At 40.0% G+C, this 57671-nt stretch carries 59 protein-coding genes and 1 riboswitch (2 of these 60 only partly in view); of the genes, 42 read left to right on the top strand and 17 right to left on the bottom strand.

The window, feature by feature from the left end; translation table 11 throughout:
- The 3 genes in view from PSR9079_RS10355 to hldE are tightly spaced (at most 33 nt apart) and all read left to right on the top strand, a layout consistent with a single transcriptional unit that may run on beyond the window.
- A protein-coding gene (locus PSR9079_RS10355) for a capsule assembly Wzi family protein (RefSeq protein WP_149981404.1) crosses the window boundary here: on the top strand, positions 1-96 show its end. 1359 nt of this gene lie to the left of the window's left edge; the window shows 96 of its 1455 coding nt (coding positions 1360-1455); its start codon lies beyond the left edge, outside the window; the stop codon is at positions 94-96.
- A gap of 33 nt (positions 97-129) precedes the next feature.
- Entirely contained in the window at positions 130-720 is a 591-nt protein-coding gene (locus tag PSR9079_RS10350) for an SIS domain-containing protein (protein ID WP_145235052.1), read from the top strand.
- The gene (hldE, locus tag PSR9079_RS10345; protein WP_149981403.1) at positions 720-2159 is read left to right on the top strand and encodes a bifunctional D-glycero-beta-D-manno-heptose-7-phosphate kinase/D-glycero-beta-D-manno-heptose 1-phosphate adenylyltransferase HldE; all 1440 of its coding nucleotides are present in this window, start codon (positions 720-722) and stop codon (positions 2157-2159) included. The genes PSR9079_RS10350 and hldE overlap by 1 nt, the downstream gene beginning before the upstream one ends.
- A 3-nt stretch (positions 2160-2162) precedes the next feature.
- On the opposite strand, the gene PSR9079_RS10340 is transcribed toward hldE, so the two are convergent.
- Positions 2163-2885 carry a 3-deoxy-D-manno-octulosonic acid kinase gene (locus PSR9079_RS10340; RefSeq protein WP_149981402.1) on the bottom strand — a complete coding sequence of 241 codons (723 nt, stop codon included), beginning with the start codon at positions 2883-2885 and terminating at the stop codon, positions 2163-2165.
- 128 nt (positions 2886-3013) lie between these two features.
- On the opposite strand from PSR9079_RS10340, the gene PSR9079_RS10335 reads away from it, so the two are divergent.
- The 6 genes from PSR9079_RS10335 (at position 3014) to glpG (ending at position 8260) form a co-directional block, all read left to right on the top strand.
- Positions 3014-4072 (top strand): glycosyltransferase family 9 protein, encoded by a 1059-nt coding sequence (locus PSR9079_RS10335; RefSeq protein WP_149981401.1) that lies wholly within the window; start codon positions 3014-3016, stop codon positions 4070-4072.
- Entirely contained in the window at positions 4069-4623 is a 555-nt protein-coding gene (gene gmhB / locus PSR9079_RS10330) for a D-glycero-beta-D-manno-heptose 1,7-bisphosphate 7-phosphatase (protein WP_149981400.1), read from the top strand. The genes PSR9079_RS10335 and gmhB overlap by 4 nt, the downstream gene beginning before the upstream one ends.
- A 154-nt stretch (positions 4624-4777) precedes the next feature.
- Positions 4778-5974, top strand: coding sequence for a glycine C-acetyltransferase (locus PSR9079_RS10325; RefSeq protein ID WP_145235063.1), 1197 nt, complete (start codon positions 4778-4780; stop codon positions 5972-5974).
- A 58-nt stretch (positions 5975-6032) separates the two neighbouring features.
- Complete coding sequence (tdh, locus tag PSR9079_RS10320; RefSeq protein WP_149981399.1) at positions 6033-7058, top strand: L-threonine 3-dehydrogenase; 1026 nt, start codon at positions 6033-6035, stop codon at positions 7056-7058.
- A 66-nt stretch (positions 7059-7124) separates the two neighbouring features.
- Positions 7125-7442 carry a thiosulfate sulfurtransferase GlpE gene (glpE, locus tag PSR9079_RS10315; RefSeq protein WP_145235068.1) on the top strand — a complete coding sequence of 106 codons (318 nt, stop codon included), beginning with the start codon at positions 7125-7127 and terminating at the stop codon, positions 7440-7442.
- The gene (gene glpG / locus PSR9079_RS10310; protein WP_149981423.1) at positions 7439-8260 is read left to right on the top strand and encodes a rhomboid family intramembrane serine protease GlpG; all 822 of its coding nucleotides are present in this window, start codon (positions 7439-7441) and stop codon (positions 8258-8260) included. The genes glpE and glpG overlap by 4 nt, the downstream gene beginning before the upstream one ends.
- Before the next feature lie 21 nt (positions 8261-8281).
- On the opposite strand, the gene PSR9079_RS10305 is transcribed toward glpG, so the two are convergent.
- A complete protein-coding gene (locus tag PSR9079_RS10305) occupies positions 8282-8689 on the bottom strand; it encodes a flagellar basal body-associated protein FliL (RefSeq protein ID WP_145235070.1) in 408 nt (135 codons plus the stop codon).
- A 154-nt stretch (positions 8690-8843) separates the two neighbouring features.
- On the opposite strand from PSR9079_RS10305, the gene PSR9079_RS10300 reads away from it, so the two are divergent.
- Positions 8844-9389, top strand: coding sequence for a chorismate--pyruvate lyase family protein (locus tag PSR9079_RS10300; protein ID WP_149981422.1), 546 nt, complete (start codon positions 8844-8846; stop codon positions 9387-9389).
- A complete protein-coding gene (gene ubiA, locus PSR9079_RS10295; RefSeq protein WP_149981398.1) occupies positions 9386-10264 on the top strand; it encodes a 4-hydroxybenzoate octaprenyltransferase in 879 nt (292 codons plus the stop codon). Before PSR9079_RS10300 ends, ubiA begins: the two co-directional genes overlap by 4 nt.
- Before the next feature lie 2 nt (positions 10265-10266).
- Here the strand turns inward: ubiA and PSR9079_RS10290 are convergent, their stop codons facing one another.
- The 4 genes from PSR9079_RS10290 to PSR9079_RS10275 all read right to left on the bottom strand — a co-directional run bounded on the left by PSR9079_RS10290 (position 10267) and on the right by PSR9079_RS10275 (position 13995).
- Complete coding sequence (locus tag PSR9079_RS10290; protein WP_149981397.1) at positions 10267-10887, bottom strand: 2OG-Fe(II) oxygenase; 621 nt, start codon at positions 10885-10887, stop codon at positions 10267-10269.
- Positions 10888-11005: 118 nt separating this feature from the next.
- Positions 11006-11893: a LysR family transcriptional regulator gene (locus PSR9079_RS10285; protein ID WP_149981396.1), complete on the bottom strand. Its 888-nt coding sequence runs from the start codon at positions 11891-11893 to the stop codon at positions 11006-11008.
- 120 nt (positions 11894-12013) lie between these two features.
- Positions 12014-13537 (bottom strand): DUF3369 domain-containing protein, encoded by a 1524-nt coding sequence (locus tag PSR9079_RS10280; RefSeq protein WP_149981395.1) that lies wholly within the window; start codon positions 13535-13537, stop codon positions 12014-12016.
- Positions 13538-13587: 50 nt separating this feature from the next.
- Positions 13588-13995: a DUF2721 domain-containing protein gene (locus PSR9079_RS10275; RefSeq protein ID WP_149981394.1), complete on the bottom strand. Its 408-nt coding sequence runs from the start codon at positions 13993-13995 to the stop codon at positions 13588-13590.
- Between the two features lie 76 nt (positions 13996-14071).
- On the opposite strand from PSR9079_RS10275, the gene PSR9079_RS10270 reads away from it, so the two are divergent.
- From PSR9079_RS10270 to tsaD, 3 genes are all read left to right on the top strand, one after another.
- On the top strand, positions 14072-14428 hold the full coding sequence (locus PSR9079_RS10270; protein WP_149981393.1) for a putative signal transducing protein: 357 nt from the start codon (positions 14072-14074) through the stop codon (positions 14426-14428).
- Positions 14421-15011: a YjaG family protein gene (locus PSR9079_RS10265; protein WP_149981392.1), complete on the top strand. Its 591-nt coding sequence runs from the start codon at positions 14421-14423 to the stop codon at positions 15009-15011. Before PSR9079_RS10270 ends, PSR9079_RS10265 begins: the two co-directional genes overlap by 8 nt.
- A gap of 73 nt (positions 15012-15084) precedes the next feature.
- Complete coding sequence (gene tsaD, locus PSR9079_RS10260; RefSeq protein ID WP_149981391.1) at positions 15085-16098, top strand: tRNA (adenosine(37)-N6)-threonylcarbamoyltransferase complex transferase subunit TsaD; 1014 nt, start codon at positions 15085-15087, stop codon at positions 16096-16098.
- Between the two features lie 2 nt (positions 16099-16100).
- On the opposite strand, the gene plsY is transcribed toward tsaD, so the two are convergent.
- Entirely contained in the window at positions 16101-16715 is a 615-nt protein-coding gene (gene plsY / locus PSR9079_RS10255; protein ID WP_145235091.1) for a glycerol-3-phosphate 1-O-acyltransferase PlsY, read from the bottom strand.
- Between the two features lie 269 nt (positions 16716-16984).
- Between plsY and folB the strand changes: the two genes are divergently transcribed.
- From folB to trmB, 8 genes are all read left to right on the top strand, one after another.
- Entirely contained in the window at positions 16985-17341 is a 357-nt protein-coding gene (folB, locus tag PSR9079_RS10250) for a dihydroneopterin aldolase (protein ID WP_145235093.1), read from the top strand.
- A gap of 1 nt (position 17342) precedes the next feature.
- Positions 17343-17831, top strand: a complete 489-nt coding sequence (gene folK / locus PSR9079_RS10245) for a 2-amino-4-hydroxy-6-hydroxymethyldihydropteridine diphosphokinase (protein ID WP_149981390.1) — start codon at positions 17343-17345, stop codon at positions 17829-17831.
- Positions 17828-18628, top strand: coding sequence for an undecaprenyl-diphosphate phosphatase (locus PSR9079_RS10240; protein ID WP_149981389.1), 801 nt, complete (start codon positions 17828-17830; stop codon positions 18626-18628). The genes folK and PSR9079_RS10240 overlap by 4 nt, the downstream gene beginning before the upstream one ends.
- Positions 18629-18956: 328 nt before the next feature.
- The gene (mpl, locus tag PSR9079_RS10235; RefSeq protein ID WP_149981388.1) at positions 18957-20312 is read left to right on the top strand and encodes a UDP-N-acetylmuramate:L-alanyl-gamma-D-glutamyl-meso-diaminopimelate ligase; all 1356 of its coding nucleotides are present in this window, start codon (positions 18957-18959) and stop codon (positions 20310-20312) included.
- A gap of 12 nt (positions 20313-20324) precedes the next feature.
- Entirely contained in the window at positions 20325-20948 is a 624-nt protein-coding gene (locus PSR9079_RS10230) for a flavin prenyltransferase UbiX (protein WP_149981387.1), read from the top strand.
- Positions 20945-21877, top strand: coding sequence for an ABC transporter ATP-binding protein (locus PSR9079_RS10225; RefSeq protein ID WP_145235104.1), 933 nt, complete (start codon positions 20945-20947; stop codon positions 21875-21877). The genes PSR9079_RS10230 and PSR9079_RS10225 overlap by 4 nt, the downstream gene beginning before the upstream one ends.
- Positions 21878-22645 carry an ABC transporter permease gene (locus PSR9079_RS10220; protein WP_145235106.1) on the top strand — a complete coding sequence of 256 codons (768 nt, stop codon included), beginning with the start codon at positions 21878-21880 and terminating at the stop codon, positions 22643-22645.
- Entirely contained in the window at positions 22645-23325 is a 681-nt protein-coding gene (gene trmB / locus PSR9079_RS10215; RefSeq protein ID WP_149981386.1) for a tRNA (guanine(46)-N(7))-methyltransferase TrmB, read from the top strand. Before PSR9079_RS10220 ends, trmB begins: the two co-directional genes overlap by 1 nt.
- Before the next feature lie 55 nt (positions 23326-23380).
- On the opposite strand, the gene PSR9079_RS10210 is transcribed toward trmB, so the two are convergent.
- On the bottom strand, positions 23381-25264 hold the full coding sequence (locus tag PSR9079_RS10210; protein WP_149981385.1) for a bifunctional diguanylate cyclase/phosphodiesterase: 1884 nt from the start codon (positions 25262-25264) through the stop codon (positions 23381-23383).
- Between the two features lie 273 nt (positions 25265-25537).
- On the opposite strand from PSR9079_RS10210, the gene panP reads away from it, so the two are divergent.
- Positions 25538-27166, top strand: coding sequence for a pyridoxal-dependent aspartate 1-decarboxylase PanP (gene panP, locus PSR9079_RS10205; protein WP_149981384.1), 1629 nt, complete (start codon positions 25538-25540; stop codon positions 27164-27166).
- A gap of 60 nt (positions 27167-27226) precedes the next feature.
- Here panP and argE read toward each other — a convergent pair whose 3' ends face one another.
- The gene (gene argE / locus PSR9079_RS10200) at positions 27227-28375 is read right to left on the bottom strand and encodes an acetylornithine deacetylase (RefSeq protein WP_149981383.1); all 1149 of its coding nucleotides are present in this window, start codon (positions 28373-28375) and stop codon (positions 27227-27229) included.
- 214 nt (positions 28376-28589) lie between these two features.
- Here argE and argC point away from each other — a divergent pair, with 214 nt between their 5' ends.
- The 7 genes from argC to PSR9079_RS10165 all read left to right on the top strand — a co-directional run bounded on the left by argC (position 28590) and on the right by PSR9079_RS10165 (position 35450).
- Complete coding sequence (argC, locus tag PSR9079_RS10195; protein ID WP_149981382.1) at positions 28590-29594, top strand: N-acetyl-gamma-glutamyl-phosphate reductase; 1005 nt, start codon at positions 28590-28592, stop codon at positions 29592-29594.
- Between the two features lie 6 nt (positions 29595-29600).
- Positions 29601-30362, top strand: a complete 762-nt coding sequence (gene argB, locus PSR9079_RS10190) for an acetylglutamate kinase (protein WP_149981381.1) — start codon at positions 29601-29603, stop codon at positions 30360-30362.
- 7 nt (positions 30363-30369) lie between these two features.
- A complete protein-coding gene (locus PSR9079_RS10185) occupies positions 30370-31290 on the top strand; it encodes an ornithine carbamoyltransferase (RefSeq protein WP_145235120.1) in 921 nt (306 codons plus the stop codon).
- Between the two features lie 10 nt (positions 31291-31300).
- Positions 31301-32503, top strand: coding sequence for an argininosuccinate synthase (locus PSR9079_RS10180; protein WP_145235122.1), 1203 nt, complete (start codon positions 31301-31303; stop codon positions 32501-32503).
- A 57-nt stretch (positions 32504-32560) separates the two neighbouring features.
- Positions 32561-34426 (top strand): argininosuccinate lyase, encoded by a 1866-nt coding sequence (gene argH, locus PSR9079_RS10175; protein WP_149981380.1) that lies wholly within the window; start codon positions 32561-32563, stop codon positions 34424-34426.
- A gap of 273 nt (positions 34427-34699) precedes the next feature.
- Positions 34700-34909, top strand: a complete 210-nt coding sequence (locus PSR9079_RS10170; RefSeq protein ID WP_149981379.1) for a hypothetical protein — start codon at positions 34700-34702, stop codon at positions 34907-34909.
- A 7-nt stretch (positions 34910-34916) separates the two neighbouring features.
- On the top strand, positions 34917-35450 hold the full coding sequence (locus tag PSR9079_RS10165; RefSeq protein WP_149981378.1) for a hypothetical protein: 534 nt from the start codon (positions 34917-34919) through the stop codon (positions 35448-35450).
- Positions 35451-35974: 524 nt separating this feature from the next.
- On the opposite strand, the gene PSR9079_RS10160 is transcribed toward PSR9079_RS10165, so the two are convergent.
- Together PSR9079_RS10160 and coaD are read right to left on the bottom strand one after the other, a co-directional pair.
- Positions 35975-37369 carry a capsule assembly Wzi family protein gene (locus tag PSR9079_RS10160; RefSeq protein WP_149981377.1) on the bottom strand — a complete coding sequence of 465 codons (1395 nt, stop codon included), beginning with the start codon at positions 37367-37369 and terminating at the stop codon, positions 35975-35977.
- Positions 37366-37848 carry a pantetheine-phosphate adenylyltransferase gene (gene coaD / locus PSR9079_RS10155; protein ID WP_145235133.1) on the bottom strand — a complete coding sequence of 161 codons (483 nt, stop codon included), beginning with the start codon at positions 37846-37848 and terminating at the stop codon, positions 37366-37368. Before coaD ends, PSR9079_RS10160 begins: the two co-directional genes overlap by 4 nt.
- Before the next feature lie 250 nt (positions 37849-38098).
- On the opposite strand from coaD, the gene PSR9079_RS10150 reads away from it, so the two are divergent.
- On the top strand, positions 38099-38749 hold the full coding sequence (locus PSR9079_RS10150; RefSeq protein ID WP_149981376.1) for a TetR/AcrR family transcriptional regulator: 651 nt from the start codon (positions 38099-38101) through the stop codon (positions 38747-38749).
- Positions 38750-38853: 104 nt separating this feature from the next.
- A complete protein-coding gene (gene thiI / locus PSR9079_RS10145) occupies positions 38854-40311 on the top strand; it encodes a tRNA uracil 4-sulfurtransferase ThiI (protein ID WP_149981375.1) in 1458 nt (485 codons plus the stop codon).
- A gap of 29 nt (positions 40312-40340) precedes the next feature.
- Here thiI and PSR9079_RS10140 read toward each other — a convergent pair whose 3' ends face one another.
- Positions 40341-41243, bottom strand: coding sequence for a ketopantoate reductase family protein (locus tag PSR9079_RS10140; protein ID WP_149981374.1), 903 nt, complete (start codon positions 41241-41243; stop codon positions 40341-40343).
- A complete protein-coding gene (locus PSR9079_RS10135) occupies positions 41236-41589 on the bottom strand; it encodes a VanZ family protein (protein WP_149981373.1) in 354 nt (117 codons plus the stop codon). The genes PSR9079_RS10140 and PSR9079_RS10135 overlap by 8 nt, the downstream gene beginning before the upstream one ends.
- Positions 41590-41750: 161 nt before the next feature.
- On the opposite strand from PSR9079_RS10135, the gene PSR9079_RS10130 reads away from it, so the two are divergent.
- The 4 genes from PSR9079_RS10130 to PSR9079_RS10115 all read left to right on the top strand — a co-directional run bounded on the left by PSR9079_RS10130 (position 41751) and on the right by PSR9079_RS10115 (position 46571).
- On the top strand, positions 41751-42233 hold the full coding sequence (locus tag PSR9079_RS10130; protein ID WP_149981372.1) for a YajQ family cyclic di-GMP-binding protein: 483 nt from the start codon (positions 41751-41753) through the stop codon (positions 42231-42233).
- A gap of 173 nt (positions 42234-42406) precedes the next feature.
- Positions 42407-42584, top strand: a riboswitch (cobalamin riboswitch).
- Between the two features lie 34 nt (positions 42585-42618).
- A complete protein-coding gene (locus tag PSR9079_RS10125; RefSeq protein ID WP_149981371.1) occupies positions 42619-44454 on the top strand; it encodes a TonB-dependent receptor domain-containing protein in 1836 nt (611 codons plus the stop codon).
- A 304-nt stretch (positions 44455-44758) separates the two neighbouring features.
- Positions 44759-45775 carry a hypothetical protein gene (locus PSR9079_RS10120; RefSeq protein WP_149981370.1) on the top strand — a complete coding sequence of 339 codons (1017 nt, stop codon included), beginning with the start codon at positions 44759-44761 and terminating at the stop codon, positions 45773-45775.
- Positions 45768-46571 (top strand): hypothetical protein, encoded by an 804-nt coding sequence (locus tag PSR9079_RS10115; protein WP_149981369.1) that lies wholly within the window; start codon positions 45768-45770, stop codon positions 46569-46571. Before PSR9079_RS10120 ends, PSR9079_RS10115 begins: the two co-directional genes overlap by 8 nt.
- An 83-nt stretch (positions 46572-46654) precedes the next feature.
- Here PSR9079_RS10115 and msrA read toward each other — a convergent pair whose 3' ends face one another.
- The 3 genes from msrA to PSR9079_RS10100 form a co-directional block, all read right to left on the bottom strand.
- Positions 46655-47188 carry a peptide-methionine (S)-S-oxide reductase MsrA gene (gene msrA / locus PSR9079_RS10110; protein ID WP_149981368.1) on the bottom strand — a complete coding sequence of 178 codons (534 nt, stop codon included), beginning with the start codon at positions 47186-47188 and terminating at the stop codon, positions 46655-46657.
- 149 nt (positions 47189-47337) lie between these two features.
- The gene (locus PSR9079_RS10105) at positions 47338-50436 is read right to left on the bottom strand and encodes an efflux RND transporter permease subunit (protein WP_149981367.1); all 3099 of its coding nucleotides are present in this window, start codon (positions 50434-50436) and stop codon (positions 47338-47340) included.
- A 3-nt stretch (positions 50437-50439) separates the two neighbouring features.
- Positions 50440-51492, bottom strand: coding sequence for an efflux RND transporter periplasmic adaptor subunit (locus PSR9079_RS10100; RefSeq protein WP_149981366.1), 1053 nt, complete (start codon positions 51490-51492; stop codon positions 50440-50442).
- A 246-nt stretch (positions 51493-51738) separates the two neighbouring features.
- Here PSR9079_RS10100 and PSR9079_RS10095 point away from each other — a divergent pair, with 246 nt between their 5' ends.
- From PSR9079_RS10095 to PSR9079_RS10080, 4 genes are all read left to right on the top strand, one after another.
- Complete coding sequence (locus tag PSR9079_RS10095; protein WP_149981365.1) at positions 51739-52467, top strand: DUF2982 domain-containing protein; 729 nt, start codon at positions 51739-51741, stop codon at positions 52465-52467.
- 16 nt (positions 52468-52483) lie between these two features.
- Entirely contained in the window at positions 52484-52816 is a 333-nt protein-coding gene (locus PSR9079_RS10090; protein ID WP_149981364.1) for a hypothetical protein, read from the top strand.
- A gap of 103 nt (positions 52817-52919) precedes the next feature.
- Entirely contained in the window at positions 52920-54593 is a 1674-nt protein-coding gene (locus PSR9079_RS10085; protein ID WP_149981363.1) for an Lcl C-terminal domain-containing protein, read from the top strand.
- Positions 54590-55099 (top strand): Lcl C-terminal domain-containing protein, encoded by a 510-nt coding sequence (locus PSR9079_RS10080; RefSeq protein WP_149981362.1) that lies wholly within the window; start codon positions 54590-54592, stop codon positions 55097-55099. Before PSR9079_RS10085 ends, PSR9079_RS10080 begins: the two co-directional genes overlap by 4 nt.
- A 9-nt stretch (positions 55100-55108) precedes the next feature.
- Here the strand turns inward: PSR9079_RS10080 and PSR9079_RS10075 are convergent, their stop codons facing one another.
- Entirely contained in the window at positions 55109-56215 is a 1107-nt protein-coding gene (locus PSR9079_RS10075) for a tRNA nucleotidyltransferase/poly(A) polymerase-related protein (RefSeq protein WP_149981361.1), read from the bottom strand.
- Between the two features lie 128 nt (positions 56216-56343).
- Here PSR9079_RS10075 and PSR9079_RS10070 point away from each other — a divergent pair, with 128 nt between their 5' ends.
- Both PSR9079_RS10070 and PSR9079_RS10065 read left to right on the top strand, forming a co-directional pair.
- Positions 56344-57261: an ExeA family protein gene (locus PSR9079_RS10070; RefSeq protein WP_149981360.1), complete on the top strand. Its 918-nt coding sequence runs from the start codon at positions 56344-56346 to the stop codon at positions 57259-57261.
- A gap of 13 nt (positions 57262-57274) precedes the next feature.
- A protein-coding gene (locus PSR9079_RS10065) for a general secretion pathway protein GspB (RefSeq protein WP_149981359.1) crosses the window boundary here: on the top strand, positions 57275-57671 show its beginning. Its footprint extends 629 nt past the window's final position; only the first 397 of its 1026 coding nucleotides appear in the window; it begins with the start codon at positions 57275-57277; the stop codon falls past the right edge of the window.

The following is a 57671-nucleotide window of genomic DNA, read 5'->3' as shown; positions in this document are numbered from 1 at the left end:
AAGTGGCATGAATATAATATTGAAACAACTTTAACTTACGGCGAAGATGTCTTTGGTGATAACTATACGTGGTTGTCAGTGGCACTTTTTTGGTAGTAGCTAGTCAGACTAATTTTGAGAGGATTACCCATGTCTAATATTGATTCTGTAGCGAGCAGCTACCTTGAAAGTTTAACCCGTCACCAAGTATTGTTTGAAACGATGGAAACATACCATCCTCAAGTAATGCAATTGCTTGAAGTTTGCCACAGTACTTTGCAAGCTGGTGGAAAAGTAGTTTGGTTTGGTAATGGTGGCAGCGCAGCAGATGCTCAGCATTTAGCAGCAGAGTTCGTCGTACGCTACAAATTAGAACGTGGCCCATTAGCATCTATGGCGCTAACAACCGACACTTCCATCTTAACTGCGCATAGTAATGACTATCACTTTGACACAGTTTTTGAGCGTCAGGTTCTTGCGTTATGTAAGCCTGAGGATTTAGTGATTGGTTTAACTACCTCTGGTACTAGCGCTAATATTAATTTAGCGCTAGCTGCTGCAAATGAAATAGGTGCTTATACAGTTGCATTTACAGGCCGCGATGGCGGTAAAGTAAAAGATATCGCTAAATTATCCATTATTATTAAAGATGACGAAACCGCACGTATTCAAGAAGCACATATGTTTATTGGTCATTGGTTATGTGAAGCCATTGATATGGTTGTAGCGGGGCAGAGTTAATGGATCTAGCGTTATTAAAAAACCTGTCTAACGCTAAAATATTAGTGGTTGGTGATGTGATGCTTGACCGTTATTGGCATGGTGATTCAGGGCGCATATCGCCAGAAGCACCTGTGCCAATAGTGAAAGTAAGTAAATTTGAAGATAAAGCCGGTGGCGCGGCAAACGTGGCAAAAAATATTGCCCGTTTAGATGGTAAAGTTGGCTTGTTGGGTTTAATTGGTGAAGATGAAAGCGGCCAAATCTTAGAGCGAATTCTTGCTGATGAACGTATAGATTCACAATTAGTCAGTGTTTGTGATTTGCCAACTATTTCAAAAATGCGTGTGATTAGCCGTCATCAACAAGTCGTTAGACTTGACTTAGAAGAGATGTTTACTGAGCAACACAGCCAACTACTTTTAAACCGTCTGGAATTAGTATTAGATGAGTACGACTTTGTTTTATTCTCAGATTATAATAAAGGCTCATTAAGCTTGATCCAGCAAATGATAAAACTTGCTAAAGGTGCTGGAAAAACAGTTCTAATTGATCCTAAATCCTCAGACTTAAACTTATATCGCGGTGCTGATTTTATTACTCCTAACTTGAATGAATTTAAGCTTGCCGGTGGTAAAACAGATTCTGAACAACATTTAGCAGACAGTGCCCGAGCACTGATCAGCGATGCAGGGATCGCGGCCATGCTATTGACTCGCTCAGAGCAAGGTATGTCACTTATTAGTGCCGATGAAAAACACGATTTTGCAGCGCAACAGCTTGAAGTCAGTGATGTTACCGGTGCTGGTGATACTGTTATTGCAACTCTGGCGGTGATGTTAGGTGCAGGAATGCAGCCTAAAGATGCAGTGGAAATTGCTAACCTTGCGGCTGGAATTGCAGTGAGTAAATTAGGGGCAGCTACGGTATCGCCTGAAGAGTTAAGTCGTAAGTTAGGTCAATACTTACAAAAAACCGGCGAGCATTATCAAACCCCATTTGATGATGTGCTTCAGCATATTGAGTTTGCAAAGCAAAATGGTGAAACTATCGTGTTCACCAATGGTTGTTTTGACATTTTACATGCGGGGCATGTGCGTTACTTAGCACAAGCCAAAGCACGTGGAGATCGTCTAGTCGTCGGTTTAAATAATGATGAATCAATAACGCGTTTAAAAGGTCCTGAGCGCCCTATTAACCCGCTTGATGAGCGTGCTATGGTGCTGAGCGCTTTGGCATCAGTTGATTGGGTAATTCCATTTGGTGCAGTTGAAGAAAACGATACACCCGCTAAATTAATTGAGCTGATCAGTCCTGATATCTTAGTAAAGGGTGGAGATTACACTGTTGAACAAATTGCAGGCGCTGATCATGTACTTCGCCATGGCGGAAAAGTTGAAGTACTTGAGTTTTTAAATGGCTGCTCTACGTCAAAAGTGATCAGTAAAATAAAGGCTTAACGGCTATATTTTAAGAGTGGACTGGTATGCTGTGTGTAACTGCTGCCAGTCTGTAGTTTGCCAATGCATTACTTGATTTCGGCCTTGCTCTTTATGAAATGAACGAGCAAGGCGGGTCATATTAGCTTGTTGCCAATTACTGGCGGGGAGTTTTAGTTCACCGCGGTCAAAGTCAATAATGTATATCTCGCCCGTTTCATCAAATAGAATGTTGTTAATATTCAAATCAGCGTGATACACCCCATGATTATGAAAATCCGCAATCGTGTGTGCTACTTTAATTAACTCTTGTGCGCTAAAGGGACGTTGTTTTAATATATCAAGCACACTTTGTGCGCCTGCAACAGCTTGAGTAATTATATCGCCACGGTAAATTAAGCCAGCTTGCGATATTTTAGCTGCAATCGGCTTTGGTACATTTAGACCTAATTCGCACAGTTTCATCATTAATGAAAACTCTTGGTAAACACGGGTTTTTTCCAGTCCAAAAAACACATATTGATCACTTAGCACTTTACCCACTAAACCGCCACGCCAATAATGCCTGAGCACAGCTGTTAGCCCGTTATGGCAGAAAAACCATGCAGTTGCGCGACCTTTTTTGGCGCCGACAATTTTTCCTTGCTGCTGCCAATATTCATTATCAAACCAATTTAAGCTAATTTCGGCACTATGCTCAGGATGGCTTAAAATAATATGTTCATTGATGGTTTGCTGGTTAAACATGGCGTACTTATTTTATTGCAGGTGATAGTGCTATCTTAACCTGTTTTAAAGCCGAGCATAAGTGCTTGCAATAGTGAGTGGTTAATTTAAGATCATGATAATTATCCAGCATAAAGCAAAGGACACCTGTGACTGACTCAACCACCTATTCAGATATTTGTATTTTAAGACTCTCAGCAATTGGTGATGTTTGCCATGGCGTATCTGCAGTGCAGGCAATTCAAAAAGCGCACCCCAATGCAAAAGTTACCTGGGTGGTCGGCAAAATTGAAGCCATGTTACTAGCTGATTTACCCGGTGTTGAGCTGGTGGTGTTTGATAAAAAACAAGGCAAAGCAGCCTATCAGCAATTAAAACAAAAATTTAAAGGGCGTAAGTTTGATGTGTTGCTGCATATGCAAGTGGCACTTCGAGCTAACTTAGTGGCGCGTTGTATTCCTGCAAAAGTTAAAATTGGTTTTGACTGGGCGCGCTCAAAAGAATTGCATAGCTTGTTTATTAATCAGCGCATTGCACCACAGCAGCAGGCTCATGTGTTAGAAGGCTTTAAAGGCTTTGCGCAGGCGATAGGTGTACCTGATTATCAACCAAACTGGCAAATGCCAGTCAGCGAACATGATCAAAGTAATGCTGATGAATTACTTGGTACGGAGCGATTAGAGGGGCGAATTTTTGTGATTTCTCCAGCTGCCAGTAAAAAAGAACGCAATTGGCTGGCTGAACGCTATGCTAAGCTTGCAGAACATGCCTACAAGCAAGGGTTTCATGTGGTGATCACGGGTGGCCCGACAGAGCTTGAAGTGACGCTCAGTGATGACATTATTGCAGCCACTACAGCGCCAATCCTTAATTTAGTGGGTAAAACCAAACTCAAAGAGTTGCTTTGCGTACTTAAACGAGCTGCATTGGTATTAGCACCTGATACAGGCCCTGCTCATATGGCCGTCACCGTAGGCACTCCCGTTATTGGTTTATATGCCCACTCAAACCCGAAACGCACTGGACCCTATTTATATCAAAATTACGTGGTTGAGGTGTATCACCAAAACTTACTCAAGCAAACTGGTAAAACCGCTGAGCAATTACCTTGGGGTACACGGGTTAAAGGCAGTGATCTAATGAGCCAAATAAGTGTTGATGAAGTAGCTTTGATGTTTGACCTTGTGGTTGAGAAAGAGCAATTATGAGCAATATCAATAAAGCCTTATTTTTAGACCGTGATGGCGTGGTTAATATTGACCACGGGTATGTTTATGAGTCGGATAAATTTGAATTTGTGCCAGGCGTATTTACTGCATGTAAGGCGTTTGCTGATGCAGGCTATAAACTGATCATAGTGACTAATCAATCTGGTATTGGCCGTGGTTACTATTCAGAGGCGGATTTTCACGCTTTAACACAGTGGATGATAGCCCAATTTGCTGCGCATCAAGTAAAGGTGACAGATGTTTACTTTTGCCCACACCACCCGAAAAAAGCATTACCCGAATACCTCAAACAGTGTGATTGTCGTAAACCAGCTCCGGGCATGTTACTGCAAGGCATCGCTGATCATCATATCAATCCAGCTGGCAGCATTATGGTTGGAGACAAACTAAGCGACATGCAAGCGGCAAGTAAAGCGGTTATTGGCACTCGGGTGCTTGTACGATCCGGGCAGGAGTTTGATGCGGTAGCCATCGACTCGGCAGATCATGTTTGTGATTCGTTAGCAGACTTACCCTCAATACTGCTATAGCCCAATGTAAACTGGCAGCATAAGTTGTCAGTTCCTTATTTATGCGATGAACTACAAACAGTGCATTTGTTTGACTAAACTTTTACAATAGCCACAAAGATGAGCCGTGTTAAATTAAGTACGCTCACCCCGTTCAATAATTTGGAGATTACAGATGAGAGCATCTGCGTTTTTTACTCAGCTTCAGCAGCAAATTGAAGATGTAAAAGCCGAAGGCTTATATAAAAATGAGCGTATTATTACTTCGCAGCAGCAAGCACAAATTCAAGTTGCTTCTGGTGATAAAGTTATTAACTTCTGTGCAAATAATTACTTAGGTTTAGCGAATAGCCCTGAGCTGATCCAGGCTGCACAAAACGGCTTAAATGACCATGGCTTTGGTGTTGCGTCAGTACGCTTTATTTGTGGTACACAAGACATTCATAAAACATTAGAGAAGAAGATCAGTGAATTTTTAGAAACTGAAGACACGATTTTATATTCATCATGTTTTGATGCCAATACCGGTTTATTTGAAACAATTTTAGGTGCTGATGATGCGATTATCTCTGATTCGTTAAATCATGCTTCTATCATTGATGGAGTTCGTTTATGTAAAGCAAAGCGCTTCCGCTATGCAAATAATGATATGGCAGATCTTGAAAAGCAATTGATTGCTGCCGATGAAGCGGGTGCAAAAACAAAATTAATCGCCACCGATGGTGTGTTCTCAATGGATGGGGTTATTTGTAATCTTGAAGCGGTCTGTGACCTTGCTGATAAATACAATGCACTTGTTATGGTTGATGACTCTCATGCCGTTGGCTTTGTTGGCGAAAATGGTAAAGGCACACCTGAGTACTGCAACGTGCTAGACCGTGTTGATATTATTACCGGCACTTTAGGTAAGGCGCTTGGCGGTGCATCGGGTGGTTATACATCTGGTAAAAAAGAAATTGTTGAATGGTTACGCCAGCGCTCTCGCCCATATTTATTCTCAAACTCATTAGCGCCTTCAATCGTTACAGCATCAATCAAAGTATTAGAAATGCTCGAAAATGGCAGTGAATTGCGTGCTAAGTTATGGTCAAACGCTAAATACTTCCGTGAGCAAATGGAAGCGGCTGGATTTACCTGTGCGGGTAAAGATCACGCGATTATTCCAGTAATGTTAGGTGATGCTAAAGTTGCGTCTGCAATGGCTGATAAGTTATTAGCTGAAGGCATTTACGTCACTGGTTTTTCATTTCCAGTGGTGCCAAAAGGCCAAGCGCGTATTCGTACACAAATTTCTGCTGCGCACAGCATTGAGCAATTAGATACCGCAATTGACGCCTTTACCCGTATTGGTAAAGAAATGGGCATTATCTAATTAATTAATTTATTTTAAACCGTTGCCTTCGCAGCGGTTTTTTTATTGAGTGTGATTCATGAAAGCATTATCTAAATTAAAAGCAGAACCAGGTATTTGGATGACGGATGCGCCAAAACCTGAAGTTGGGCATAACGATTTATTAATCAAAATTCGTAAAACCGCTATTTGTGGTACTGACGTACATATTTATAAGTGGGATGAGTGGGCGCAAAACACCATTCCTACGCCTATGGTAGTAGGTCATGAATATGTCGGTGAAGTGGTTGATATGGGTCAAGAAGTTCGCGGTTTTAGTGTTGGTGACCGAGTATCGGGCGAAGGGCATATTACCTGTGGCCATTGTCGTAACTGTCGCGCTGGGCGTGTTCATTTATGCCGTAACACCACTGGTGTAGGTGTTAACCGCGAGGGGGCTTTTGCCGAGTATTTAGTGATCCCAGCGTTTAATGCATTTAAAATTCCAGACAATATCAGTGATGAGTTAGCTTCTATTTTTGACCCATTCGGTAATGCAGTACACACAGCACTGTCATTCGACTTAGTGGGTGAAGATGTGTTGATCACAGGTGCAGGCCCAATTGGTATTATGGCTGCTGCAGTTGCAAAACATGTTGGCGCACGTCATGTAGTGATCACCGATGTCAATGAATACCGATTAGACCTTGCGCGTAAAATGGGCGCAACGCGTGCAGTTAATGTGGCTAATGAAAAGCTTGAAGATATTATTAAAGAGCTTGGTATGACAGAAGGCTTTGATATTGGTCTAGAAATGTCAGGCGTACCGGTTGCATTTAATAGCATGTTAAATAACATGAATCACGGTGGTAAAATTGCCATGCTAGGTATTCCACCATCTGATATGGCGGTTGATTGGAACCAAGTGATTTTTAAAGGCTTAGTGATCAAAGGGATTTATGGCCGTGAAATGTTTGAGACCTGGTACAAAATGGCCAGTCTTATTCAGTCAGGGCTCGATCTAAACCCAATCATCACTCATCAATATTCAATAGATGACTTCCAAACTGGCTTTGATATGATGATTTCAGGCCAATCGGGGAAAGTAATTCTTAACTGGAATTAATTATCCACTTGTTAAGAGAATTAAAGGCGGCATTTGTCGCCTTTTTTGTAATTATAAGAGAGTACTATGGCATTTAAGCATATTTCAATTACCGAAACTCAAGCACTACTTAATAAAGATGATGTCGTGATTGCTGATATTCGCGATCCTAATTCGTATCAAGCAGGGCATATTCCGGGTTCAGAGCATTTATCAAATGCCAATATTGGCGAATTTATGATGAACAAAGAGTTTGATCAGCCAATTATTATTGTTTGTTATCATGGTATGAGCTCACAAGGCGCAGCCAGCTACTTAGCTGAGCAAGGCTTTGAAGATGTATACAGTATGGATGGTGGTTTTACCCAGTGGGAAACCCAATTGCCGGAGCAAGTGGAACGATGATCGAACTGGGTAGTATAAATAATCCACGTGCAGCACAAGGCTTTATTGATTATATAAAAAGCCAAGGCTTACAGGGCGAGCTTCGATCGCAAGATGGAAAAACGGTAATTATTTGTGTTGCCCCAGAGCATTTCCATCAAGCTCAGCCATTATGGCAAGCGTTTGTAGAAAACCCCAATCATGCCCGTTATCAAGAGGCATCTTGGCAAGTAGGAAGTACGCAGTCACCGTTGAGCTATCAAGGCCAAGAATTAAATTTAAAAGCACGTTTTAAAGCATTGAGCTGGTTAAACCAAACGGTCACTTTATTATGTGTAGGTATTTACATTGCCTTCTTACTCGGTGGCTTTGAGTCAATTTATAGCGTATTACAGTTTAAACCCGATCAACCATTAACTTGGCTTACACCTGCAATTGTGCATTTTACTGCTGTGCACTTAGTGTTTAATATTATGTGGTGGATCATGCTAGGCGATGGTATTGAAAAGCTCAGTGGTAAAAGTACTTTAGTAGGTCTTTTTTTAGTGACTGCGCTATTTAGTAATTGGGCTGAGTTTATTATGGTTGGCCCTAACTTTGGCGGCTTAAGTGGCGTTGTTTATGGTTTACTTGGGTTTTGTTGGATCCATCGGGCATTGAACCCGCAACAGCCGGCTTTAGTAACTAATGGTATTATTGGTTTTATGCTGATTTGGCTGGTATTAGGCTTTGCTGACATGTTGTTTGTAAGTATGGCTAACTGGGCGCACTTAGGTGGGCTATTAAGCGGTATGGCTTACGCCTTTACCGCTCAATTGTTTACTAAAAAAACAGCCTAAGATACTCTGTTATATAAGTACTTAGTGATATAAATATTTAGTAAATAATACTTCGCGAATGATCTCTTGCCCTGTTTCTTGTTTTAACAGGGTTTTGAGTTTTTCGGCACAACGCTTTCTGATCTCTTCACGGCCGGTGAGTGATTTAATTTTTTCTTCAGGCTCTTTTGATAAAATTTCTACCAATGCATCTCTAAGTAACGGGGTGTGATGCTCAACAATAGCAATATTTGACATATCACTGAGCATTAAATCTACAGTAATACGCACATAACCTAACTTTTTATTACTCTGACCAATATAGTTGGTAATGATATCGGGTTCGAAACCAAAGTAGCCCACAGTTGATTCAGCTTTGCTTGCAAAGCTGCTAAACAAGCTAATAAAGAAAGTGCTAATTAATATGCCAGCGTAAAGCGTTTTTTTCATATTCAGTAGAGAGCCCTGTAATTAATTGTTATTAGTCTATACGTAATAATGGCTAAGATACAGGCTGATGCAGCTATTATATTCATTAATCATCACTTTTTCCCCGACGCGGGCAGTGGTATCATTTAAAGGGTTATTATTAAATAGAGTTATCGTGATCACATTTCCTGTTTCTGTAACTGCGGATTGGCAGTTAGGTACATCAATCAATTATTTGTCTTGTAACGAGCAAGACTGGCTACTTGAGCCCAACTCACTGACGGCGAAATTAAAAACACAGTGTGGTGAATTCTCTGTAAAAGTGCTTAGTGAGAAAGAGTTTGAACTGAGTATTTCACAACAACAATTATTAGATTGTTCACAGCGTATTGGTATTAATCGTGAAGTTTTGCTGCTTTGTGATGGCATCCCTATGGTATACGCACAAAGCTGGCTACCTGCCACCGATGATATGCAACAACAGCAATTATTGGCACTGGGTAATCGGCCTTTAGGTGATGTTATTTTTCAACATCCGGACTTAAAACGTACCGAAATTGAAATAGCACGTTTTGATTGTCAGCACCCAGTACAGCAGCTTGTTAGCCAATACTCTGCAGCTACAAAACCCTTGTGGGGGCGACGCAGTATTTTTTCGTTGGCGCAAAGCCGTTTTTTAGTAGCTGAAATATTTTTACCAGAGGCTTATCTATATTTATGAAATTTGCCGCCTTACACATTGCTCATATACCGTATTATAAGCAGTTAATGCGCACCGATAAGCCTATCGGTACTTTATTGCTATTGTGGCCTACATATTGGGCATTGTGGCTTGCAAGTGATGGTATGCCAAGCCTACTTAATTTTGTGGTATTTAGCTTTGGTGTATTTGTTATGCGCAGCGCAGGTTGTGTTATTAATGATTACGCAGATCGTAAAATTGATGGCGCGGTAAAACGCACAGCACAAAGACCCTTAGCTTCTGGCTTGGTGAGTAGTGGCGAAGCACTAAGCTTATTTTTATTGCTTATCATAATTGCTTTTATACTGGTGTTGTTACTCAGTTGGCAAACCATATTATTGTCAGTCGGGGCATTGCTATTGGCATTTAGCTACCCATTTATGAAACGTTACACTAATTTACCGCAAATAGTGCTAGGTGCAGCTTTTGGTTGGGCTATTCCGATGGCTTTTATGGCTGCAACAGGTACTATCTCACTGCTTGGCTGGTTGTTATTTATCGCTAATATTGCGTGGACTACGTCCTACGATACCATGTATGCCATGGTAGACAGAGATGATGATTTGAAAATTGGCGTAAAGTCTACAGCGATATTATTTGGTAGTGCCGATCGAATCATTATTTTTGCGCTAAATGGTGTATTTATAGGTTTGTTGGCTTTAATTGGTTATACGAGTCAATTAGCAATGCCGTATTGGCTTGGTCTATGTGTGGCATGCGGCTTTTTGGTTTACCAACAATTTCTAATTCATAGTCGTAATAGAGAGCGTTGTTTTAAAGCTTTTTTAAATAACCATTATGTCGGTATGGTCGTTTTTATTGGCTTAGTGGCGTCCTTGCCATTTAATCTATAGTGTTAGCGAGGTGGATCAATGACGCCACTGATTGAAGTGTTTTTCCTAAACCAACCCGCAACTGAATAGCGATTATCAATTGTCGGCAGTACTTCATGCATAAAGCGTTCGCTTTCAAACATCACGAACGTGCCAGCTTTGGGCTGAATAGTGATTTCAACGTCTTTACTTTTAGGTTTGTAAATCACTAACTCACCACCAGATTGCACTGTATTTAAGTAAAATACAGTAGTAAATACACGGTTCGAACGCCCTTTAAATGCGTCGTAATGCTTTTTATAAAAGTCGCCATGCTGGTATTTCGCATAGTGACACTCATAATCAAATAAACCCAAAAAGAAATAACGATTCAAGTTTACTCTGATATCTTCAAGCGCATTTTGATAATCAATTTGAGCTTGGCTACTACCATCAAACCAAAAGGTCTTGTCGGTGCGTATGCTCTTGTCTATTTGTAAATCCTGCTGACGGCCAATACCTGCTGATTTGAAATTGGGGTTGATACGATAACAATCTTCTATCAACGCGTTAGTCAGTGTTTCAGCAAACATATTTTCGATCACGGCGTAGCCATGAGTTTCTATGTCAGTTAAATAACGTCCAGGGATCAGGTTAAGGCTCATTAATTGTACTATATAGCAGGGAAGGCGCGTAGTTTAGCTTAAAATGATGCAAAGGTACTACTGAAGATTTAGAAACCAAGCCTGAGTTCTGCTTTAGGCTTGGTTTTCATGCTGTTACTTAAGAATTAATTGATAACGCTGTCTTTTCTATTAATGACAGGAGCTGGTTTATTGGGTCGTCAGCAGTAACTTGCTGGCTGGTTTGTACAATCAATTGCTCATGAGCTAAGTTCTTATTGGTTTTTAACTGGAGCAGATTATTATTCTCTGCGACCGAACTTGCATGTTCAATACTGCTAATTGCAACATGGTTTGATTTACACAACCCGTCCATTACTTGCTCAATACTGCCAACTTTTATACTGCTGGTCTTGTTTAAGCTATCGACAGCCTCATTCAACATAGTTTGAATTTGTTTTGATTGTGAAAAACAACTATACATAGGGTAATCATTTAAATCTTGTTTGCAAAGATTGTTCTTATTCGCGAGAGGATGGCTTTTTGCAACGAATAAAATAAGTTGATCAGGTAAGTGTATGTCATTGCCAATACTATTAACTGCTTGCGAACAAACGCTAATATCAATTTCACCTAATTGCAGTTTACGAACCAACTCACTTTGTTCTTGTAGTTGCATTTCGATTTTTACATGAGGGTATTGTGCTAAAAATTGGCCACATGAAATAGGCACTATGGCACTAGCATTATTGGTATAGCCAATCACCAGCTTTTCACTTGCACAGCCATTAACGGATTTAAATAAACGCTTTTTAGTTTCTTCGAGCTTGCTTAGAGTGTCTTGTGCGTACTCTAAAAAAAGCTCACCTTCAGTTGTTAGCTTCACGGAGCGAGTCGAGCGTTTGACTAATTCATAGCCAACTTCATCTTCTAAAGTCTGAATACTGCGCGTCAATGCTGAGGTACTAATTTTTGTTGTTTCGGCCGCTTGGCGAAAATGTCGTAGCTGGCCTAAAGCTACAAATTGCTCTAATTGTTCAAATCTCACTTTTATAGTCCTTTGTATAAGTAAGCCGCACTACTGGCGAACATAATTGATATTATTTTAATAGATAGTAATCCATTGTACCCAATTTGAAAAGCGCATTTCACACAATTGTTACAAGTATCAGTTAGGGTAACGCTCTTTTATCTCCAAAAAAAGTGTTAAATTGTTAATAAATATGTCCACAAGTTTTGGCTCAAACTGTTTGCCACTCTGTTTCTTGAGCAAATCGAGTACTTCTTCAAGCGGCCAAGCTTTTTTATAGCAACGATCACTGCCAAGGGCATCAAAAACATCCGCTAGAGCTGTAATACGACCAACAATGTGAATATCTTTACCTGCAAGTTGATTAGGATAGCCTGAGCCGTCCCATTTCTCATGATGTGTATGAGCAATGATTGAACCACATTTTAATATTTCGTTATTCGAATTCTTTAGAATATCATAACCAACTTCGGCGTGAGTTTGCATAATCGCCCACTCTTGATCATCAAGCTTACCGGGTTTATTGAGAATATGATCTGGAATACTTATTTTTCCAATATCGTGCAAGGGGGAGGCGAGTTTTATTACTTCACACTCAAAGTTATTTAAGCCATATAACTTACCTAACAGTTCACTATAGTGTGCAACTCTTTTGACATGTGAACCGGTTTCTTTTGAGCGTTTTTCAACGGCTTCACCGAGAATATACGATAGCTCTTTTTGCGAATCTTTCATCATTTCGCGTAATTTCAAGTTATCGTAAGCCAGAGCAATATTGTTGGCAAAAAACTCCAAAAGCTGATAATCGGTGGTTCCTAATAACGAGCCTTTGCGCACATACAACATCGTTTCGAGACCCGCTTGAGTTGGAAAGTAGCCAATGTAGTCATGCATGGTTTTTTGAGATGATTTGCGATTGTGTGCTTCAACAAATAATTGCTTTACATCTTCGGGGATCATATCGGCATTAGGTTCAGGCTCAACACCTGAAGCTGCCAGTAGCTTAAAATCAGTGGCTGGGGATGTTTGTTGGTTAACAGCTGCGGCACAATAAATTTCAGTGTCATCTAAGCCCATAACATTGGTTACATGGGATAAAATTGTTGATGCAAATTCATGGACACTATCACATTTTAAAAATGAGCTAGAAGCGTTGATTATTTTTTCAAGGCCTTTTCTATGACGCTCAATAATTTGAATATCACGATGTGAACGCAGAGCTGAATACAATAATGTTTTCATTTTTATTGCCGTCAGCTCGGTTTTATTTTTGTAATCGTTAATATCGTATTCACGGATCACCGCTTCTTCAGGGGCTTCGCCAGGTTGACCCGTTCGAAGAATAAGGCGGATGTCGTGGTTATTGATATCATCACGGATAAATTTTATTAAGTCTAAACCTGCATGGCTAGTTTCCATTACCACGTCGATTAAACCAACCGAAAAATCGAGATTTTGTTGCAATAATTCTTTTGCGGCTTTCGCTGAATAGGCATGATGTAAACACAAAGCTTTATCTTCAAAGGTAAAGCCAGATAGTACAAGTTTAGTGACTTGGTGAATATCATCCTCATCATCGACCACAAGGATATTCCAGAACGCTTGTGGTGACTGAGCTTCTGACTCTTCAATGACATTTTCTGAAAATAAAAAGTCGTTCACGTTTACACCTTTAGTTTAATCATCCAGCTAAAGAGTATAGTGCTTGTTTTTTAGTCTGCCTTGTTGCTCAGTGGTTTTTTTTCAATGTTTTTAAGCTCAATTTCAATCGCATCACATGAAATATGTATTTCATATAAAGAGGTTAGCAACGATAGCGCAAGGCTGGCTAAGCTAATACCAAATAAAATTACGCCAGTGGTTTTAAACTCAATAAATAATGCAAACATTGAGAATGTACACATTAAAAAAGAAGCAACGCCATAGACTTGCATAGTTCGAATGAGTCTAATACGTTTCCTTAGGTTAGTAATTTGTGCAACGACTAATGGTCGAATAGTGTCACCTTCACGGGCATTAAGTTCACGAATTAATTGTGCTAGCACTAAAAAACGATTGGTATATGCTAATAACAATAAAGAAATTGCAGGGAACAGCAGTCCTGGTGTCGTGAGGGTCATGATTATTTCCTATATAACAATTACTTCGCTTAGAGTAGCTTAGGGTAATTTAATCGCAAAGTAAAAGAGGTTGTCATTGCAAAATAAAATAAATAACAACAATACAGAGCAACCCCCATTTCAATGGTTAACAATCTATTGCGCTGCAAATGCGGTAGAGGCAAACATTGTCAAAGGGTTATTACTTAACAGCAATATTGAGTGTCAGTTACTCGGTGAGTCCTTACAAGGAGCCGTTGGCGAAATACCTTTAGATCAAACCCAAGTGAGAGTGCAGGTTTTTGTGATTAAAGAGCGCCAGGCGCGGCAAATATTGGTAAACTACACTCAAGTAAAACAATCCGCTCCTGATTGGGTATGCCCCAACTGTAACGAGCATAATGGGCCAACATTTGAAATTTGTTGGTCTTGCAGGACACCAAATAATGACTAAAGCGAATAATTTTCAGCGTATAAGAGAGCTTAACTATTTGCAACAAGCGGTACTGGCAGCAGCATTAATTGAACGTATGCTACCTAATTATGGTTTATTTAGTGAAGCAACAGGATTTGGTGACGAAGCTATTTTGCGTAGTGCACTTAATTTGTGTTGGGAAAAAATCTTACTGCCGAAAAGTAAAATAAGCCTTGAAAAGCAAATTGAGAAAATAGAGCCTAATGTTCCAGAACTCACTGATTTTGATATGTTCGGTACTTATCCAGCGATAGATGCCGCCACTGCCTTATTAGGTTTAATGCATGGTTTAATTGCCAAAGATGAGCAAGAATTTATCAGCATTAGTAAAATCTCTCAGGCGACTGTTGCGCGTTTTATTGAATATCAATTAACGGTTGAAGGTGAACTGGCTGATAATACAGCAGTACGTGAACATCCGTTAATGCAATACGAAATTGAAGTGTTAGGCGAGTTAATTGATTTTGTTGAGCAGATGGGCAGAGTAACAGCTGAAAATGTGAAAGCGTTAAAGCAACACGCTATCGCTGATGGACAAACAAACATTGGTATTACACTTTAAGTAACCAGAAACTCTGGTTAATAGATTTATTTTAAGAATTTAAAAGTGCCAAAGGGCATGGGAGAAAACTGCAGTGCGAATTTTAGGCATTGAATCGTCGTGTGATGAAACGGGAATTGCAATCTATGATGATGAACAAGGTTTACTTGCTCATCAACTCTATAGCCAAGTAAAAGTGCATGCAGATTATGGCGGTGTAGTGCCTGAACTTGCATCTCGAGATCATGTTCGTAAAACCTTGCCATTAATCGATGCTGCTTTTGCACAGGCCGGTTGCGGACCTGAAGATATCGATGGTATTGCTTACACTGCAGGCCCAGGACTGGTGGGAGCATTATTAGTGGGTACTTCAATTGGACGCTCACTTGCCTATGGTTGGAATATTCCAGCAGTGGCGGTGCATCATATGGAGGGCCATCTACTGGCGCCCATGCTTGAAGAAAACGTGCCTGAATTTCCGTTTATTGCTTTACTCGTATCAGGTGGACACACCATGATGGTTAAAGTCGCTGGGATTGGTCAATATGAAGTATTGGGTGAATCGGTAGATGATGCCGCAGGTGAAGCATTTGATAAAACAGCTAAGTTACTTGGTTTAGATTACCCAGGTGGGCCACGGTTAGCTAAACTTGCTGAGCAAGGTGTTTCTAAGCGCTTTATTTTCCCACGACCAATGACAGATAAACCGGGCCTTGACTTTAGTTTTAGCGGCTTGAAAACGGCGGCTGCAATTACTATTCGTAATAATGACGATGATCAGCAAACCAAAGCAGATATCGCTCATGCGTTTCAAACCGCAGTTATTGATACATTAGTTATTAAATGTAAGCGTGCTTTAAAGCAAACGGGTATAAATCGCTTAGTAATTGCCGGTGGTGTAAGCGCCAATATAAAGCTACGTGCGCAACTAGAGCGGGTAATGCAAGGCATGAAAGGACAGGTTTATTATCCGCGCACAGAGTTTTGTACTGATAATGGTGCCATGATCGCCTATGCGGGTATGCAGCGCTTAAAGGCTGGGCAGTTTGCCAGCCTTGATATGAAAACGAGACCACGTTGGCCGATAGATAGTTTAGAGGCTATTTAAATTTAAGTATTGTTATCATCTTTAGTTGGTGGCGTTTTTTTGTCACCAATTTTAGGTTCTTTGCCACTAAATAAACGTTTAATATTGGCGTGGTGGCGAAAGATAATCAAAATAGTTAAAAATGTTACTGGTAAGGTATAAAGCGGTTTGATCCACCAAGTGTATAATGGCGCTAAAGAAACGGCGACTAATGCCCCAAGTGACGAATAGCGTGTAATAGCAACAACAGCCACCCAGGTTGAAATTAATAACCCGCCTAACAACAAGCCAATGGGTAGCAATGTTCCAAATGCAGTTGCAACTGCTTTACCGCCTTTAAAGTGAAAGAATACCGGAAACATATGTCCTAAACACGCAGCAACCCCTATCAATCCCAACATTAGTGGTTCAAGTTGTAAAAAATAAGCGCCCCAGACAGGAATAGTCCCTTTGAGAATATCAAACACTAAGACTAAGCAGGCTGGAACAGCCCCACCAAGACGATAAACATTAGTTGCGCCTGGGTTGTTTGAGCCATTGCTGCGAGGATCGGGTAGTTTAAACAGCCGAGACACTAGAATGGCCGATGAAATCGACCCGAGTAAATAGGCTAAAACTAACATTAAAACGGCTATCACGCGCTTCCTTATTTTTTAATCACAGTTTTTCGGCTATCATTGGCCGCAAAAATTGCATTCATACTTTTCGTGGTTCAAATAGCAGATACATAGTGTATCTATACGCATATATCATATGGGTAATTTTTACATGATGTACCTATAGGCTATTGTATGGGTAATTTTTACATAATAAAACACAGTTAAAGTGTATAAAGGCTATAAATGCAAATTATAGCCGATGTAGACTCAAGTCAATGAGTTTTAAGTTTTTGCCAGTTGGAGCAGTTATGGATAAGGTTTTTATATCGCAACTACATGTTGACACTATCATAGGCGTGTATGATTTTGAAAAAGAAACTAAACAGAGTTTGTATTTTGATATCGAGATGCTGTGTGATATTAAACCCGCAGCAAAAACCGATGACATTGCCTTAGCACTTGATTACGCAAAGGTGAGTGAGAGAGTAATCGCACACACGACAGCAAAGCCTGTTGAATTATTGGAGACCTTAGTAGAGCAACTAGCGGCTATCATTTTAACCGAGTTTGCTACAACACAAGTTACCATTCGAGTTAGTAAACCCGCAGCCGTAGCGCAAGCACGCACTGTAGGTGTTGAAATTACCCGACTCAAGGCACGTTAAGATGGCGCAAATTTATATTAGCCTTGGCTCTAATGTTGATAAAGAACATTATATCCGCCAAGCGTTAATCGCCCTAAAAGCACACCTTATAGAATTCGAGCATTCCAGTGTCTTTGAAAGCGAAGCCGTTGGCTTTGCAGGTAATAACTTTTACAACTCAGTCATTGGTGCACAAACACAGATACCGCTTCCCCAGTTATGTCAGTTACTCAAACAGATTGAACGAGAGAATGGTCGTACAAATAATGATAAAAAATTTAGCCCGCGTACACTCGATCTAGATTTACTGTTTTACGATGATGTAGTGTGTGATTCTCCTGCACAGTTACCCCGTGATGAAATCACCAAGAATGCCTTTGTTCTTCAGCCTTTGGCAGAAATAGCTCCCGATTTTTATCATCCTACAGCAAAGCAAACAATCGCTCAGTTGTGGGATACTTACAACAACCCCAAGCAAAAACTATGGAAGGTGGAGTTTACTAACCCATGAGTATTATCGAAATTATTGTTTTAGCCCTGATCCAGGGATTAACTGAGTTTTTACCTATTTCAAGCTCAGCTCACCTCATTCTCCCTTCACAAATTCTTGGCTGGCAAGATCAAGGCCTTGCCTTTGATGTTGCTGTGCATGTAGGCACGCTGATTGCCGTAATAATTTACTTCAGAAAAGAAGTTGTCGAAATACTTGCTGCATGGTTTAAATCATTTGGTGCACAAGGTACAACAGATGATAGTAAACTTGGCTGGTGGATTATTTTAGGCACTATACCAGCCGCTGTACTGGGTTTAATTTTTAAAGACTTAATCGAGCTCTATTTACGCAGTGCGTGGGTAATTGCAATCACCACTATTTTGTTTGGTTTATTACTTTGGTATGCCGACGTAAAAGGTAAGCAAACTAAAACAATTTATCAATTAACTTGGAAATCAGCACTGATGATCGGTATGGCGCAAGCGATGGCGATGATCCCAGGTACATCACGCTCGGGTATTACGATGACCGCCGGTTTAATGCTGGGGATGAATAAACAAAGCGCTGCGCGTTTTTCATTTTTACTCGCAATTCCAGTGATCTCAATGATGGGCTTGTATTACACCATTGAGCTGGCATTAGGGGATCATATAGTTGATTGGACAACATTAATTTTAGGCGCTGGTTTATCGTTTCTCTCTGCGTATGCGTGTATTTTCCTGTTCTTAAAAATAATCGAACGTATGGGGATGATGCCATTTGTTATCTATCGATTATTATTGGGTGTGGGTTTAATGGTCTTTTTGATGATGTAACGCTAGGTTTATAAAAGATCAATAAAAACGCCTTAACTCAATGAGCTAAGGCGTTTTTTTACAAGCCAAATGCACCTTAAATTAGAAAGTGTATTTTGCACCCATCGATAAGCGACCTTTCCAGTGAGGCTCTGTAATTACATCTACATTTGAGCGATTAAGCTTAAGTAAGGGAACTATTTAACTTATATACTTATTCGTTGTCATTTAGCACAAGTGTTGTGTTAGATGGCAATGGTAACTGAGCGCTATTTTTGGCATTATGGCATCTCATTTATTATCTATTTTTTAGCGCTGCGTAAGCTATGTTTGGCGGCAAAGGAATAATATGCATATTCATATTTTAGGCATTTGCGGCACCTTTATGGGTGGTATTGCAGCGATAGCTAAGTCGCTAGGCCATACAGTCACGGGCTCGGATCTAAACGTATATCCGCCAATGAGCACGCAACTTGAAGAGCTTGGTATTAAATTAACCCAAGGCTATGATGTCTCTCAGTTAGAACCTGCACCAGATATGGTGATTATTGGCAATGCAATGAGTCGTGGTAACCCATGTGTTGAATATGTATTGGACAAGGGCTTAGCGTATACTTCCGGCCCTGAATGGTTAAAGCATAATTTATTACAAAACTCCTGGGTACTAGCGGTTGCTGGAACTCATGGTAAAACCACCACTGCAAGTATGCTGGCATGGATTTTAGAATTTGCGGGTTTAAAGCCAGGATTCTTGATCGGTGGTATCGTGCAAAATTTTGGTTTGTCGGCACGGGTTGGCGAAACGCCATTTTTTGTTATTGAAGCTGATGAATACGACACTGCGTTTTTTGATAAACGCAGTAAGTTTGTTCATTACTTACCGCGCACATTGATTTTAAACAATCTTGAGTTTGATCATGCTGATATTTTTGAAGATTTAAACGCTATTAAAAAACAATTTCATCATTTGATGCGTACACTACCAAGTAGCGGCAAAGTTATTTGGCCACAACAAGACGATGCTCTGCAAGATGTAATTAACCAAGGTTGTTGGAGCGAAAGTGAAACACTAGGTGCTGATTGGGGATATGAGCTGATTAATGCCGATGGCAGTGAATTTGCAGTGTTACTCAATGATGAATACCAAGGCTCAGTAAAATGGCAAGCGTTTGGTGAGCACAATGTTAAAAACGCTATTATGGCGATTGCTGCCGCGCGCCATGTCGGGATTGCAATTGAACATAGCATTGCAGGGTTAGGGGAATTTATTAGTCCTAAACGCAGGATGGAGCTAAAAGCCGATATTGCCAATATTAAAGTGTATGACGACTTTGCTCATCACCCAACAGCTATCACTACAACGCTTGCTGGGTTGCGTGCAAAAGTAGGCAATGAAAAAATTATTGCGATATTAGAGCCGCGCTCAAACACTATGAAAATGGGCGTGCATCAACATACGTTATTGGCGTCATTAGCTGATGCTGATGATGTGTATTTATTTGAGCCAGATAATTTAACCTGGTCGTTAAGTGAGCAAGCCAAACAGGCAGGCATGGTATGCTTGAGTAATACCGATGAGATCGTTGAACAAGTGGTCTCCCAAGCGCAACCGCAACAACATATTTTGATCATGAGTAATGGTGGCTTTAATGGCCTTCATGACTCATTGATAACAGCTTTGCAGCATAAATTTATCCAGAAATAAACCGGAGCGACAGTGCAATATAAAGAAACCATAACGCTGGCCTTTAGTGGTGCGTCAGGCGCGCCATATGGCTTACGATTACTTGAAGTATTGCTCGCGCAGCAGTTTCGCGTGTATGTATTGATCTCAAGCGCGGCGCGTGTAGTGCTAGATACAGAATCAAACATTAAATTATCAGCCAATGAAGATAAAGCCACCGAACAATTAAGTAGCTTATTTAAAGCACAGCCAGGCCAGTTACAAGTATTTGGTAAAGATAACTGGTTTAGCCCTGTGGCATCTGGCTCTGCAGCGCCGAAAAAAATGGTCGTGTGCCCGTGTAGTGCAGGCTCGGTCTCTGCAATAGCGATGGGGGCCTCTGATAATTTATTAGAGCGCGCCGCTGATGTCGTGATTAAAGAGCGTGGTCAGTTAATTTTAGTGCCACGAGAAACGCCATTTAGTGAAATCCATTTAGAAAACATGCTAAAGCTCGCAAAGCTCGGGGTAACAATTATGCCAGCTGCACCGGGGTTTTATAATCAACCGCAAACCATTAACGACTTAGTTGATTTTATGGTTGCACGTATTTTAGATCATTTAAATATTGAACATACGCTAACTAAACGTTGGGGTTATGGGGAGGGTAAATCATGAGTAAAGCATTGGCTTTGAATATTGAAGGCCTTACCAAAGTATATAAAAATGGTGTTGAAGCCGTTAAAGGCGTTGATCTAAAAGTATATGAAGGTGATTTTTTTGCCTTGTTAGGCCCAAATGGCGCGGGTAAGTCAACTACCATTGGGGTGATCTCATCATTGGTTAATAAAACCAAAGGCTTAGTAGAGGTGTTTGGTCACAACATAGATTCAGATTTAGAAGCCGCTAAATCACAACTAGGCTTAGTGCCACAAGAGTTTAACTTTAGCCAGTTTGAAACGTTGACGCAAATACTGGTAAATCAAGCGGGTTATTACGGAGTTCCCCGTAAGGTGGCGCATCAACGAGCGGATAAATATTTAGCGCAATTAGGCTTACTTGAAAAGAAAGACAAACAAGCACGAACACTATCAGGTGGCATGAAACGTCGTTTAATGATTGCTCGCGCGTTAATGCATGAACCAAAACTGCTAATTTTAGATGAGCCAACCGCCGGTGTAGATATTGAATTACGCCGTTCGATGTGGGATTTTTTAAGACAAATTAATGAGCAGGGGGTGACGATTATTCTCACCACCCATTACTTAGAAGAAGCCGAACTGCTGTGTAAAAATATCGCGATTATTGATTCCGGCATTATCGTTGAAAACACCACGATTAAAGCACTGCTTGCCAAACTAGATAAAGAAACTTTTATTCTTGATTTAAAACAGCCTGTCCAGCCAGTTACCGTTACGCTTGATGGTTATAAGTTTACTATGGCTGATGATCATACTATTGAGGTTGAAGTAGCCAAATCACAGGGCTTGAATGCAGTATTTACAGCATTAACCGAGCAGGGCAATACCGTGCTTAGCATGCGTAATAAAGCTAACCGATTAGAAGAGTTGTTTGTAGGTTTACTAGAGCAAGGGCGGGGCAAGTAAATGTTTAAATATGGCGTAGCCTTAAAGAGTTTATGGTTTAAAGAGTGCATTCGATTTTTGCGTATCTGGGTACAAACACTCGTGCCACCGGCAATCACTATGAGTTTGTACTTTGTGATTTTCGGTAATCTTATTGGTTCTCGTATTGGTGATATGGGTGGCTTTAGTTATATGGAGTTTATTGTTCCGGGTCTTATCATGATGTCGGTGATCACTAATTCGTATTCTAATGTGGCATCAAGCTTTTATTCAACCAAGTTTCAAAAAAGCATTGAAGAGCTGTTAGTTGCACCCGTGCCTAATTATATTATTGTGCTTGGCTATATGGGCGGTGGTATGACCCGTGGCATGCTGGTGGGATTAATTGTTACGTGTGTGTCGTTATTATTTGTGGATATTCAAATCCATAATATTTTTGTGATCATCGCGACAGTAATTTTAACTTCTGCGGTATTTGCTTTAGGCGGTTTGATCAATGCTATTTATGCTAATAGCTTTGACGATATCAGTATAATTCCGACCTTTATTTTAACGCCATTGACCTATCTAGGTGGTGTGTTTTACTCAATCACTTTATTGCCAGAGTTTTGGCAAGGCGTATCGCAGGTTAATCCAATTATTTATATGGTTAATGCCTTTAGGTATGGTTTCTTAGGCGTGTCGGATGTTGATTTAACGGTCGCATTTGGCGTGTTGTTATTATTTATTACAGCCTTATTTATATTAGCTTTAACGTTAATTAAAAAAGGTGTGGGGTTAAGACACTAATGAGTGATGCAAATTCACGAAGTATTGTATCGAATCAACAAGGCTTACATGAAAAGCTGGATGATATAGTTAATAAGCATTTAACTGCCCAGTTTAAAAAACCCATTGCAGCACATACGCAAACGGCGTTTGATCAAGTAAATGAAAAAGTGCAGGCTTTTAATGGGCCCATTATTTTAGATTCGTGTTGTGGGGTAGGGGAAAGCACGGCTAATTTAGCGAAACGACACCCTGATGCGTTAGTTATAGGTATTGATAAGTCATCGCATCGTTTAGATAAGCATGACATTGAATATAAACAAACCGATTCAGGTCAGTACATTTTAGTGCAAGCCGATTTAAATGACTTTTGGCGACTCGCAGTGGCGGCTAATTGGCAACCCACACATCATTATTTGCTGTATCCAAATCCGTGGCCAAAAGCGAAGCATATTCAACGTCGCTGGCATGGCGCTGCTATTTTTCCATTTATCGTTAAATTAGGTGGGCTGTTAGAAGTTCGCAGCAATTGGGATATTTATGTGAAAGAGTTTGCTCAAGCACTCAAACTCACCGGAAATGACTGCACAGTAGAGCTTTATCAAAATGATTTGGCAGTTACGCCATTTGAACGTAAATATTGGGCAAGTGGTCAACAAAGTCACCGTTTAGTAATTAATTTAGATCCTGGCTCGAAATAAAAATTAAGTATTTTATAACTTAATGTTTTCGTAAATCTCTTAACCTGAGTTTAGGTTAAGAGATTGGATACGATTGGTTTTTATTTGCAGTAATATGTGGCACAGGCTCGGCAAAGTAATAGCCTTGCATTAGTGTCACATTAGCTTTTTTAAGCGCGTTGGCGATAGGCTTACTCTCTACATGCTCAGCAATTAGCTGTAAGTTGAGTTGCTTAGCAAAGCTGGCAATATGCTCAATATATAAATAAATATCTTTATCGTTGATAATTTGCTTGATCAAACTACCATCAAGCTTAATGCCATCTACTTCTAATTTTAGTACATTAGAGATATTCGAATAACCTGTACCAAAATCATCAATTATTACCCGTACACCACGATTTTTAACCATAGTTATAAATGCTTTTACCTCAGAAAAATTTGCGATAGCTTCGGTTTCCAATAGTTCTAGGGTGATATTACTCGGTAGTGGATAGCGTTTAAATTCGTTTTCTAAAAATTCAGCAAGGCTTGGGTCAAGCATATCTTGGGCTGTGATATTGATGCTCCAGCAGGTACTGGTTTTTCTAAATCGTGCAAAGCATTGTGTGAGCATTGTGCGGGTGAGCATTCCATCCATGCGAGAGCGATTAACGACATCTAAGAATGATTCTGGTTTTAGGACTTCCCCGTGACAGGTGATCATACGAGCCAAACATTCATACTGAATAATGGCATTCGTTTCATTATTATAAATTGCCTGAAAATAAGGCACAATTCTATTGTTCTCAAATGCTTCACGCACTTCTTTTGCCATTGCTACATTGTACTGATATTGGTTTTTTACATCATGGAGTGCGCTTGAGTAATTAATCACAGTGCGGCGACCTTGTTTAGCTTGTAATGCGGCAATATGAGCATTTTCAAGTAACATTGATTTATTGCCACTGGCGATGCCTGCGCACAAGGTGATGTATATAAAAGGGTCGGTAAGTAATGGGGTACTGCAATTATAAGCTTGGATCACCTCGAGAAAACCTGCATTATCTTTACCAAAAGGAGCGATGAGGACTATTTTGTTGGTCGTTAGACGAAACATCTGACTACCCGCAGGGCGGCGCTTTTTGAAGTGTTGCAACAAGTTTTTCATAACGCGGTCGCCTACTTCTGTACCATAAAAGCTGCTTATATCTTCAACTTCATTTACCCAAATAACAGCAAGTTGCAGATGATGATTAGGGGAGTTTTTAATATAATATTCAAGTGCAATATGATTGGCAAAGCCACTACTGGTATCGGTTGAAATCGCACGTTTCAATAAATATACATAAATACCGGCAACCAACAGAGCAATAAAAAAGAAAAACATAGCCATGCCCGCAGCTTTAGATACACTTTGCGCTAATCGCTGATTGAGATCGTATATAGTGATATCGGCCCCAGTTAAATAGGTGACTCCATTGGCATCGACAAAAGGGACAAAAATTGTTTTAAAATGCCCCCATTGATCTTTTGAAATTTCAAACACTGGCTCTGTTGAATAAAACGCGCCAATATTAGCGGCAGTTGCTTCAGGGTATAGATCGAGTAACTGGGTGATTTTACCGGTATTTTGATCGTTCTGAGTGTAACTCGATGCACTAAAATGTACATTACCGTCTTTTAAAACCATGGCATATACATAAGCGATATTTAACGCATTAGCAAACTCTGAAAGTTGCCGGCTTTTTTGTTGGTATTCGGTTGATGATATATATTGGCCTGCATTGATTTTTTGATGGTATTCATCACCAAGCATATGCTTAACGCTTAATGCCGCATTGAGTAATCGAGTATCAACGCTGTGCATAATATCGTTACGAGTGCTGTTGTAGGTGTAATAGATGTAGCTCAATAAACTGATAAAAAACAGCATGAAACCCGCGATTATCCAATTTGTCCGTAAATTTGTATTTATCATGCTCTTCCTTGATTTATTAGCCCTTCTATTATACAAAAAAAGGCTGTATCGCCTATAAAAATATAGTTAGTTATTTGAATGATAAATATTAATCAAATTATCATTAATTTGTCATGCAATTGGCTACTTTTGTGGCTTTATACGAGACATTTCAACTCTATTACAGTAGAGTTAACGCATTTCGTGGAATCATTGTAGTTTTGGCGTTATTAGTAATGGAGTTCTTAGAGATGGATCTTCAGCTAAACAAAGCTACATTTACTGGGTATAAAGATGGATCAAAAGCGTTGTGCCGTCGCCTCTAAAGAAACTCTGATGCGTATATTTACTGTGCCTGAAGCACCAGACTCAACTTTGAGTAAAATCGAACTTGAGATCTCGAGCAATTTAGCAGGTTTTTTGAATGAGAACATAGCGGCAATTGAAAAGCCATTGCATGAGATTGAAAAAGATTTTCAATCGGCAGCGATCCCAGAAGATCCGACTTTTGTATCTGCTTATGCGCAAGATATTATGGAGCAACTTGTCGCTCATTCAGTGCATACCGCTGCGCCAAGCTTTATTGGGCACATGACGTCAGCATTACCGCATTTTGTATTGCCACTTTCTAAGTTGATGGTTGGCCTTAATCAAAACCTAGTAAAAATAGAAACCTCCAAAGCATTTACTCCACTTGAGCGCCAAGTGCTTGGTATGATGCATCATTTGGCATACGGGCAAGATGACAGTTTTTATAGCAAATGGATGCACAGTGCGAAAACGTCGCTAGGCGCTTTTTGTTCGGGTGGCACAATCGCCAATATTACCGCATTGTGGATTGCTCGTAATCGCTTACTGAAAGCGGACGGTGAATTTAAAGGGATTGGTTCACAAGGTTTGATCAGTGCCATGTTGCATTATGGATATAAAGGCCTTGCAGTACTTATTTCCGAACGTGGCCATTACTCGCTAGGAAAATCAGCTGATTTACTTGGCATTGGTCGTGATAACTTTATTGCCATTAAAACTGCAGATAACAATAAGGTTGATGTTGATGCAATGCGCGCCAAAGCCCATGAGCTAGCAGCGCAAGGTATAAAAGTGATGGCGATTGTTGGGGTAGCCGGCACGACTGAAACCGGTAATATTGATCCTCTTGATGCTATGGCTGATTTAAGCGCTGAACTTAACTGTCATTTTCATGTCGATGCCGCATGGGGAGGAGCTACGCTGCTTTCTAATACATATCGCTCGTTACTGAAAGGCATTGAGCGAGCAGATTCAATTACCGTCGATGCTCATAAACAAATGTATGTGCCAATGGGCGCTGGGTTAGTGCTATTTAAAGATCCTACAGCTACGGATGCTATAGAACATCATGCAGAATACATCTTACGTAAAGGATCAAAAGATTTAGGTAGTCATACGCTTGAAGGTAGTCGTCCTGGTATGGCGATGTTAGTGCATGCTTGCTTACGCGTTATTGGCCGTAAAGGCTACGAAATCTTAATAGATAAAGGGATTGAAAAAGCCCGCTACTTTGCTGATTTAGTGAAAGCAGATGACGACTTTGAGCTGATCTCAGAGCCTGAGTTATGTTTACTGACATACCGTTATGTGCCAAAACAGATAAAACAAAAAATAGCTCAAGCAGATGAACAAACGCGTTTGGATATCTTTGCCTCGTTAAATCGTTTTACTGCCAGTATGCAAAAACGCCAACGTGAAGCCGGTCGTTCATTTGTATCCCGTACCCGTTTAACTCCCGCGCAGTATGATCATCAACCTACAGTGGTATTTCGAGTCGTACTTGCAAATCCGCTGACATCAGAGAGTATTTTAAAAGATATACTTGCTGAGCAAAAAGAGCTGGCTAAAACAGATCCTGTATTTAAGAAATACCTTAGTAAATACATGGACTGAGCAGTAACAGTTGCGTTATTCCCAGGTTGCGTGGGGATAACGCAAGCAGCACTTTCTTTGTTAGCTAAAACACGATGTTCTGATCATTTCAGTGATAATATGTTGAGATGGTTTAATTTTTTCCATCGCTAAAAATTCATCGGGTTGATGAGCCTGATTAATTGAACCCGGTCCCATCACAATCGTTTCACAACCCAATTGTTGAATAAATGGCGCTTCAGTACAGTAGTTCACTGCAACTGCTTGCTCTCCTGATATTTTTTCTGCCAGTTTAACTAATGCCGAATCAGTACTACCGGTAAACGCGGGGATGGGCTCGTGCATATCCATCACACTGACTGAATCTGGATATTGGTTGTTGATCTCTGTAGCTATTTTTAACAGCATCATTTGCAGTTCTTGCACACTTAGACCCGGTAAAGGGCGCATATCAATATGCATTTCACAGCAGCCACATATGCGATTTGCATTATCGCCACCATGAATGTGTCCTAGATTTAAAGTAGGGTAAGGAATAACAAAATGCTCAACTGCATATTTATTCTTTAATTGCTCTTTTAAAGTTAACAGTTTTGCAATAACTTTATGCATCACTTCAATGGCATTTAAACCACGTTCAGGATCAGAGCTATGTCCGGAACGACCGACTACGCGAATCGCGCTGCTCATATGTCCTTTATGTGTGAAAACAGGTGTCATATCAGTAGGTTCACCAATAATACACCGAGCTGGCTTTAAGTTTTTATGCTGACAAACTTGCTGTGCACCGGCCATGGTGGTTTCTTCGTCGGCAGTAGCTAGAATCAAAATTGGCTGTGTTTGAATATTCTCATCTAGTTCACTGATTGCTTGCAATACAAAAGCGAAAAACCCTTTCATATCAATACTACCTAAACCATATAATTTATTGTTATCTTCACTTAATTTAAACGGATTATAGTTCCAACGACTATCATCAAATGGGACTGTATCGGTATGACCGGCAAGCATTAAACCACCATCTCCCTGGCCACGTTTTGCGAGTAAGTTAAAACGACCTTTAGGGCCCGACAACTCAGTAATTTCACATTCAAATCCAAGACTTGTACACCAAGTAGCTAATAAATCAATCACCCCTTTATTGCTCATAGACAATGACTCATCCATGGCACTAATTGAAGGTGCAGCAATCAATTGCTGATACATAGATAAAAAAGACGGTAATGACATAAAAAAATCCAAAATAAGTATTCAATCTAATTGCATAACAATATAAAAGTATTTATGATGAATATCAATTCACTTTTTAAGCATAAATATATTAAAGCGACGCAATGAATATAAAACGACGATAACCAGATTTCATTCATAAAATAGTGTTTTATGCACTGTTAAACCCGATTTGAATATAAATGTAGTAACAAAAAACCAAAAAGAGTAACGAATGAAAGTAGTGATTATTGGCGCAAGTGGCTATAGCGGCGCAGAATTAGCAAGTTTGGTAATAAAACACCCGCAATTAACCTTAGCTGGTTGCTATGTATCTGAGCAAAGCTTAGATAAGGGTAAATTATTAAGTGACTTGTATCCTGAGCATTTAGGTTTGCTTGATTCTCCTTTATTGCCTCTTAGTGAGGGCGCTTATAACGATATTGAAAAGTCGGCCGATTTTGTATGTTTGTGTACTGATCATAAAGTGAGTGTTGACTTAGCGCCACGTTTTTTAAGCATGGGCAAAAAAGTATTTGATTTATCGGGTGGCTACCGTTTAAGCAGTAATGAAGATTATCAAACTTATTATGGTTTTGCGCATCAACATACGGAATTACTCAGTGAAGCGGCTTACGGATTGGCTGAGTGGAATAGTGAAGCAATCGCCAAGGCGCAGTTAGTCGCTGTGGCTGGTTGCTATCCAACAGCAGCGCTGAATGCGTTAAAACCATTGCAACAAGCCGGCTTATTAGCCGAGCAAACCATTATTATTAATGCTGTATCGGGTGTAACCGGTGCGGGGCGTAAAGCTAGTGTAGCCACGCATTTTTGTGAAGTGTCGTTAGCACCTTATGGATTGTTTAATCATAGACACAGTCCTGAGATTGAGCAGCATTTAGGTCACAAGGTGCTATTTACGCCGCATTTAGGTAATTTTCCACGCGGTATTTTAGAAACTATTTATGTGCAATTGAAACCTGGAGTTACACCAGAGCAAGTTACACAAGCTTATCAAGTGCTTGCTGATGAGCCACTGATCAGATTGCTTGGTAATAAAATGCCATCAATTAAAGGAGTTGCAAAGCAGCCTTACGTTGATATTGCATGGCAGCAGCAAGGTACGCAGCTAATTGTGATGGCAGCTATTGATAACTTATTAAAAGGTGCTGCAGGGCAAGCATTGCAGTGCATTAATTTAGCCATGGGTATTGCCCATAGTACAGGTTTAAAAGGGTAGTTAGTAATGCAAAGATGGGTCATTAAACTCGGTGGTGCAGTACTCAATACAGAAGACGCGGCTAAAGCGTTATTTGAGGCGCTTGCATCGCAAACTCAAGCACAATTTGTCATCGTTCATGGTGGCGGTTCACTAGTTGATAACTGGTTGACTGAGGCTGGTTTTGCTAGTGCGAAACATCAAGGTTTACGCATCAGTCCAAAAGAGCAAATGCCTTATATTGTTGGCGCGCTTGCGGGGTGTGCTAATAAACAATTAATGAGCCAAGCAATTATCGCAGGTCATAAACCGGTCGGGCTTAGTTTATACGAAGCGGGCATTATTTCGTCACAAAAACTCAAAGCGCTTGGTCAAGTTGGTAATTGTGACGGCGGTGTGCAAAGTGTGATACCGGAGTTATTAAAACTTGGTCGTTTACCTCTGGTCAGCTCTATCGGTTTTGGTGAAGATGGCCTTTGGTATAACGTAAACGCTGATGAAGCGGCGGCGGCAATAGCTAAAGAGCTTAATGCGGAAATTATTTTTATGACTGATGTAGAAGCTGTACTTGATGCAAATAAACGGCCGTTACATCAACTTGACACAAACCAGATCAATACTTTAATTGCAGAAGGAGTAATTTTGGGTGGGATGGAGGTCAAAGTTAAGACCAGCCTTCTTGCTGCCCAGCACTTACGACGTGGCGTTTACATTTCGAGCTGGCAAAAGCCAGAAAACTTAATTGCTCTACTCGCGGGTGAGCACGTCGGAACAAAAATTACACCATAGGTTTTATATGTTTAATCATTTTTTATCGGGTCTAGAGTTAGACCAACAAGGCGCACTTAAATTACTTAACTTAGCGCAAAAAATTAAAGCTAACCCAGCTGATTTTAGTCAAGCACTGGCTGGCAAATCGGTGGTTACTTTATTTGAAAAACCAAGCTTACGTACGCGTTTATCATTTGATATAGGTATTAATAAGTTAGGTGGACATGCGGTGTATCTTGATTCACAAAATGGCGCCATGGGCGCACGTGAATCAGTAAAAGACTTTGCATTGAACATTGCCAGTTGGGCTGACGGTATTGTGGCGCGGGTATATCAGCATAAAACATTAACCACACTTGCTGAATTTTCAAGCGTACCTGTGGTCAACAGTCTGTGCGATTTATATCATCCATGCCAAGCACTTGCTGACTTTCTAACACTGCAAGAAGTATATGGCGATGTAAGCCAGCTAAAATTAGCTTATTTAGGTGAAGGCAACAACGTAACGCATTCACTGATGTTACTTGCGGCTACTTTAGGCACAGATTTTGTTGCCGTATGCCCTAAAGGTAGTTCACCAGACTCGCAAATTTTAAAGCAGGCTGAGCAAATTGCCGCAATGAATGGTGCATCAGTGATGGTGAGTGATCGTGTTGAAGCGGCTGTAGGCGCTAACGCAGTGTATGCCGATACATGGGTATCAATGGGCGATGATACGCCACTTGAACAAGTAAAAGAAAAGTACATGCCGTATCAATTAAATGCGGCGTTGCTTAAACAGACTGGGGCTGACACTGTACTGCATTGCCAGCCAGCACACCGTGAATTTGAAATTACTTCTGAGGTAATGGATGGTCCGGCGTCAAAAATTATACAACAAGCAGAAAACCGTATGCATGCGCAAAACGCATTGCTTGTTTCATTATTAAATCCAAATTTTGTGTAAGGTATCACCAATGAGTTCTATTAAAAAAGTTGTATTAGCCTATTCTGGTGGTTTAGATACGTCAGCCATCGTGCCATGGTTAAAAGAAAACTACGGTTGTGAAGTTATCGCGTTTGTGGCCGATGTAGGTCAAGGTGCTGAAGAGCTTGAAGGTGTTGAAGCAAAAGCGATCGCATCTGGTGCTTCTGAATGTTATGTAGTTGACTTAAAAGACGAAATGGTAAGTGATTATATTTACCCAACGTTAAAAACCGGTTCAATTTACGAAGGTACTTATTTATTAGGTACGTCAATGGCACGTCCTATTATTGCTAAAGCGCAAGTTGAGATTGCTCGTAAAGTAGGCGCTGATGCACTTTCTCATGGTTGTACAGGTAAAGGTAATGACCAAGTGCGCTTTGAATCTTGTTTTGCGGCCCTTGCGCCTGATCTTCAAGTTATTGCGCCATGGCGTGAGTGGGACTTATCAAGCCGTGAGTCATTACTTGATTACTTGGCAGAGCGTAATATTCCATGTTCTGCATCGGCAACTAAAATCTACAGCCGTGATGCAAACGCATGGCATATTTCTCACGAAGGTGGCGAGCTTGAAGATCCGTGGTGTCAACCAAGTGAGCAAGTGTGGACTTGGACTAGCTCACCAGAGCAAGCACCCAATGAGCCTGAATTTGTTACCTTAAACGTGGTTGAAGGTGAAGTTGTTGCTGTCAATGGCGAGCAGCTTAAACCGTATGATTGTCTAGTTAAACTTAATGATATTGCATCCCCACATGGTGTTGGTCGGGTTGATATCGTTGAAAACCGTTTAGTGGGCATGAAATCCCGTGGTTGTTATGAAACCCCTGGTGGCACAGTAATCATGGCGGCATTACAAGCGATTGATGAGTTAGTACTTGATAAAGCAAGCCGCAAATGGAAAGAAGTACTGGGCGGCGAGTTTTCACATTTAGTCTATGACGGTCGTTGGTTTACACCACTTAAAGATTCAATCTTAGCGGGCGCAGAAGCGTTATCAACAGTTGCTACTGGCGAAGTTATTCTTAAGCTTTATAAAGGCCAGGTAACAGCGGTTCAGAAAAAATCACCTAATAGCTTATACAGCGAAGATTTTGCAACGTTTGGTGCAGATGATGTTTACGACCAATCGCATGCTGAAGGCTTTATTCGTTTATTCTCGCTTTCAAGCAGAATTTCAGCACTAGCGAAGAAGTAATTTTACTACAGCCCCGTAACAATAAGGCGGGGCAGTTTCAGGGTTTGGAGAGATTTCATGGCATTATGGGGCGGACGTTTTTCTACGGGTCCAGATGAGGCGTTTAAACAATTTAACGACTCACTTCCCTTCGATTATCAACTCGCAGAGCAAGATATAGTTGGCTCTGTAGCGTGGGCAGGTGCCCTTAAGCAGGTTGACGTATTAAGTAGTGACGAACACAAAAAGTTAGTCGCTGCATTATATGAATTACTCGACGAAGTAAAAGCTGATCCACAAGCAGTGGCAACGTCAGGAGCTGAAGATATTCACTCACATGTTGAAGCTGCATTGATCGAAAAAGTGGGTGACTTAGCTAAAAAATTACACACCGGACGTAGTCGTAACGATCAGGTCGCTACTGACTTTCGCTTATGGTGTCGTGATACCGCCGCTCACATACTTACGGCGCTTGGTCAGTTAAAAGGTGAGTTTATCGCTTTAGCTGAACGTGAGCTGGGCACTATCTTACCTGGTTATACCCATTTACAACGTGCTCAGCCATTGTTGTTTAGTCATTGGTGTATGGCTTACGTGGAAATGATCGAACGTGATGAAAGCCGTTTAGCAGATGCTAAAGCGCGAATGAATTTTTGCCCTTTGGGCAGTGGGGCACTTGCCGGTACTGCGTACCCAATTGATCGGCAAGCACTTGCCGTGGGGTTAGGTTTTACCGCTGCGACTAAAAATAGTTTAGACGCCGTATCAGATCGTGACTTTGTGGTTGAGCTATTAAGCTGTGCATCAATCTCTATGATCCATTTATCGCGTATGTCAGAAGATTTGATCTTTTATAATTCGGGTGAAGCGGGTTTCATTGAGTTAGCAGATAATGTCACCTCTGGTTCATCATTGATGCCACAAAAGAAGAATCCCGATGCGCTAGAGCTTATTCGCGGCAAAACAGGGCGTGTATTTGGTGCCTTTAGTGCCATGATGATGACGTTAAAAGCACTGCCACTTGCTTATAATAAAGATATGCAAGAAGATAAAGAAGGCTTATTTGATGCCATGCCAACGTGGCTAGCTTGTATTCATATGGCGCAAGCGTGTATCAAAGGTATAAAAGTAAATGGCGAGCGTACTTTAGCCGCTGCTAAAGGCGGACATTCAAATGCGACAGAGCTTGCTGACTATTTAGTCGCCAAAGGGATCCCTTTTAGGGAAGGTCATCATATTGTTGGTGTGTTGGTACAAATGGCTATCGCACAAGGGAATAACTTAGAAGATTTAAGTTTAGAACAATTCCAATCGGTGCATAGTATTTTTGCACAGGACGTATATGCTGTACTAGAGATAGACGCATGTATAAAAGCGCGCCAAGCACTTGGTGGTACATCTTTAGAGCAAGTTACAGTTGCAGTTAAAGATGCCAAAAAAAAACAGCAAATAACAGTTCGTGACGCTAATCTTGACGATGTAGAGTCAATTGCGAAATTGATCCAGCACTGGGCTACGGTAGGTGAAAATTTACCGCGTGCTAAAAGCGACATGGTACATTCAATCAATGAGTTTGCGGTTACCGAAGTTGCTGGAGAAGTCGCGGGCTGCGCATCACTGTATATTTATGATACTGGTCTTGCTGAAATTCGTTCACTAGGGATAGATCCTGAAACCGGTATCACTGGGCAAGGTCGTCAGTTAGTTGAACACTTATTAGTTAAAGCCAAAAAATTGGCACTAAATCGCATCATTGTTTTGACGCGAGTACCTGATTTCTTTGAAAAACAAGGTTTCACATTCTGTACCAAAGACAGCTTACCGGAAAAGGTAATGAAAGATTGTGAACTGTGTTTACGCAGAGACAATTGTGACGAAGTCGCGATGGAATTTATTTTGAAGCAAAGTCGGAACGCGGAGATCCCGTGTAAAAATGTAGCTTAAAATCCCTGGATATAAAAAACGTACGGTTATCCCTGTGCGTTTTTTTATGCCTTATCATATCTGGTATGACCTGTTGTGTGGGATGCGCTGTAGCAAATAAAAGATCAAAAAAGATCGTTTTTTAAAATGTTGGATCAGTAATTGCTTATTACTAGATGTAAGATGGCTCAGCGTGAGTTCATCTTTAAAAGCGCCAAGCAGTTATCAGAGCGTTAAAAACAGTGGCTTATTTAATAAGTCATTTATTCAACATTTATTGAAAGGATTAATCTTATGCAAGTTACAGCTAACAGCCAATTACAAATGCAAGCATACAATAATATGCAACAATCAAAGCCAGCACTTGAACAAAGCGCTAGTAATAAAACCCTACAATCTGATACAGTGTCTATATCTAATGAAGCCTTACTAGCGGCTAAAGGTGAAGCTGAAATCCAGCGCGGTGGTGGGGTGATGCTTCCTCGAGATAAAAGGCCTCAATAGGAGTGAAATGTTTTTAACTGAACAATTTGGTTTTTTCTCCCTTTCTGCATTGAGTGCTTGGGGGTTTTTAATGGCATTTTTTTTTAATATCTTTATATACTCTATAGATGTTAAAAGAAAAACTACGCTGTTAATCAGTTCATTTATTATGATGATCTCCTATATGGCAGGGGATCATTTCTTTACATGGCTATCTTCTACTGCAGTCACATATATGCATTGGGCATTATATGATTTTGTGACATTACTATGTTTGGCGGGATGCTATCTCGTTATAAAGAACTCTACACCGTCATTTATTTATCTTGTCTGCGGTTTGTCTATAAATATCCTATTGTTTGTTTCTGTGTATTTAGATGTTCAGGTTTATGAAAATTCAACTTATTGGATTCTTTGGGACATATACTCTTTTGGTGTAAATATCATTGATTTTACAATGATAGTAGCCTTGATTGTCGATCGTGACATTTTAGGTTTAATTAGGCTTAAAAATGCAATTAAAGCATTATTTAAAACACATCACATAAAACACTCCATTTAGCCTATGTTTATAAATGACGTAGTTGGTCCGTACATCGGTGTATTTATCGAGTGGGGATTCTTAATGGTCTTTTTATTAAATTGGGTACTGTACATAAATAACCCCAATAAAAGCATAGTAATACTTTCATTTATAATGGCCGTTTCTTATATAACGAGCGAGCTCTTATATTTAGTGTATTCAATTTATTTGAACTGGTTTATATACGATTTGCTTACTCTTACATGCATTGGATTGTTGATCAGATATCAAAAGATTAGCCCCTCTCCAGTTAATTGCTATATTATGTGTGGGCTTATCTTAAATGCGATTTTAATTGCCGCAATTTATTGCGATATCTATGTGCGTTTAAATTCTGAGCCTTGGTGGCTTTGGTCAGTTTATTCTTTTGGTGTCAATATATGCGATGTGATAATGATAACAGCCTTAGCTATAAATAAAGATTTTTTAGGCTTAAGCAAATTATTACAAAAAGCTAGGATAATCAAGGGTCTAAATAAAAATCAGGCCCTTGTTTCGAAAACTTAAAAACGGTATTCCCAGCTGGTTTTTAATGCGCTGTTGGTATCAGACTCGTTAGCAAGTTCGTCTTTATACACTGAGCCGCTGATCTTCCATAAACCACTAAAAATAGCCTGCTGATAACCAAGCTCTAATTGTAAGCGTTCAAACGTTTCGGCGACTTGGGTCAAGTCGGTGATGTCAGTTTTAAACCAACGTAACTTCGCATAGCCGCCATAACCGTTCATAGTATGATAATGCGCACCTAATACTGCTGATTTACTTTGCTGTGGTGTTGCAGAGCCAATTAACCGATCTTTATGATTATAGGCTTGGGCATAATTAATAAATGCTTCATTAGCATCGTCACAACTAAGTTGGGCTGTACAATCTTGTTGTGTATTTGAATATTCAAAATAGGTTTTTAGTAATTGCTCTTGGCCGCCAAAAAAGCTCTCAACGCCAATTGTATAAAAAGCATCACTTGGTGCTAAGCCACTGTCATTTTTTCCCATTAGCTCGGTGTAAAATGCAATCGGTTGCTCTGCTATAGTGGTTGAGTATTTGGCATCTAAGCTTGTTAAGCGTTGCTTATTTGTTATTACTTCCAGCGTATTAGGATTTACTTCTGTATTGGTTAAATAATCAGAGCTTGCGGTACTAAATGCAACCTCAAGTCCTGGTAGTGGTGTGCTGGCAAAGCGCATGGCCCAGTAGTCACCTTTTTCACCATTACTTAAATGTGGTTTTTGTTTTGCGTAAATACCAGTCAACTGCCAGTTACCAATGAATGATAACCAACTTGGGCCGACATATTGGGTGTTAGCACGGTTAATTCTTAGCCCTTTCATTGGTGCGGCATTATTCGACAGTAGTAATGCATTGTCGTTACCTGGTCCCCACCAATGGCTTACTTGTTCGGCGCTAACAGACCAATTGCCCATTAATACTGCTAAGTAGCTGCCATGATAGTTTATGTGTTCATCATCAAGTGCCTGATCAGCGTAATTAACACTTACTTTGGCGCTAACACGGTCGCCAGTGATAGAGCCATAGCTATTAATGCCACTTTTTTGTTGATCGCGTTTGCCAAAGCTTTGTTGCAAAGTCGGCTCACTATTGTAGTTAAGCCTCACACCAGAGCTACTGCCTTGTTTAGCGTTCTCTAAGGCATGTTTTACGTGTTGATAAGCAAATCGACTTTGTGTTGATAAACTGCTGCTTTCAATTGTATTTAAATCTCTGGCAATGCCTTGCCACATCAAGGGATAACTATTGATCGGTTGTTTAATCACGCCTTGGTTAAAGAGCATCTCAATTGAGGCTCGTAATAAAGGGTCGTCACTTTCAATCCAAGGTGATGCAAACGCGGGTGTGGCAATCACAACAAGGGTGCTTAAATAGATATTTAACTTCATCCGTGTAACTTTTCCTGTAATGCTTTTACTACAATAGGGTGTACAAACTCACTGACATCGCCTTTATGACGCGCGACTTCTTTAACTAGGGTTGAAGAGATAAATGAGTTCTTTTCAGCTGGGGTTAAAAAAACACTCTCTAAATCAGGATTTAAACGACGATTCATATTGGCAAGCTGAAACTCATAATCAAAGTCAGACACCGCACGAATACCGCGGATCAGTACATTCGCACTATGATCGCGTGCTAAATCAGCTAGTAATCCAGAAAAGCCAATAACACTGACGTTATCTAAATGAGTGAGTAAACTATTGGCAATTGCTACCCGCTCATCCAGGCTAAAGCAGGGTTTTTTACTAGGATTGTGAGCAACTGCAACAATTACAGTATCAAACATTTTAGCTGCCCGCTGGATCAGATCTGTGTGTCCATTGGTTAATGGATCAAAGGTGCCAGGATAAATTGCGGTGACTTTCATAAATATCATCTTAGTGTTATTTTGAGGGTTATATTAACAGTCTTTGTTGTCCAGATCAGCCTGCAAATTGCGACTGCATATTTTCATTTGTAAATGAGTTTATTTCAATAAGAAACAATAACTACGAATTATGGATTAGAAATTTTCAAGGTGGTATTTTATTGGATTATATTTGTATATACTGCGCGGCTAATAATACTGAGTGAATTATGGGCATTTACTCTAATAAAAATAATCAGAGTAGCAGGATATGAGTACCAAGGATAAAATAATTACAACCAGCATAATGCTATTTAACCAACATGGCGAGCGTGCGGTCACAACCAACCATATCGCTTCACATATGGGCATCAGTCCCGGTAATCTTTATTATCACTTTAAAAATAAAGAAGACATTATTCGCCATATTTTTGCATTATATAGTAAGCATTTACACACTCAATTTGTGCCAATGGAAAAGCAGGATGAAGCACTAACACACTTAACTGGGTATCTTGATGCTTTGTTTGAGTTGATGTGGCGTTTTCATTTTTTCTATGACAATTTGGGTGACATTTTATCTCGCGACGAAGTACTGAAAAAAGATTATATTGAGTTTCAAGAGGCTTTGTTAAGTCAAGTGCGCGAAATTGTGATTGGCCTGCGTGAAGGTGGGATGATCGCAATTGATGATGAAGATACCGTTGAACTTGCTCATATGCTAAAAATCACCGTCAGTTTTTGGACTCCTTACATTAAAGCCAGACGGTTAAGCGGTGAGTTAATGCAGCAAGATATTTATAATGGTATTTTAAAAGTGTTAGCGCTTTTTAAAGCATTTGGTACCGAGCAAAGTATCCCAAAAATTAACTTGTTACGCGAAAAATACAGTAAATTAGCGGCACAAGCAGAGCCTGTTTAATTAAACGCAGCGGTTGTTTATTTCCTAGACGTTAGATTTTTTGTTATAATCGCGCGCCCAACACGTGGGTGCGTGAATCCTAAATATTGTCTAACGAGTAAACTATGCTTAAATTTATCGTCAAACTCCATCCTGAAATAGCCATTAAAAGCCGCTCTGTGCGTAAACGCTTTACTAAGTTGTTAGAAAACAACATTAAAATTGTGTTACGCAAGCTTGACGAAAAAGTACAAGTACAAAATAACTGGGACAATATATCCGTCGTAACTAAATCAGATGACGCACAAATGCGCCTTGATTTTATCGATGGCTTACAACGGATCCCAGGTATTGTGCAGTTTATTGAAGTGACCGAAACTAACTACGAAAACCTGCACGATATTTACGAAAAAGCGTTAGATATGGTTGGCCACACCGTCGTGGGCAAAACATTCTGTGTACGTTGTAAGCGCCAAGGTAAGCATGATTTCACCTCTACCGATGTAGAGCGTTATGTGGGTGGTGGTTTAAATCAGCACGTCGATGGCGCCAGCGTAAGACTAAAAAATCCTGAAGTAACTATTCGTCTTGAAATTAAAGATGATAAAGCTTACGTAGTAACGCACACCCATCATGGTATGGCCGGTTTCCCATTACCAACGCAAGAAGATGTCTTGTCGTTAATGTCAGGTGGATTTGACTCAGGCGTTGCTAGTTATCAAATGATCCGCAAAGGCGCTCGTACGCACTTTTTGTTCTTCAATTTAGGCGGTGCGGCGCACGAGATTGGTGTTAAACAAGCCAGCTATTATATTTGGAAGCAGTTTAGCTCAACCCATAAAGTTAAATTTATCAGTGTTGACTTTGACCCCGTTGTTGCCGAAATTTTAGAAAATGTTGAAAACAGTCAAATGGGTGTAGTTCTCAAACGTATGATGATGCGTGCAGGCAGCCAAATAGCTGAAAAAATGGGGATTCAAGCGCTTGTTACCGGTGAGAGTCTAGGCCAAGTTTCAAGTCAAACATTAGCCAACTTAAGTGTGATTGACCGTGTTACCGAAACGCTTATATTACGCCCGCTGATCCAACACGACAAACAAGAAATTATAAACATCGCTCGTAAAATCGGCACCGCAGAAATGGCCGAAACTATGCCGGAATACTGTGGTGTGATTTCTAAAAAGCCTACAGTTAAAGCTAAAATTGCCGTAGTAGAAGCTGAAGAGCAAAAGTTTGATTTTGATGTGCTCAATACTGTTATTGAAAACGCACGTATTATGGATATTCGTGACATTGACGTTGAAGCTAAACAAGAGCTAAAAGAGGCCGAGTCAGTTTCTGATTTACCAGCTGATGCAGTTGTTGTTGATATTCGCTCGCCGGAAGAAGAAGATGCAGCACCGCTTGAAATTAATGGGATAGAAGTTGTGCATTTGCCATTTTTCCGCTTAGCGACCAAATTTGCAGACCTACCGCAAGACAAAGACTACTACTTATATTGCACTAAAGGTGTAATGAGTCAGCTACAGGCGCTTATTTTACATGAAAATGGCTTTGCCAATGTTAAAGTTTATCGCCCGTAAGGTTGATAGTTATTAATAACAAGCGCGAGTTAAATCGCGCTTTTTTTATGTCTGATAGCATCGAGTAAAGATTGATTGTGAGGGGTATTAATACCGAGTTGATTACCTTTTTGGCAAATATAACCGCACATCGCGTCAATTTCTGTGATGCGATTATGGGCGACATCTTGATGCATTGATGAGTAATTGTTTTTGGTATCACTCATCACTTGATAGGCGTTCGCTAATGCTTCAGCAAGTCGCACATTAATACCTAGTTTATTTGCTACGGTACACGCTTCGTTTAAGATATTTAAAATTATGCCACTAAACTGTGGTGCAGTCAGTGCGCCATTTTTCACATTGTGCAGCGCACTGAGTGGATTAATAGCAATATTAACGAGTAATTTTTCAAAGCGTAATTGTTGTATATTATTTGTGGTTGTTAATTCAGGAATAGCGTTTAGTAGATTTTTAACTTCAGCGAGTTGTGTTTTTGCTTGCTGGTTACAATCACCTAAAATGCTGCTCCCGATACCAGTATGCAACACACTAAAAGGTGTATCTTTGTAGCCCGCTAAACGTGTTGTTAAAAAATATAGTCCTTGTTGTTTTGTAAGTTCGCTATTTATTTCATCTACATTACCCATGCCATTGTGAGATAAAATTAATTGGCATTGAGCGCTTAAAAAAGGCTTTAGTTGCCTAAATGCGGTGGCAACTTGATATGCTTTAACAGTAAAAATAATAACATCGACTTGGCCGTGCTCGGATAATTTAGTCAGGTTTGTCAGTTGGCAATTAATTGTTTGTTTTGGCGCGTTTGCTTGTTGATAAAAACGAGGTTCGTCAATAGCATGCTTGGTAAGTAGGGTGACCCTGTGCTGTTGACTCAAATAATGGCTATAGAGCAGCCCAATGGCACCATCGCCAACGACGAATATATTAGCCATTTTGATTCTTTTTAAAACGAGAATAAATACCGAACAACAAAAAGAAACTAGCAGCCCCAGAAAAGTCAGCAACAACATCAGCAACAGAGGCGCTACGATAAGGGATTGTGCTTTGCATTAGCTCAATAGCAATGCCATAAAATGCTAATAACACGAGGTGAACGAATACAGGTAGCTTGAATGCTCTGACCATGACGGCTGCCAGAACAAAGAAAATAGTAAAATGTACTAACTTATCTAGGTGAGGCAGTGACGATACCCCAACGCCCCTAAAATCGCGGGCAAACAAAAAGGTAAATACCAGAATACTGATTAAAAATAGGGTTTGATAAACACGCCGAGTCACGAAAAATCCTAAATCGTTTAAAAATAGAGCCGTAGTATATCAAACAAATTTCGTATCGCAGCTGAACAAAGCATAGAAAAGTGTAAAGATTTATAAAATTTATATAGTATAATTATCGACAATATAAATTTGAATTAAAAATATCTTGCTAGGAGAGACTTATGCCTTCATTTGACATTGTTTCGGAAGTCGAAATGAACGAAGCAAAAAATGCTGTTGATAACGCTAACCGTGAACTTGAAACTCGCTTTGATTTTAGAGGCGTTGATGCGTCAATAGAGCTTAATGATAAAACCATTAAACTAAAAGCAGAAGCTGATTCACAGGTTATGCAGTTGTTTGATATTTTAGCGAGCAAAATATCAAAGCGCGGTATGGACGTATCAAGTTTAGAGCTGCAAGATATTTCACGTGCGGGAAAAAATGTTTTCCGTAATGTTGCGCTAAAGCAAGGTATCGAAAAAGATATGGCTAAAAAAGTAGTTAAAGCCATTAAAGACTCTAAAGTGAAAGTACAAGCCGCGATCCAAGGCGAAGAAGTACGTGTAACGGGCAAAAAACGTGATGACCTACAAGAAGCCATGCAAGTAGTACGCAGTGCTGATTTAGGGCAACCATTTCAGTTTAAAAACTTTAGAGATTAGAAAGCTAGGAGCTAGGTTTCTAGGTGCTAGAAAAAGCCAAATTGCAGCAATGTAGTTTGGCTTTTTTAGTTTAGAACTTATGGTTATTCCTAGAACCTAGAGTATTTAGATGTATAGCCGTCCATTGACTTTTGTGCTTAAAATAATCACAATAGCGGCCTATTTTCAAGGTGCTTGTGGTTACTTTTCAAGGTTGTTGATTAAGTAAAGCAAGATAATCGGGAAGTTGGTGGCGTTTATAGGATATAAACGAAGTCCAACACTGCCCCCGCAACGGTGATACATACTTTTAGCTAAATTTATTAGCGAGTTATGTTAAGTCCGGAGACCGGCCTTGAAGTCAATTTACTATCACTTGTGCGGTGGGCGCGGGTCAGGGGATATCATGTTAAACAAATCTACTCTAGGCGTAGCAATTGCCGCTGCGTTGTCTTTTTCTGTGTCTGCAGAGCAATCAATTGAGCATATTACCGTCACAGCCAATAAATTTGAGCAATCAATTACTGATGTTCTTGCCAGTGTTACTGTTATTGAGCGCAGTGATATCGAAACAAGTAATGTCCGTGATTTACCAAGTTTGTTAGCAACACAAGTAGGTTTTCAAATAAATTCCAATGGTGGCTTTGGGCAAAACTCTGGTGTATCGCTTCGTGGTTCAAGTTCGCGTCATACCTTGATTTTAGTAGACGGTATTCGTACCGGATCAGCAACCCTTGGTTATACATCAATTAGTAATATTCCTCTTAATTCAATAGAGCGCATTGAGATAGTTAAAGGCTCGCGTGCAGCTGTATATGGTTCTGATGCTCTTGCCGGTGTGATTAATATCATTACTCGTAAAGAGCAGCTATTAACGCTAAATGCAACATTTGGGTCAGACGCTTATCAAAATTATCAAGTCGCTGGTACAGCGGTAGTTGATGCCGTTACAGCATCGTTTAATGCTGGATTTGAAAAAACCGATGGTTTTGACGTATTGCAAGGTGTAGCGCCGGATGAAGATGGTTATGAAAACAAAAACATTGGCTTTAACATTCAATATGCCGATGAATTGTTAGGGGAATTAACTGCGAAAGGGCAATACAGCGAAGGCTATGCTCAATACGACAGTGCGTTTTCGCCTGTTACAAGTACCGTAGAAAATAATGAATTTGAAAACTATCAATTAGCTTTTGGGTGGGAAAAGTCGTTCACAGATCAACAACATTCTGTCGATATAGCGTTATCAAGGGATGGTTCAGAAAATGCGCGCGTAGATTATACTGGCGGTACCGTTGTGGATGTATTCGACACTAAGCGTTCTCAGATTGATTACAATGCTCTTTATATAGTTAATGCGGAATTCGATATCAACAGTGGTTTAAACTGGTATAAGGATGATATTTCAGGGACATCAGGTGATTATGCACAAAATAGCCGTGAGGTGTTCGCCGGCTACATTGGTGGTTATTATGATAATGAGCAATTTTTAGCTAATTTAGCAGTTCGTTATGATGACGACCAATATTTTGGCGATGAAACAACTTATACAGCAGCTATTGGCTATCACTTGCATGAAAATGCAACATTTAGAGTAAGTCAAAGTACGGGCTTTAAAGCGCCAACATTTAATGACCTGTATTATCCAATGTCAGGTAACCCAGATTTAGTCCCAGAAAAATCGGTTAATCAAGAGCTTGGCCTGAGCCTTGATTTTTCTCAAGCAAAGGTGGACATATCGATATTCAGAAATGATATTGAAAATCTAATTGCGTGGGCACCTAATGCAGCTGGTGATTGGCAGCCAGCTAATATAAATGAAGCTCGCCATGAAGGTGTTGAGTTTAGCTTTGCTAATGAAATATTAGGCTTTGATAATCAGTTTAATTTTACTTATTTAGATGCTGAGAACAAAGAAACAGGTACTGCTCAAACGTATGTTTCGCCACGTACAGTAAATTGGTCAGTTACGAAACAGTGGGGCGATTTTGATGCTGGTTTTGAAATGCAGTACCGCAGCGATCGTCAAGGAAAAGTAACTCAGTTAAGCTCTTATACTTTATGGAATTTGGCCGCAAATTACCAACTCAGTCAATCGGTGTCACTGTCATTGCGAGTCGAGAACTTATTCGATAAACAATACAACGCCGTTGATTCAAGCATAGACTCCACAAGCGGCGAAGTGTTTTACTACAATACCGCTGACCGTCGCTTCTTTGTTGGCGCCAGTTATCGGTTTTAGTCTTTTTGGGTTATATCACACCGCATTGAGGGTTTTGGCTTTTAAGTATTCTAGCTTAAACAAAACCCTTGGTTAAATTATTTTTCATTATTAATAGTGTGAAGTATTCTTAATGTTTTCAATGTGAATCAGTAAATTTTAAGATTAATGGATGAATAATAGAAGATTTATTGCTTATTTTATTGAACGTAAAAAATTATATGTATATTTTTATAATGGTTTTAATTTAATTTAATTTAATTTAATTGAAATGTATTTTTTGTTGCGTTATAGTTAGTACCTGTTTTATTTACTATGGATTGTTATGTTAATAAAGAACTTTATTGCTTTATCTGTTTTTTTACCTTTGTCATTCAGTGTGGTGGCGAATAATAATACTTATATACTTCAAGAGTCATATGATAAATACTCATGGCAGTGGGCATTTAGCTGGCTTTTAGAGCGAGCAAATGCTTATGCAGATAAAAAAAGAGAAGTGCCGGATCAAAATGCAATGATATTAATTGGCTCATTTAAACCTGAGTTAACATATAATAGCTTTAATTGGGAAGTGGGCATTTGTGGTCATGATAAAAGATCTAAATGGTTGGCCCCATGGGTTAATACTAAGAAAAGTTCAATAAATACTACTCTTTGGTCTGATTATCCCGTTGAGAAAGATATTGCAGTTAAAAAGTATATGGTATCTACAGGTGTGCCATTTGAGATAGAGAGTAAGAATTATAAAAGCGCAGGTTTAAAACAATTTGCAAGTTTTAAATATTCGTGGTTTATTTCTGAAGGTATTAATCTTGATGTAATTCAAAATAACAGTTCTCACGATTATAATCATCATTACACATTTGACACCATAGGTGAAAAAAATATTTTGGGAGTCGTTTATTCTGATTATGATTTTGGCTTTAGCATTAGTACAAGTTTTGGGCATGATGGTGCAGGAAACTATTCATATGATGGAACAAAATTTAAGCCTACTTGGGGGAAAGATATGGGAGTTTATGGCTGTGGTGCGGCTGTGGTCCAAGTGGAAAAAAATACAAGGCCAAAAGTTGTACAAATTCGTACTGGCCTTAGAGAGTTACCTGATGGTTTACTTATTATGCAAGCTGCGCCTATTCTAAGTGATGATCATACGGATAGTGATAACCTCTTTTATGAACTAGAAATTTTTAAGGATGGTAAGAAGATTTCTAACCCTAGCGATAATAAGAACCCATGGTTTCCTGGATTTTATTATTCTGATAGGAAGAGCCTTACATATAAAATAGTAGTCTCTGATGGCGACTTAACAACAATTAAGCAAGGCAAGATTTTTGAATAAATATATATTTTTTTTATTGCTAGCTTCTTTTATATTTTCATTTTATATTTTTAATAAAGAGAAAGGTAGTGATTTATTGACTGTTAAACAGGTCAATATTAATAAAAGTACTAACATTACTAACGCAAACATTGAAAAGGGGCTAATCAAGCCTGAAATTTTAAATGAAAATGGTAATTTTCAAGAAGTAGAAGTTAAGGATAGCTATGGTTTAGGAAAGTTAACTGAGTATAGTGATATTACTTTTTTTGATGAGACAAAAAGAATATCCAATTTTATATCATTAAACATGGAGTGCAAAGCTTTACGTGGATATGAGAGTGATGAGGATTTTTTGGCAAATTATCATCTCTCAAATTCAATGGATTATAATGATGCAGTAGCTCTAATTAAGTCTTGTAATAAAACTTCGATTAACTATGATGAGATGATTTATTTAATCTTTAAACATCATTCTGAATACGATAATGAAGATTCTTTAAAGTTATTCATGAAATATACGCCAAGGAAATTCACTCGTTATAAAGAGTTGGTATTTGAAGGGATTGAAAAAGGTTATTCAATTTCTCCAGAGATACTTTCTTTACTTAAAGTTACAGATGATGCTTATCTTCAATACTTTTTATCATACTATTTACAAAGAAAAGGTGATCTAATATACGATAAAGACGTTATTTCTAGTTATATTAATAAAAGTCAGGTTGAGCTGGATGCCTCTGAATTAGAAAGAATTGAAAATTTAGTTAATGAAGAAAATATTAAATTAGAAAGTTTTGGTCGAACGAACTCTTTATAAAATTAATTTTAAAACCTCCTACTATGATTATGGCTGGAGGCTTTTCGTAGTTAAATTTTCTTTTTGGTATTTACTTATTTAATCTAAATCAAAGAGTCTATAAAAAATTTCTCAAACTTTTTCAGTTTAGGTTCAATCAATAAGCTGCAATAACGCTGCTCAGGGTTTTCGTTGTAGTAGTCTTGGTGATACTGCTCTGCAGGGTAGTAAGTGGTTGCAGGGCTAACTTCAGTGACGATATCTTCGCGTATTTGGCTTTGTAATTTTGCAATATATTGATTAGTTTGCGCTTGCTGCTCGCTATCATGATAATAAATCACACTTCGATATTGGGTACCTATATCATTACCTTGGCGGTTTAGCTGAGTGGCATCATGCAGGGTAAAAAACATCGCCAGTAAGGTTTCATAGCTTATCAGGTTACTGTCAAACTTAATCTGTACAACCTCTGCGTGGCCGGTGAGGCCAGTGCAAATTTGTTTATACGTAGGCTCAGTTGTTTCGCCGCCAGTATAGCCAGAGCTTACTTGTAAAACGCCTTTCACGCGCCTAAACGCGGCATCAATACACCAAAAGCAGCCACCACCAAATGTTGCTGTTTCATTTGTTATACTCATTAGTTGTTCCTTAAAGCTATTAAATTACACGGATGATCTAGCGTATCAGAAGAACGAGCAAGGTGGTTTATTATTTCATTTAATTACAGCAGGGAAGTGTGTGGAAGTGAAAAGTAGCGTTGCTATGGGTTTGCAACGCTACGATGAGATTAAAGCTCTTTTAGCGGCCTTTCAGCTTCTTGTTGGTTGAGCTTTTGTTGTAAAAACTCAGGAGACTGAGTATTGCGAGCCAGCGCATAGTACGCCGCAGGAACAACAAATAGCGTAAGTATGGTTGCGACAATAACGCCAGTAAACACCACTACACCAATTACCATACGGCTCTCTGCACCAGGGCCTGAGGCTAGCACTAGTGGCACCGCACTCATTACCGTAGTCAAAGAGGTCATAATAATTGGTCGCAATCTTTGGGTTGCTGCTTGTAAAATAGCTTCACTAAACTCTACGCCTTTATCGCGCAATTGATTGGTAAATTCGACAATCAATATACCGTTCTTAGCACTAAGACCAATCAGCATTACAATGCCTATTTGGCTGTAAATGTTTATGGTTAGTCCTGCAACCCATAAACCAAACATTGCGCCCATCAAACCCAGTGGCACAGTGAGCATGATCACAAAGGGGTGCATAAAGCTTTCAAACTGAGCGGCTAAAACTAAGAAGGTAACAGTAAGCGCTAGAATGAAAACATACGTCATCGCTGAGGCACCTTCATAATATAATTGCGATTCACCTTTATAATCAATGGCGCCATCAATTTCGTTTTCTTCCATTGCCACTTTATTTAAAAAGTTAAGCGCTTCTTCAAGGGTGTAACCATCGGCGAGGTTAGCGCTCAAAGTAATAGCACGCATTCGGTTGTAACGATTTAGCCTTGATGCAGTGGCTTCTTCTTTTAAGCTAATTAAGCTATCTAGAGGAACCAGTTCATCACTGCGAGATTTTAAGTAAATATTTGATATATCGGTAGGATCAGCAAAGTCAGCTTTAGTGCCTTTTAAGATCACATCGTACTCTTCACCACGGTCAATAAAGGTGGTAACACGGCGTTGACCTAACATGGTTTCAAGGGTGCGGCCAACATCCGAAACTGAAATCCCTAAATCCGCCGCTTTGTTTTTATCAATACTGATCAAAAATTGCGGAAAGGTTTCTTTGTAGTCATGGTCAATACGCACCAGTCCTGGGTTTTTCTCTGCACGTTCAATGATCCGGTCTCGCCAATCAGCTAATTGTGCATAATCATTACCTTGCAGGACAAACTCAATGGGCCGTGATGAGCCACCGCCACCAATACCACGGCGCATAATAGCAAACGCGCGCACATCGGTGACTTCAGTCATTTTTGCACTGATCTCATCCATTACTTCCCAAGTTGAACGTTTACGTTCATCCCAGTCAGCCATACCAACAATTGCTACACCACCGCTGCCACCCCAGCCTGGTACGCGTACCAGCACTCGACTTAGTTCGCCAGCTTCGGAATAAGGCATTAAACGTTCTTCAATTTTTGCCATGTTAGCGGCGTTATTTTCATAACTAGCCCCTTCAGGGCCACTCATCATGATAAAGAAAGTACCACGGTCTTCTTTTGGCGTAAGTTCTGAAGGAATTTGTTGGAACAATAAATAACTAACAAAACCAGCCAGCAGTAAGGTGATCGTTAAACCACCTGAACGCGTCATATTTGAGCGTAAAGAGTTTTTATAACTTTGCTCAATCTTACTAAAGATACGGTCCATCCATTGGCTGAATTTACTCTCTTTTGAGGATGGTTTGAGTACTAATGAACACAACGCTGGCGAGAGTGTTAATGCGGTAATACTAGAGAAGAATACCGCAGCGCTGACGGCCATCGCAAACTCGGTAAATAATGCGCCGATACGGCCATCCATAAATACCAAAGGCACAAACACCGAGATCAGCACTAAGGTGGTGGCAATAATTGCAAAGCCAACCTCACGGGCGCCACGATAGGCAGCTAGTAGAGCCGGTTCGCCCAGTTCGATACGCCGGTGAATGTTTTCTAGCATTACAATCGCGTCATCAACAACCAAGCCAATTGCTAGCACCAGCGCCAGTAGTGTCAATAAGTTAATTGAGTAACCCATCGCCAGTAAGAACATAAAGCTACCAACCAACGCAACAGGGACTGTTACCGCTGGGATCAAGGTAGCGCGAATGTTCCCTAAAAATAAGAAGATAATTAATACCACCAAAGCCATTGAAATAGCCAAGGTACTGTAAACCTCGTTAATCGATTCTTTAATAAATATTGACGAGTCATAGCTGTCTTGAATAGTGGTGCCTTCTGGCAGATTACGTTTGATTTTTTCAAGTTCAGCACGGGCATTATCGACCACGGTAAGTGTATTGGCCTTAGCTTGTTTAACAATACCAAGGCCAACCATGTTGCGGCCATTACCACGGAATAAGCTTTCATCGTCAGCGGCTTCTAAGTTTACATCAGCAACTTCACCAAGACGAACTAAGTAACCATCGTCACCACGTTTAATTACTAAGTTTTTAAAGTCACGCTGCTCTTTATAACTACGCGCTGTTCGTACGGTAAAATCACGGTCGATAGATTCAATTTCACCAGCTGGTAGCTCAACATTTTCAGTTCGTAGGGTGTTTTCTATGTCACTACTGGTTATGCCACGAGCAGCCATTGCTTGGCGATTGAGCCAAATTTTCATGGCATATTTACGTTCACCACCAACACGCACATTGGAAACACCATCTACCACAGCTAAACGGTCGACAATAAAGCGCTGTGCATAATCAGACAGTTGCAATGAATCCATCGTGTCGCTATTGAGTAAAAACCATGCAATAGGGCTTTCATCACTGTTAGATTTAGATACTTCTGGCGGGCGTACTTGCTCAGGGAGGCTATCTAGTGCGCGCGCTACACGTTCACGGACATCGTTTGATGCGGCATCAATATCACGGCTGATATTAAATTCAATGGTAATATTTGAGCGACCATTTCTACTTGATGAATTAATGCTTTTAATACCTTCGATACCGGAAATACGGTTTTCCAGTACTTGGGTTATTTTTGTTTCGATGATCTCGGCTGACGCACCCGTATATTCAGTGCTTACACTGACTATGGGTGATTCAATATCAGGATATTCGCGCAGCGGTAACATTGAAAAAGCCACTAAACCAAAGGTTAGTAACAGTAGGTTAATTACAATTGCAAAAACGGGGCGTTTGACACTGGTATCAGTAATTTTCACAGTTTACCCCTTCACAGTAACTTTGCTGCCTGAGCGAATTTTAATAATTCCTTCAGTAACAATTTGCTGCCCATTACTAATACCTTCATCAATGGCAACCCAGCCATTGTGACGACCTGCAACGTGAACCTCTACTTTGGTTGCTATTCCGTCTTCAATTTGAAAAACATAATGTTTATCTTGTTGTGGGATCACCGCTTTTTCTGGCACCATCATCGCTTGATTTGAGCTCAGTTGTAATGCTGTATTGAGCAACATGCCCGGGCGTAATAAACCACTTTTATTCGCGAAGCTGGCTGTGACTTCAACACTGCGGGTTATTGAATCAATTCGTGCACTAACGTGTGTTACTTTACCGGTAAAGGTTTTTTCAGGGTAAGCATCATTTTGGGTCATTACTTTCATGCCAACGTTTAATTGCGCAAGGTATTTTTCTGGGACTTTGAAATCGACTTTAATTATGCTTATGTCATCTAAACTTGTAATAATTGTGCTGTTATTTACATAAGCACCTACGGAGATTTGACGCTTACCTAAAATGCCTGAAAAAGGCGCGAAAATAGTCATTTCAGCCAATTTAGTTTTAGCATTTTCAAACTGCGCTTCGGTTGCATCAACGCGAGAAAGTTGCTCTTCGAGCAATGACTTTGCGGTTGCTTGAGAGCGAGAAAGCTCAGTTAAGCGTTCAAGTTGACGTTTTTCTTCACGTAAGTTAATTGCCAGTTCTTTAACGGTGAGTTCTTCTTGCTGCGATTGCAATTGTACGAGCTTTTGACCTTTACTGACTAAATCACCGTCTTTAAAATAAATGTCAGTTACGTAATCATTTTGTGCGCTTTTTATATAAATTGCTTGATTAGCGCGGGCACTGCCGATAGCCTCAATGAGGACTGCATTTTCTTCACTTGCTACAGTGTGAGCGGTTACTTGGGTAGCACTTGCTGTGAAGTCGGATTGCTCACCTTGGCTACTTGGTAAATAAAGATAAACACATAGCCCCAGAAGTAGAGTAATAATAAATGGAAATAGCGCTTTGCCAGATTGCTTTGCATACATTGTTAAAAATACCGGAAATTTAATTGCCTCTAGTGTACAAAATTACAGCGTGAATTGGCGGCCGCGTATCTCATAAATCTGTCGGTTAGGCGTAAAAGTTAAGTTATTTTTTTGTTTGTTCCTGTTTTGTGTTTGTATATGAGAGAGTTATGAAGTTAACGAGCAAATGTCCGCGTTGTATGAAAATACGAAAATTGATTATTTGGACTATAATTATGTACGTTTTTTATATTATTTTTTATCGTTATGGTTAAACGCAAAAATACTGTTTTAAAATTGCGTGCGCAAGGTGCGCGCAATGGTATCGAAATTCTCACTGTCGGTGCGGTGGGGCTGATATTTATAATGCTGTTTAATTTACTGCGGCCCGACGAAATTAGCATTTTCGAAACTTTTTTAGTGAGTTTATGTTTGGCTGCTATTTTTGTTGGTTTTTTAAAAACTCAAGAGCCATATTACAGTTTAGTTATTACAGAACAAGAACTTACTTATCAACATAAATATGGCTATTGGAGTCTGAAGCAAGAAAATCTAAATCGCAGTGGTATTCCTAAAGTAGAACAAGAACTTGAACCGCTTGAGTTAAATGCTGTAGGTATTAAACTTAATGACACTGATGAATTTTTATTACAATTAGCACCAAGAATTGCTGGTAAATTATTGATCGAACAACGGCATTTATTTATGCAAGTAATTCAAAAACATTGCAAAAATGGCAATTGCCCATCAGAATGGTTAGTTGAAGATAATCATTACACTTCTGTGAATGGTCGCAGTTTTAATGGCTTGATAGCCATGTTTGCTAATAGGATGCGACATCTGCGGCAATTAACAGGATATGATTTACTGTTACCCGCAAGTGTATTAGATAGAAGTATTTGGGATTTTAGCCATAGCTTAAATGCATGGCGGAATAACCCAGTCGTATTTATAGAATCTCAATTAGAGAGACAGACGCCTGAAAATAGGCGTTAGTTAGTAGGATGAAGCGATGAGTCAAGATAGATCTTTTATTAAAAGTGGCAGAAATACCATAATCCATAAAGATAAAAAACTCGATTTAGTGATCGTGAATTCTGAAATACACCCAAAAATCAAGGTAACTCAACATGGTTTAGAGCCATTTAAGGAAGAGTTGCCAAAAAATCGTCGTGAAGCTAAAGAGCGCTATTTAGAAATGGTTTACATAGGTAGTGCTGACGTATTTGGAGAAGAGAAGCGCTTACTGTTTATTCAGGCGTTAGATGGTCGTGAGTATAAGGTCGATTATAGTAAAATAGGCACAAAGTTATTTGTCCGTATTCACCAAGATAGCTATTTATAACATCCTCTTTTTGTATCTGGCATTGTTGTTGCTTAATTTATTGATTGGCGTGGCTATTAATATAAAAGCTACGTAATTTCAGTTTTAAATGAGGAATCAGTGCATGAAATCCCCTTTAATGGTTTTACCGTTGTTTGCTGTATTGACAGCATGCGGTGGTGGCGGAGGCGGCAACGATAATCCCGTAGTCGCAGCATCCGTATTTGCTGGCGATGATCAGCGCATTATTGAAAAAAGTGAATTTACTATTGAGGCCAAAGGGTCGCCTGCTGATGGTACCTTTACCTGGCAGCGAGTAAGTGGACCAATTATTGCCGGCTTTCCCCTCACTGGTGCACTACAAACCATTACTGCCCCTGATATTAAAGCAAACAGCGAGCTATTACTGCGTGTTAGTTATCAAACCACCGATGGCCAATTAGTTAGTGATGACTTGCTGATCGAAATTGAGTCAAATAATCAGCTTCCTCAAGTCATTGTCACTCAAACTGCACCCGAAACATTGCCTTCAGATTATAAAGATATAATTACCTTAAGTGGCGCCAGCTCAGTTGATCCGGATGAAAATGGCCAAATTAATAGCTATAACTGGCAACAAATTACAGGGCCAACGCTCGCTGTAGATAGTAATAGCAATGCAACAATTAGTTTCACTCATCCGTTACTTGATACCAACACGCAGATCACTTGGCTGTTAACGGTTGTCGATGATGAGGGGGGCGAGTCGAGCTCGCAGTATTCTCATACCTTAAACAAAACCAGTGAAGTCATTATTGCTAATGCTGGTATTGATCAAAGTGTTATTGAGCTGGAAAAAGTGACCTTAGATGCTACAGATTCAGAAACAGTAACAGACACCTTTAAATGCTACTGGCAGCAAACAGCAGGCACAGCGGTGCTTGATAACCAGCAGCAATGTATTACTTCTTTCACAGCACCGGCAACCGAAGCGGTCAACACCCATACTTTTGAAGTAACTGTGACTGATAGCAAAGGTCGCACTGATAAAGATAGTGTTGATATTGTGGTTAATTCTAAACCGCTTGGTCTTATCAATGATACTGGGATGAGCAAATGCTATAACAACACCCAAGAAATAGCTTGTACAAGTCCTGATTTTCCGCGTCAAGATGCTTCTGTTGGCCGCGATAGTGGGGTTGGCTCGCATATCGAGAAAGTGGGTAAAGGTGAGCAGGCTTTTGATTTTACAAAACTTAACCAGTTTGCCGATGAATTATTAGATAGCGCCGCTAATTTTAGTTGTATTCGCGATAACGTTACGGGTTTGATTTGGGAAGTAAAAAGCCCTAATACAGGCACTTTGCCAAATACGGCGTTGCGTGAAGGACAAAATCATTATACTTGGTATTTAACTAGTGAAGATGGTGTGCAAACGGGGAGTAGCCTTGGCACGCCAAACAGCACTTGCCCAAGTAATAATAATTGTAACTTACAAGTGTATGTTAATGAAGTAAATGCTCTTGATTACTGTGGCGGTACTAACTGGCGAGTACCTAGCTACACAGAGCTATTAACGCTACTTAATTATGGCAAGCATGGACAATCAATATTGCTTGATGAGAATTACTTTCCTAATACGCCTAATAGCAACTTATTAGCGGATGGACTAATTTATTGGACCTCACAAACTGCGGTAGATGGGACTAGCTTATCACAAGCGTATATTTTTGATATGAGCGACGGCAATGATTTGGCATATCCTAAAAGTGATACCGCGTTTGTGCGCTTAGTCAGAACCGCAGGAGCAACACAATGAAATCATTATTAATTGGCTTATTGTTAGCAAGCCCTGCAGCAATGGCTGTGCAGACCTGTTATGAAGGTGTAACACAAACAACGGCTACAGCGCGTTTTACAATGCACACCGATGGTACGGTGAGTGATAATATCACCGGACTTATGTGGCAAACCTGTAGTTATGGACAAAGCTATGACCTAACAACCAATAGCTGTTTAAACAGCATTGTGAAAGTTAATTGGCAAGAAGCATTAAGAGCTGCGGTAAACGACCGCACAGGTGCTTATAAAGATTGGCAAGTACCTAATAATAAAGAGCTTGCCAGTATTTTAGAACATAGCTGTGTAACCCCCAGTATTAATGAGACCGTGTTTTTGGGCAATTTAAGTGAGAACTATTGGACTAGTACATCAGGTATTGCCGATAAAAATTCAGCTTGGGTATACACCTTTGACAGAGGCCTTAACAGTTTGCACGATAAAGAGTCGTTCGTTTATTTACGCTTAGTGCGCTATGAAAAGTAACATCGCCGTTTAAAAATACTGCTGAAATACCTCTAACCGCGCTTGTTCTAGCGCGGTTTTTATTGCTGCGCCCTTAATGCCTTGCGTAATAAATTGCTGCGGGTTAATAGCTTTAGCTGCTTTGGTTGCTGTTAATAATAATTTTTGATTAGCCAGTGATGCTGCTTGGTTAATCTCAACGGCTTTAAGAACTGCCTCGAACCGTTCAGGGCGGCGCCATAAATCGAGTTGATTGCAGCAACTGAGTAATTGCTCTGCGGTGATTGTTTGGCTAGTTAAGGTTGCTTGGTGGGCATTGAGTTGTAATGCTAAGTCGCGTACGTCATTTGGTAAACGAATAGTTTGACTGAGAATTTTAATCTCTTCTTGCGTCAATGATGCAGTGGCTTGTACAAACAATAATGCCTGATCGGTTATATTTTGGCTTTGTGCGTAAGCGTAACGGTTTTTTAGTTGTTGATATAACTCATCGCTCCAGTTACCTGCTAAGGCAGGGCTGATTGCACTAAGCGCGCCTAACTGCGCTAAAATATTCAAAAACTCAGCAAATGCGCCATCCGTTAATGATTTTTCACATTCTAGCCAAATGCGTTCTGCGGTGAGTGTTTGTAACTCTCCTTGGTTGATCATCTGTGTTAGCAATTGCAGGGTTTCTTCGGCAATCGTAAAACCAAGATAATGATAACGAGCTGCAAAACGGGCAACGCGTAATATGCGTAGTGGATCCTCGCTAAATGCGTCAGATACATGGCGCAAAATGCGGTTGTCTAAATCTTGCTTGCCGCCATAAGGGTCAATTAAGTTGCCATCTTGTGCTTTTGCAATAGCGTTAACGGTTAAATCGCGGCGGCGTAAGTCGTCTTCTAAGGTAACATCTGCTGAAAACTCGCAGACAAAGCCGGTGTAACCTTGGCCTTGTTTTCGCTCGGTACGAGCTAGTGCGTATTCTTCTTTAGTTTTTGGGTGTAAAAAAACAGGAAAGTCTTTACCAACTTGTTGATAGCCTTGTTTGATCAGTTGCTCAGGAGTTGCACCGACCACCACATAATCACGTTCTTTGATGATTCGCCCTAATAGCTCATCACGAACTGCTCCACCGACCAAATAAACTTGCATAACTTCCCCTGAATATTAACTGTGCAAACTATTTTACGTTATTTAGCTAATAAAACGCTAACAAGGTTTTCACTTACGCTGTTTTTTTGCCATTATAGGCCGTGATTTAATCAGTAAGGAAATTTAGGGTGTATTTAAGCTATTTTGGCTTGTCAGAGAAACCGTTTTCAATCGCGCCAAATCCACAGTACTTATTTTTAAGCGAACGCCATAAAGAAGCGTTGGCGCATTTAACTTATGGCTTAGGTGAAGCTGGTGGGTTTGTATTGTTAACCGGTGAGGTGGGAACAGGGAAAACGACCTTAACCCGCAGTTTGCAAGAGCAGTTACCTGAAAACACACAAGTGGCGTTGATCCATAATCCAGCACTGTCACAATTGGAACTGTTAGCGAGTATTTGCGATGAATTTCATATTGTTTATGACGAGCAAAATGCGACGTTAAAAACCTTAACTGATGCAATTAAAAAGCATCTTGAAGCTAATCATCAAGCTGGTGGCCACACTATTTTGATTATTGATGAAGCTCAGCTTTTAGCCCCTGACGTGCTAGAACAGCTTCGTTTATTAACTAACATAGAAACAAACCATAAAAAATTACTACAAATAGTACTGGTTGGTCAGCCAGAATTACAGGCTTTATTAAAGCGTAATGAGTTGCGTCAGTTAGCGCAGCGGATCACTGCTCGTTATCATTTACTACCGTTAACTGAAGGACAAACTTTTGCTTACGTTAAACATCGTTTGTATGTTGCAGGTTGTGATCGGGGACTATTCTCAAATGATGCGTTAAAAACGATTCACTTAGTTACTGCAGGTATTCCGCGTTTAGTAAACTTATTATGTGAACGCTGTTTAATGGGAGCTTTTTCTAAGCAGCTAACGATGATTGATAGTGATATAGTAATGCGCTCAGCACAAGAAGCGTTACCGCCGAGTGCATTAAGTTCCGTTAACATAGAGCAGCAGTCGTCGTTTAATTGGCTCTATCCGTTGGCATTTTTAACTGTGCTCAGTCTGGGTATTGGTTTGTCGTTTATTCTTTAATTAATGGTCATATATGTCGTATTTATTAGATGCCTTAAAACAATCAGAACAACATGATGAAGCGTCAGCACATGACAGAAACGCTGAGCAATTAAAACAGCAGCAAGAACTGCAGCGTTATCGTTTTATTGCGATTTCGCTTGGCTTGTTGGTTGCTTTTTTACTGACCTTGATGGCAGGGTTTTCAATTGGTAAATGGTTACAAAAAAATCATTTTAATACCCCTGAACAAGTGGTAACGACTGTTCAGGATCAATCAGTGGAGCCTGCTGATGACAAAACACCTGTACCTGCCACAGTGAAGCCTGAGCAATCGATACCGGTGCAAATAAATCCAGTACAGACTAGCCCAGCGCAAGTTGCTAGCACGCAGCCGATGTCTCAGCCGCAATTTGTTCAACCTCAGCAAT

This window comes from Pseudoalteromonas rhizosphaerae, from assembly GCF_902498845.1.
Lineage (GTDB): Bacteria > Pseudomonadota > Gammaproteobacteria > Enterobacterales > Alteromonadaceae > Pseudoalteromonas > Pseudoalteromonas rhizosphaerae.
The sequence above is the reverse complement of the archived record's forward strand: the minus strand, read 5'-3'. Positions and strand labels throughout refer to the sequence as shown.

What these genes read in the sequence shown, in the direction of transcription:
- PSR9079_RS10350 (WP_145235052.1), top strand. Translation starts at nt 130, where the DNA reads ATGTCTAATATTGATTCTGTAGCGAGCAGCTACCTTGAAAGTTTAACC.
- hldE (WP_149981403.1), top strand. Translation starts at nt 720, where the DNA reads ATGGATCTAGCGTTATTAAAAAACCTGTCTAACGCTAAAATATTAGTG.
- PSR9079_RS10340 (WP_149981402.1), bottom strand. Translation starts at nt 2,885, where the DNA reads ATGTTTAACCAGCAAACCATCAATGAACATATTATTTTAAGCCATCCT.
- gmhB (WP_149981400.1), top strand. Translation starts at nt 4,069, where the DNA reads ATGAGCAATATCAATAAAGCCTTATTTTTAGACCGTGATGGCGTGGTT.
- PSR9079_RS10325 (WP_145235063.1), top strand. Translation starts at nt 4,778, where the DNA reads ATGAGAGCATCTGCGTTTTTTACTCAGCTTCAGCAGCAAATTGAAGAT.
- tdh (WP_149981399.1), top strand. Translation starts at nt 6,033, where the DNA reads ATGAAAGCATTATCTAAATTAAAAGCAGAACCAGGTATTTGGATGACG.
- glpE (WP_145235068.1), top strand. Translation starts at nt 7,125, where the DNA reads ATGGCATTTAAGCATATTTCAATTACCGAAACTCAAGCACTACTTAAT.
- glpG (WP_149981423.1), top strand. Translation starts at nt 7,439, where the DNA reads ATGATCGAACTGGGTAGTATAAATAATCCACGTGCAGCACAAGGCTTT.
- PSR9079_RS10305 (WP_145235070.1), bottom strand. Translation starts at nt 8,689, where the DNA reads ATGAAAAAAACGCTTTACGCTGGCATATTAATTAGCACTTTCTTTATT.
- ubiA (WP_149981398.1), top strand. Translation starts at nt 9,386, where the DNA reads ATGAAATTTGCCGCCTTACACATTGCTCATATACCGTATTATAAGCAG.
- PSR9079_RS10290 (WP_149981397.1), bottom strand. Translation starts at nt 10,887, where the DNA reads ATGAGCCTTAACCTGATCCCTGGACGTTATTTAACTGACATAGAAACT.
- PSR9079_RS10275 (WP_149981394.1), bottom strand. Translation starts at nt 13,995, where the DNA reads ATGACCCTCACGACACCAGGACTGCTGTTCCCTGCAATTTCTTTATTG.
- PSR9079_RS10265 (WP_149981392.1), top strand. Translation starts at nt 14,421, where the DNA reads ATGACTAAAGCGAATAATTTTCAGCGTATAAGAGAGCTTAACTATTTG.
- folB (WP_145235093.1), top strand. Translation starts at nt 16,985, where the DNA reads ATGGATAAGGTTTTTATATCGCAACTACATGTTGACACTATCATAGGC.
- folK (WP_149981390.1), top strand. Translation starts at nt 17,343, where the DNA reads ATGGCGCAAATTTATATTAGCCTTGGCTCTAATGTTGATAAAGAACAT.
- PSR9079_RS10240 (WP_149981389.1), top strand. Translation starts at nt 17,828, where the DNA reads ATGAGTATTATCGAAATTATTGTTTTAGCCCTGATCCAGGGATTAACT.
- mpl (WP_149981388.1), top strand. Translation starts at nt 18,957, where the DNA reads ATGCATATTCATATTTTAGGCATTTGCGGCACCTTTATGGGTGGTATT.
- PSR9079_RS10225 (WP_145235104.1), top strand. Translation starts at nt 20,945, where the DNA reads ATGAGTAAAGCATTGGCTTTGAATATTGAAGGCCTTACCAAAGTATAT.
- PSR9079_RS10220 (WP_145235106.1), top strand. Translation starts at nt 21,878, where the DNA reads ATGTTTAAATATGGCGTAGCCTTAAAGAGTTTATGGTTTAAAGAGTGC.
- trmB (WP_149981386.1), top strand. Translation starts at nt 22,645, where the DNA reads ATGAGTGATGCAAATTCACGAAGTATTGTATCGAATCAACAAGGCTTA.
- PSR9079_RS10210 (WP_149981385.1), bottom strand. Translation starts at nt 25,264, where the DNA reads ATGATAAATACAAATTTACGGACAAATTGGATAATCGCGGGTTTCATG.
- panP (WP_149981384.1), top strand. Translation starts at nt 25,538, where the DNA reads ATGGATCAAAAGCGTTGTGCCGTCGCCTCTAAAGAAACTCTGATGCGT.
- argE (WP_149981383.1), bottom strand. Translation starts at nt 28,375, where the DNA reads ATGTCATTACCGTCTTTTTTATCTATGTATCAGCAATTGATTGCTGCA.
- argC (WP_149981382.1), top strand. Translation starts at nt 28,590, where the DNA reads ATGAAAGTAGTGATTATTGGCGCAAGTGGCTATAGCGGCGCAGAATTA.
- argB (WP_149981381.1), top strand. Translation starts at nt 29,601, where the DNA reads ATGCAAAGATGGGTCATTAAACTCGGTGGTGCAGTACTCAATACAGAA.
- PSR9079_RS10185 (WP_145235120.1), top strand. Translation starts at nt 30,370, where the DNA reads ATGTTTAATCATTTTTTATCGGGTCTAGAGTTAGACCAACAAGGCGCA.
- PSR9079_RS10180 (WP_145235122.1), top strand. Translation starts at nt 31,301, where the DNA reads ATGAGTTCTATTAAAAAAGTTGTATTAGCCTATTCTGGTGGTTTAGAT.
- argH (WP_149981380.1), top strand. Translation starts at nt 32,561, where the DNA reads ATGGCATTATGGGGCGGACGTTTTTCTACGGGTCCAGATGAGGCGTTT.
- PSR9079_RS10170 (WP_149981379.1), top strand. Translation starts at nt 34,700, where the DNA reads ATGCAAGTTACAGCTAACAGCCAATTACAAATGCAAGCATACAATAAT.
- PSR9079_RS10165 (WP_149981378.1), top strand. Translation starts at nt 34,917, where the DNA reads ATGTTTTTAACTGAACAATTTGGTTTTTTCTCCCTTTCTGCATTGAGT.
- PSR9079_RS10160 (WP_149981377.1), bottom strand. Translation starts at nt 37,369, where the DNA reads ATGAAGTTAAATATCTATTTAAGCACCCTTGTTGTGATTGCCACACCC.
- coaD (WP_145235133.1), bottom strand. Translation starts at nt 37,848, where the DNA reads ATGAAAGTCACCGCAATTTATCCTGGCACCTTTGATCCATTAACCAAT.
- PSR9079_RS10150 (WP_149981376.1), top strand. Translation starts at nt 38,099, where the DNA reads ATGAGTACCAAGGATAAAATAATTACAACCAGCATAATGCTATTTAAC.
- thiI (WP_149981375.1), top strand. Translation starts at nt 38,854, where the DNA reads ATGCTTAAATTTATCGTCAAACTCCATCCTGAAATAGCCATTAAAAGC.
- PSR9079_RS10140 (WP_149981374.1), bottom strand. Translation starts at nt 41,243, where the DNA reads ATGGCTAATATATTCGTCGTTGGCGATGGTGCCATTGGGCTGCTCTAT.
- PSR9079_RS10130 (WP_149981372.1), top strand. Translation starts at nt 41,751, where the DNA reads ATGCCTTCATTTGACATTGTTTCGGAAGTCGAAATGAACGAAGCAAAA.
- PSR9079_RS10125 (WP_149981371.1), top strand. Translation starts at nt 42,619, where the DNA reads ATGTTAAACAAATCTACTCTAGGCGTAGCAATTGCCGCTGCGTTGTCT.
- PSR9079_RS10120 (WP_149981370.1), top strand. Translation starts at nt 44,759, where the DNA reads ATGTTAATAAAGAACTTTATTGCTTTATCTGTTTTTTTACCTTTGTCA.
- msrA (WP_149981368.1), bottom strand. Translation starts at nt 47,188, where the DNA reads ATGAGTATAACAAATGAAACAGCAACATTTGGTGGTGGCTGCTTTTGG.
- PSR9079_RS10100 (WP_149981366.1), bottom strand. Translation starts at nt 51,492, where the DNA reads ATGTATGCAAAGCAATCTGGCAAAGCGCTATTTCCATTTATTATTACT.
- PSR9079_RS10095 (WP_149981365.1), top strand. Translation starts at nt 51,739, where the DNA reads ATGGTTAAACGCAAAAATACTGTTTTAAAATTGCGTGCGCAAGGTGCG.
- PSR9079_RS10090 (WP_149981364.1), top strand. Translation starts at nt 52,484, where the DNA reads ATGAGTCAAGATAGATCTTTTATTAAAAGTGGCAGAAATACCATAATC.
- PSR9079_RS10085 (WP_149981363.1), top strand. Translation starts at nt 52,920, where the DNA reads ATGAAATCCCCTTTAATGGTTTTACCGTTGTTTGCTGTATTGACAGCA.
- PSR9079_RS10080 (WP_149981362.1), top strand. Translation starts at nt 54,590, where the DNA reads ATGAAATCATTATTAATTGGCTTATTGTTAGCAAGCCCTGCAGCAATG.
- PSR9079_RS10075 (WP_149981361.1), bottom strand. Translation starts at nt 56,215, where the DNA reads ATGCAAGTTTATTTGGTCGGTGGAGCAGTTCGTGATGAGCTATTAGGG.